The organism is Azospirillum brasilense (assembly GCF_022023855.1).
Classification (GTDB): domain Bacteria; phylum Pseudomonadota; class Alphaproteobacteria; order Azospirillales; family Azospirillaceae; genus Azospirillum; species Azospirillum brasilense_F.
In genome coordinates this window covers 1,573,111-1,629,843 of the sequence record NZ_CP059449.1, presented here as the reverse complement: position 1 = coordinate 1,629,843, position 56,733 = coordinate 1,573,111, and the positions used below count along the sequence as shown (strand labels likewise).

Below are 56,733 nucleotides of genomic sequence, written 5' to 3'. Positions count from 1 at the left end.
GCTTTCCCAAAAAGCACAATAATATTGAATTATATCAATATTTTATGTTGTGTTTTTGAGACTTCGGCTGAGGTGGCACTGTCGAAATCCCCTCTCCCGCCCCGGGAGAGGGGAAATGAGACAACTCACTGCTCAGCGGCGTAGGCGCCGAAGCGGGTGTCTTCCTTCAGGATGTGCTTGCCCAACCAGTCGGCACAGAATTCGAACACCTCGTTGCCGGTGATGGTGTCGCGCTGGGCGTGGAAGCGTTCGCGGTAGGATTCGACGTTGCGCGTCAGGGTGTCGTGCAGAGCCTTGTGTGCGGCGAAGGTCGGGTAATTGGCCTGGGCCATGTGCGCTTCTTCGCGCGCGAAATGATCCTTGGTGTAGTGGATCAGTTCGTCCAGGATCGCTTCGACGACATCAGGAGAGTCGCGGTTTTCGCACGCACCCAGCTTGTTGACGATGTCCACGAGAACACGATGATCCTCATCGAGTTCTTCGATGCCGACGCTCATCCAGCGCGACCATTGAATGGAGTCCATAGCGATCCCCCGTCTCATTTTTCTTATGGTGCTTCTCCCCTTTATGGAACCGGCGGCGAGGGGCGTCAACGCGGCACTCAGCCGCGCCGCGCCTCCCCTTCCGCCCCCCAGGCCAGCCGGCGATCAGCCGGCGATCAGCTCGGCCCACTCCTGCTCGCTGAGGATGATCACGCCCAGGTCGCGCGCCTTGGCGGCCTTGCTGCCCGCGTCCGCCCCGCAGATGACGTAATCGGTCTTGGCCGAGACCGAGCCGGCGACCTTGGCCCCCAGCGACTCCGCGCGGGTCTTCGCCTCGGTGCGGGTCATCGTCTCCAGCGTGCCGGTGAACACCACCGTCTTGCCGGCGACGGGGGAGCCGCTGGCCGCCTTCGGGCGTTCGGCGTCGGCCACCCGCACGCCCGCGGCGCGCAGGTCGTCGATGATGGCGCGGTTGCGCTCCTCCTGGAAGAAGCCGGCCAGTTCCTCCGCAGCGACCTCGCCCACGTCGGGGATGGCAACCAGTTCGCCCCAGCCGGGGCCGGGCTGCGCGCCGACGGCGGCGAGCATTGCCGCCTTCCAGTCCGCCAGTGCGCCGTAGCGCTCGGCCAGCGCCTGGGCGGCGCGGCTGTCCACCTTCTTGATGCCGAGCAGCTTGATGACGCTGTCCAGCCGCAACGCCTCCTGGCCGGCGTAGAAGTCCAGCTTCGGCAAATTTTCCGGGTCGGCGAACCAGGCGAGCAGTGCGTCGGCCTTCACCGGGCCGAGGCCGTTCAAAGCGTGCAGGTCGCGCCACGCCTCCCCCGGCATGTTGGCGACGGCGCGCTCCATCCCCTCTAGCCAGCCGTCGATAGAACCGTACTGGCGGGCCAGCGACTTAGCCGTCACCTCGCCGATGTGGCGGATGCCCAGCGCGAAGATGAAGCGGTGCAGGTCGATGCGCTCGCGCCGCTGGTTGATCGCGGCGAACAGGTTTTCGACCGACTTTTCCTTCCAGCCCGGACGGCCGAGGATGGCGATCTCGCCCGCCTCCACCCGGCGCTCCAGCGTGAAGATGTCCACGGGGGAACGGATCAGCCCGTCCTCCCAGAACTCCTCGATGGTCTTCTCGCCCAGCCCTTCGATGTCGAAGGCGTTGCGCGACACGAAATGGCGCAACCGCTCCTTGGCCTGGGCGGCGCAGATCAGCCCGCCGGTGCAGCGGCGCACCGCCTCGTCCGGCTCGCGCACGGCGAGGCTGCCACAGACCGGGCAATGGTCGGGGAAGACGTAGGGCACGGCGTCCTCGGGGCGCTGCCCCTCCACCACCCCGACGATCTGCGGGATCACGTCGCCGGCCCGCTGGACGGTCACCAGATCGCCGATGCGGACATCCTTGCGGGCGATCTCGTCCTCGTTGTGCAGGGTGGCGCGGCTGACCACCACGCCACCGACGGTGATGTCCTCCAGTTCGGCCACCGGGGTCAGGGCGCCGGTGCGGCCGACCTGGATGGTGATGCCCTTCAGCCGGGTCTGCGCCTGCTCAGCCGGAAATTTGTGGGCGATGGCCCAGCGCGGCGCCCGGCTGACGAAGCCCAGCCGTTGCTGAAGCTCCAGGCTGTTGACCTTGTAGACCACCCCGTCGATGTCGAAGGGCAGCGCCGAGCGCTCCTCGCCGATCTTGCGGTAATGGGTCAGCAGCGCCTCGGCGCCGTCGCACAGGTTGGCCGGGCGGTTCAGCGAGAAGCCCCAGCCGCGCAGCCGCTCGCGGATGCCCCATTGGGTGTCGGCGATCGGCTCCGACAGCTCGCCCAGCGCGTAGCCGAAGAAGCAGAGCGGGCGCGACGCGGTGATTTTCGAATCCTTCTGGCGCAGCGAGCCGGCGGCGGCGTTGCGCGGGTTGGCGAACAGATCCTCCCCCCGCTCCGCGTAGGCGCGGTTCATCGCCAGGAAGTCGTCGCGGTTCATGTAGACCTCGCCGCGCACCTCCAGGACGGCGGGATAGGGCGCCTCCAGCGTCTGCGGAACGTCCTTGATGGTGCGGACGTTGGCGGTCACGTCCTCGCCCTCCGTCCCGTCGCCGCGGGTGGCGGCCAGGACCAGCCGGCCGTTCTCGTAGCGGAGCGAGCAGGACAGCCCGTCGATCTTCGGCTCGGCCACGAACTCCAGCGGGGCGTCGTCGGACAGGCCGAGGAAGCGGCGGACGCGGGCGACGAACTCGTGCGCCTCCTCCGGCTCGAAGGCGTTGCCGAGCGACAGCATGGGCAGCGCGTGCCGCACCTTGCGGAAACCCGCCGCCGGGGTCGCGCCGACGCGCAGAGAGGGCGAATCGGCGCGGCGCAGCTCCGGATAGCGCGCCTCGATCCCGTTGTTGCGGCGGACCAGCGCGTCGTAGGCGGCGTCGGAAATCTCCGGCTTGTCCTGCTGGTGATAGAGCCGGTCGTGGTGGGCGATCTCCTGGGCCAGCGCGGCCAGTTCCGCCTGCGCCTGCTCCACCGTCAGCTCCTCCACGGGGATGCTGCGGAGCGCGGCGGGGGTATCGAACAGGTCGTTCATGGCGGGTCTCTTCGGTGCCTTCTCATGAGGATGACGCTGGAGGACGGCGCTGGATCGGCGGGCGCCGCCGGGGGCGCAGCATAGCGCCGCGGGGGCGTGCCGTGGAGTCCGGCCTTGAGCCGGTCTGGCATTCGGCTCCGTCCGCGCCAACCTTGAAACCGCAGACCTTGAGCAGACCTGGAAAGGTGCGGGGACGCGAGGGTTGCGTGTATGATGAACCGGCGCCCGTGAACGGATGTGCTGCATGAACGAGCCGACCAGCCGTGCGACCGCCGGCAGCCTGACCATCGACGATCGCTTCGTCATCGCCGCGGCGCTTGACCGCATCCTGTACGACGATCCCGACCATTTCGCGACGGAGGACGCACGGCTGCTGCGCCGCATGATCCCGCGCACCCGGTCCCCCTGGCTGCGGCTGGGTTTCCGCGCGGAAAGCCAGGGGCCGTCCATGTCGGGCCGGGCCGCCGGCGTGGGCGACGTGAAGATGGACGGCGACAAGAAGGTGGTCGAGGGTGGCGTGGGCGAGGCTCCGGTCTGGCGCTGCGGCCAGTACAAGATCTCCAACCACGGCGACGACCTGGAGATCTGGCAGGTGATGAGCGACGAGTTCGCCGAGGAGCCGAAGGGCGCCCGCCTGGAGTACGGCGCCACGGGCACGCCGGAACGCCTGACCTTCTTTCAACCCCGCGACCTGGAGTTGCGCATTCCTTTCACCGGCATCGCGATCGGGCTTCGTCTGGGCGGCTGGCAGCCTTGGAAGAGCGCCGCCTGAGACCGGCATAGACCTGCGCCCAGTTGTCGCATACCAGAGTATTAAAACGTTCCGGCAGTGAACCGCCAGACGGTTGGCAAACGTTGCCTCGCGGCATCTTTGCGAAGATTTCCAGAAACTTGATAATCTGCCTTATTTCCTATAACCACGGCAAAAGACGGGCATGGGAACTTATGCGATTCCCCTGGTTTTCTCTTTTTATCTCCGGGAATTCGATTAATTTAATATTTTGCAGAACTGCAATAAAGCATGAAACCAATCGTTAAAATTGTCATGTCCATGATGCCAGCATGGTGATAGCCGAGCGGTGATCAGCCGGGAGGAGCCCCGGTCCAGCCGCAGCTCAACGCTTGCCAACCAAGAACAAAGAGACGAACACCATGGACAGTGGCATTCAAGGCGGCATTCAAGGCGGCGTTCAGGAACGCCTCTCCTTTCTGCGGATTGGCAGTGAGACGGCCCCGCTTCTGAAGGAAGCCTGGAGCATCGCCGAGCCGCATCTGCCCGTCATTCTCAAAGACTTCTACGACCACCTTCTCGCCATTCCCGAACTTCGGAAGATCCTGAACGGGAAATCCGTCGAGCGATTGAAGGACGCCCAGGTCAATCACTGGCGACATCTGTTTTCCGGGAGCTTCGACGACGTCTACCTGACGCGCGTGAAGGCGGTGGGCCAAGCGCATTACCGCATCGGCCTGCACCCGCGCTGGTATTTCGGAGCCTACCGGCTGGTCATGGGACGGCTGGGCAGGCTGATCGGCGAACGGCACCGCCGCGATGCGCCGCGCGCCATGAGGATCATGGAGGCGGTGGAAACCGCGATCTTCCTCGACCTTGACCTGTCCTTCGACGCCTACAGCACCGCCGTGACGACCATGACCAACCGGATGCTGGTCGAACTGGCGGAGAATTTCCGGGACACGGTGCAGGGCGCCATCGATACCGTCGGCCAGTCTGCGGCGGCGGTCAACGCGGCCACCGGCGCGGTGCGCGGCATCGCCCAGGACACCGGCGTGCGTACGGAGCATCTGACCGGCGCGGTTTCCGGCACCGCCAGCAACGCCCGCGCCATCGCCGCCGCCGCCGAGGAACTGACCGCCACCAACCACAGCGTGGTGTCGCGCATGGAGAGCGCCTTCTCCATCGTCAACGAGGCGCAGGCCGCCACACAGCGCTCCACCGAGGCGGTCACCGCGCTGGCCGGGATCGCCGGACAAATCGGCGGGACGCTGAAGCTCATCAACGCCATCGCCAACCAGACCAACCTGCTGGCGCTGAACGCCACCATCGAGGCGGCCCGCGCCGGCGAGGCCGGGCGCGGTTTCTCCGTGGTGGCGGCGGAGGTCAAGGTGCTCGCCAAGCAGACCGCCGGAGCCACGGAGGACATCACCCGCCTGCTTCAGGAGATCGACGGCGCGACGGGCCGGACCCGCGACGAGATCGCCGGAATTGGCTCAGTGGTTGGAGCGTTGCGCGCCCATTCGCAGGACGTGCTGTCCATCATGGGCCAGCAGAACGAGGCGACACGGGAAATCGCCCAGAACATCCACGAGGCCAGCCAGTCCGCCGAACGCATGTCCGACGAGGCCGGGCACCTCGCCGACGGCGCACGGTCGGTCATGGCGTCGGTCGAGGACGCCTTCCACACCACCGTCCGATTGAGCGGGACGGCGGAGGAGCTGCGCGCCGCGCTGGACAAGTTCCTGTCGCACATGATGTCCCTGCGCGTGGCGGCGTGACCGGACGGGGGCGTTCCCACCCCTCGTCCTGATGGCACGGCTCAGGGCGCCGTCGCTCAGGCCACGTCGAACGGGTGCAGCGGGTCGGGGTGATGGTCCGTCAGCGCGGCGTGGGCGTGGACATCCCCCGACAGGCCGAGATCCGCCATGGACAGCGCCGCGTCCGCATGGACAGGCGCCGCGGCCTCCAACCCCTGGGCAACGAGGTGCTGCCACACCGTGTCCTGTCCGTCCGCCGATAGGGCGGAGGCAATGGCGCCACTTCCCGAGGCGGTTCCGGAAGACGGGAACCAGGACTTGTCGGCGTCGACGACCAGCGTGCCATTCCACCACAGGCCAGCCTGCCCCTTGACCACGTCCTTGCCGTCGAGAGCGCCCTTGTCGTAGGTGACGTTCGACGCCGTGGGGGCAACGGCGTGGCCGTTGATGGTGAGTTTGTTGACGAACAGCGAGCGGTCCTGCCCGTTCACCACGGCGTCGTTGTCGTACTGCACCTGGACCTTGTGCGCCTGATCGGCGGTCAGGTTGGTGGCGAAGGTGAAGTCCTTGCCCGCCGTGCCGACCGTGGCGCCGCCGATGGCCTTGCCGTCCACCAGCAGGTTGAAATGGGCGTTCACCCCGCCCGCTTCGGCGCCGGAGGCGTTGACCGTGATGGTCGTGTTGGCGGGCGCCGCCTGGGCCGGGAAGTCCTTGGCCGGGGCATCGACCACCAGCGTGCCGCCCCACCACATGGACGATTGGCCCTTCACCACGTCCTTGCCGTCGAGAGCGCCCTTGTCATAGGTGACGTTGGCGGCGGTCGGGCTGTGGGCGGTGCCGTTGATGGTGACCTTGTTGACGAACAGGTTGCGGTCCTGGCCATTCACGAAGCCGTCGTTGTCGTACTGGACCTGGACCTTATGGGCTTGGTCGGCGGTCAGGTTGGCGGTGAAGCTGTAATCCTTGGCCGCCGAATCCACCGTGGCCTGCCCCACCGTCTTGCCATCCACCAGCAGCTTGAAATGGGCGTTCACCCCGCCGGCCGGCGCGCCGGAGGCGTTGACGGTGATCGTCGTGGCGCTCTGCGCCGTGGAGACCGGGGCGGACTGGGCGATCTTGGCGAGCAGGGCATCGGTGTCCAGCTCGAAATAGCCGGCGGTGCCCATGGCCTTGCCGGTGCTGCGGGCGAGATCGAGGAACTCCCCCTGGGTCAGCCGGGTGCCGGTCTGTTCCACCCACGCCTGCTGCGCCTTCGCCACCGCCGCGGTGACCGCCGGGGCAGCGAAGGAAGAGCCGTTGGCCGTGTAGGTGACGCCCGACAGATTGGTGATGCGCACGTCGGTGCCGTCGGCGCAGACATCGGTCAGCGACGGGCTGCGCTGCGCCCAGGACGGGAAGGCGCCGTCGCCGGTGGAGGCCGAGACGCAGATCTGGTTCACGTCGGCGGAGTAGCTGGAGACGCTCTGCGACACCCCGCCGTCGCCGCTGTTGCCGGCGGCGGCCACGGTCAGCACGCGCTTGGCGGCCAGAGCGGCCAGTTCGTCGGAGATCGAGGTGGTGGCCGCGGTCGTCTGCGCCCCGCCGCCCAGCGACAGGTTCACCGCCGTGATGTTGTAGGCGTCGGCGTTGGCGACGACCCACTGCAGGGCCTTCTCGATGTTGGCCTCGCTGGCGCCGCTGCCGTCGTCGGGCATGACCTTCAGCGCAATGATGCCGACGTCGGGCGCGTTCTCCAGGATCTCCGCGGTGACCAGGGCGCCGTGCGTGTTCGCGTTGGCGACCATGGCGTCGTTGTCATTTCCGTAGAAGTCATGCTGGTAGACCAGCCGGCCCGTGTTCCAGGCGGAGGACAGGCCGCTGTCGATCACGACGACGTTGCCGGCGGAAGCGGAGCTGTTCGACATCTTGCCAACCTTGTTCGTTCTTGGGCGAACGGCGCCCGGTTACCGGACGCGCTAGGCTGGACTATGCGTGTTTTGCTGTGGCCGCCGTATGACCGCTGCGGGCGATTGCTGTGACCTGATACCGCCAAGCCAAAGACTTGGCTTGACGTATTGCGTTCAAACGCCACGCAGGCTTTTCGCGCCAAGCCAAACTTCATCTTGGGCGCGGCGCCCGGTTGGGCGCTCCGGCGAGCGGATGAACAGGGAAAGCCCATTCATCCGCTCGCCGGAATCACGGTAACGGACTACCCCCGTCCGGCGATCAGGCTGTCGGCGGCGGCGCGGGCCTCGGCGGTGACGGTGGCGCCGGACAGCATGCGGGCGATCTCCTCGCGGCGGTCGTCCCCGTCCAGCTCGACCACGCCGGTCGTCACCTGCTCGCCCTTCACCGACTTCTGCACCTTGAGGTGGATGGAGCCGCGGGCGGCGACCTGCGGGCTGTGGGTGACCACGAGCACTTGGAGCCCCTGCCCGAGCGTCTTCAGCCGCTCGCCCACCGCGGCGGCGACGGCGCCGCCGATGCCGGTGTCCACCTCATCGAACACCAGCGTGCCGACGGTCGAGGTCTGCGCCAGAACCACCTTCAGCGCGAGCATGAAGCGCGCCAGCTCACCGCCGGACGCGATCTTGTTCAGCGCGCCGGGGGGCGAGCCGGGGTTGGTGGCGACCTGGAAGGCCACGCGGTCCATGCCCGACGCCGTCCAGTCCGACTCGTCGGCCAGCGGCTCGACCAGCGTGCGAAACTTCGCCTTCTCCAGCTTCAGCGGGGCGAGCTCGGCGGCGACCGCCGTGTCCAGGCGGCCGGCGGCCTGCTGGCGCTCACGGCTCAGCGACTCGGCGGCCTTGCGGTAGGCGTCGCGGGCGACCTCGGCCTCGCGGGCGAGGCGGGCCAGCAGATCGCCCTGATCCTCGATCAGCAGCAGCCGGTCGGCCATGTCCTTGCGCAGGGGGGCCAGAGCATCGACGTCCACCCCGTGCTTGCGGGCGGCGGCGCGCAGGGCGAACAGCCGCTCCTCCAGCTTCTCCAGGGCCTGCGGGTCCATATCCACATCGGAGGACACGGCCTGGAGACCGGCGATGGCCTCACCTGCCTCGGTGGCGGCGCGGTCGAGCGCGGCGATGACCGGGTCGAGCTTGCCGGCGGCCTTGTCGGCGATGCGGCTCAGCGTGCGGATGGCCGAGGACAGGGCACGCTCCACCCCGCGGTCGCCCGACAGCTCCCCATAGGCGGCGTTCAGGGCGTCGACCAGCTTTTCCCGGTGCATCAGCACGGCGCGGGTCTCGGCCAGCTCTTCCTCCTCGCCCGGCTTGGGGGCGAGGGCATCCAGCTCGGCCACGGCGTGGCGGAGATACTCCTCCTCCGAGCGGGCGCGGGCGATCTCGGCGGCGGCGTTGGCGCGCGCGTCTTCGACCTGCCTCCACGCCCGGTGCGCGGCGGCGACCTGGGCAGCCTGGCCGGACAGCCCGGCGTAGGCGTCCAGCACGCCGCGGTGGGTCTGCGGATTCAGGAGGCCGTGGGTGTCGAACTGGCCATGGACCTCGACCAGCTCCTCGCCCAGCCGCTTCAACAGGCCGACGCCGACCGCCTGGTCGTTGACCCAGGCGCGGCTGCGCCCGTCGGCGCTGACGGTGCGGCGGACGACCAACCGCTCCTCGGGGTCGAGCCCCTGCTCCCTGAGGATGGCGAGCGCCGGATGGTCGCCGGACAGATCGAACTCCGCCGTCACCGACGCCTGATCGGCGCCATGGCGGACGAGGCCCGAATCGGCCCGCGCACCGAGCGCCAATCCCAGCGCATCGAGCAGGATCGACTTGCCCGCACCGGTCTCGCCGGTGAGGACGCACAGGCCCTTGCGGAAGCCCAGCCCCAGCCGTTCGATCAGGACGACGTCCCTGATCGTCAGCGACGCCAGCATGGATCGTCCTAGAACAGGGAGCTCCAGGCTCTGCTGATCCAGGACTTCTCGTTTCGCTCCGGACGCACGTTGGCGTCCACCAGCAGTGCGTAGCTGTCCGTGTACCATTCGCTGCCGGGGAAGTTGTGGCCGAGCACGGCGGCGGCGGTCTTCGCCTCGTCCGTGATTCCCAGCGCCAGATAGCACTCCACCAACCGGTGCAGCGCTTCAGGGACGTGGGAGGTGGTCTGGTAGTTTTCAATCACCGTGCGGAACCGGCCGATGGCGGCGGTGTACTGACCCTGCTTCAGATAGAAGCGCCCGACCTCCATCTCCTTGCCGGCGAGATGGTCGTTGGTCAGGTCGATCTTGATCTTGGCGTCGCGGGCGTACTGGCTGTCCGGGAAGCGGCGCACGACCTCCGACAGCGCGTCGAGCGCCAGACGGGTCATCCGCTGGTCGCGGCGGACGTCGGTGATCTGCTCGTAATAGGACAGCGCCCGCATGTAGTAGGCGTAGGAGACGTCGGGGCTGCCCGGATGGAGCTGGATGTAGCGGTCGAGCGCCAGGATCGCGTCGTCGTACTTCAGGTCCTGGTAATGGGCGTAGGCCGCCATGATCTGCGCCTTGCCCGCCCATTCGGAATAGGGGTGCTGGCGCTCCACCTCGTCATAGAGCTTGGCGGCCACCTTGAACCGCTCTTCCCGCATGGCGGCGTCGGCCTCTTGGTAGATCTGCTCGGCCGGACGCTCGACATACTGGTCCTCGGGTTTGGTCGAGGAGCAGGCGGTCAGGGCGGAAGCCAGGAGGAGGGCCGCAAGCGGCAGACGGGAAAAACGGCAGGGCATGGTCGTCGCGATGCTTTCGAAGTTGGCCCTATATAGCACGCCGGGGCGCGGGGGCGGCAAGCCGCTTCGGCGAACAAATTTCGAACCTCGCCGTCACGGTGCGACCCGGCGCTCGGCGCGGAGGGCCGGAATGGGACGCCGGTCGGCCGAACTGATCAGCCGAACAGGGCGTCGATGTCGGCCTGGCTGATGTTGCCCATCTCCTGATGGTCGGCCGGGCCGTGCAGCTCCAGCGTCTCGTCCATCTTGGTGACGGTGGGCGGCAACGGCATCGCCTCGAACTCGCGCTTGTTCCAGTGGCTCATCATCGCGTCGACGCGCTCTTCGATGAAGGACAGGGCGCGGACGACCTTGGTGATGCGCTGGCCGGTCAGGTCCTGGAAGTTGCAGGCCTCGTAGATGCGGACGATCACGTCGTTCATGTCGTTGACGCGGTCGGCGTGGTAGCCCTCCGGCAGCGACGACTTCAGCTCGTGAACGACCTCCTCCAGCTCCTCGGCGCAGGCCATGATGGTGTTGGTCGCGGCCTCCGTCGCCGAGACGACGGCGTTCAGTTCCTGCGACGCCTGCACGAACTTGTCGTCGCCGGCCAGCGGGTGGCGGATCGCCGCCATCTCCACCTTGGTGGCCTTGATCCGGCCCGAGATGTCGGCGATCTCGACCTGGATCTGGTCGATCTGCTGGGCGTCCATGGTCAGGAAGCGGTCGAGCTTCGCGCCGAGATCGCTGATGGCGCGGATGACGTCGCTGTTGTCAACGGCGACCGGGCCGGACGGCAGCGACGCCAGCGCCGGCGCCAGGGCGGAGGCGTCATCCACCACCGCCTGATAGGGATTGCCGGTCCGACGGGCCTTCTGAAGCTCCGCCATGAAGGGTTTTGAGAGATTCCTCATGCGGGCTGCGCCTCTTTCCGAGTGGACGTCCGGGGCATCCGCGCACGCCGGCCCGTCTGGTCAGGACTGCCCGCCAAGGCCGGCATCGGCCCGGCGGGCGACGATCGTCATAACAAACTTCATGTCCCAATGCGCCCGCCGATTGGAGCGGCGGCAACTCTTCACAAATCCGACGCCGAACCGTCTTGTTGACCGTGAGGTCAGCCGAACAGGGCGTCGATGGCCGCCTGATCCAGCGGTGCCGGAGGCTCGTCCGCCGCGGGCGACGGGGCGGCCGCCGGCTTGGCAACCGGCTTGGGTGCCGCCGGTTTCGGGGCGGGCTTGGCCGCCGAGGCGGGCTTCGGCACCGGCTTCTTGGCGGCGGGGGCCGGCGGAGCCGGGGCCGGAGCGGGAACCGGACTGTCGAACAGGCTGTCGATGTCCGCCTGGCTGGCCTTCGCCGGAGCGGCCGACGCGGGGGCCGGGCTGTCGAACAGGCTGTCGATGTCGGCCTGACTCGCCTTGGCTCCAGTCTGGGCCGCGGCCGTCGGAGCGGGGGCCGGAGGCGGAGGGGGCGGCGTTTCGGGAGCCGGCGGCGGAGGCGGTGCCGCCATCGCCGGACTGTCGAACATGCTGTCCACGTCGGCTTGGCTGACGCCGAGGCCGTCGAGCTGGGGACCGTTCAGCAGATGGGAGTCCGGCCGGGTGTCCGTGTTCTCCTGCGCGATCTGGAGGCCGGCGAGCTTCTCGACGCCCCAGATGTTGATCATCGCGTTGACCCGCTGCTCGATGTAGCGGAGCGCGTTGACCACCTTGCTGGTGCGCTGGCCGGTCAGGTCCTGGAACGAGCAGGCGGTGAAGATGTTCGTCACCTCCCCCTCGATCTCGGAGCACAGGCCGGGGTCGGCGCCATCCGCCTTCAGCTTGCCCGACAGATCCATCAGCCGTTCGGCGGCGTTCAGGATCTCGAAGGACGCGCGTTCGGTCGAGATGACGATGGCGTCCAGTTCGTTGGTGGCCGATGTGATCTTGTCGCCGCCGCCGTCGGGCGGACGCAGGGCTGCGACCTCGCGCCGCGCCTGCTCGATGGAGGCCGCCATCTCCATCAGTTCAAGCCGCAGCACTTCGACGTGCTTGGCCGCTTCCACCACTTCGTTCTGCTGATGCCAGGAGTTGCGGAACTCCAGCAGCATGCTGCGCACCTCCTCCGCCGCGGCCCCATGGGCCCGGCGGTGGAAGCGGCGCAGGAAGGCTCGCCCCTTGGTCGTGCGGGCGATCGCTTCCTCGATCTGGTCGAACTCTTCCTCGGAAAGCTGCGGAAGCTGATCCAACCCAACCACTCCTTACCCGCCGATGACGGCCTGGATCTTCTGCTTCAGGGTATCGGCGTTGAAAGGCTTGACGATGTAGTTGTTCACACCGGCCTGCTTGGCGGCGATCACGTTCTCGGTCTTGCTTTCGGCGGTGACCATGATGAACGGGGTCGAGGCGAGCTTGGCGTCGGCGCGGATCTCCTTGAGGAGCTGCAGGCCGGTCATCGGCTCCATGTTCCAGTCGGAAATGATGAGGCCGAACTTGCTCTCGCGCAGCTTCTGCAGGGCCGAGACGCCGTCGCCGGCCTCGTCGATGTCCGTGTAGCCGATCTGGGTCAGGAGGTTCCGCACGATGCGCCGCATGGTGGCGTAGTCATCGACGACAAGGATCTTCATCTACGCGTCTCCGCATTCTTCCGTTGCTAGGCCCCGGCCCGGCGTTCAGCCCGCCCGGCGCGGCATGGCGTGCGCCGAGGTCGGGCTGGTCCGACTGTGATGCCTTAAGTCTGCCGAAAAGTCATCCCTCACGGCCACACTGACGTACGCCCGTAAATATCGGGTTACCAAGACTGCCGAATTTGCGCCTCGCCCCGATGCGATGAGGCATCGCTCCAAGGCACGGACACGCGTCCGGCGGCGGTCCGATCAGACATACCCCTGCGCCGGGTGGGGACCTTGCCAGATTTCACAGGCGAACGCACGGGCTGATTCTCGCTCCACACACCCCTCCGCCAGCAATGGTCCACCCCGGGCCATTCCCCTCAAACGATGATCGGAGAGGTCGCCTGCCTCAACCAATGAGACACTTCCACATCTCCCTCACCCGCGAGCCGCGGCTCCAGCGCCTCGCGCACCTGTGTGTGGTAGGCGTTCAGCCAACCGATCTCTGCCTGGGTCAGCAGCGCCGGCTCGACCAGATTGCGGTCGATGGGGGCCAGGGTCAGCACCTCGAACCCCAGCATGGGCCGCTCCGCCATGGGCAGGTCGAGCGGCTGGACGACGATCAGGTTCTCGATGCGGATGCCGTAGGCGCCGGTCTTGTAGTAGCCGGGCTCGTTGGACAGGATCATGCCGGGCTGCAGCGCCACGCTGTTGGGCACCTTGGAGATCCGCTGCGGCCCCTCATGCACCGAGAGGTAGCTGCCCACCCCGTGGCCGGTGCCGTGGTCGTAGTCCAGCCCCAGCGACCACAGCGGCAGGCGGGCAAGCGTGTCGAGCTGCGACCCGGTGGTGCCGCGCGGGAATCGCGCCGTGCTGACGGCGATGTGCCCCTTGAGGACCAGCGTGAAACGCTCCCGCATCTCCGGGGTCGGCGCGCCGATGGCGATGGTGCGCGTCACGTCGGTGGTGCCGTCCTGATACTGGGCGCCGCTGTCCAGCAGGAACAGGCTGCCCGGCTCGAGCCGGCGGTCGGTCGCCACCGACACCCGATAATGGACGATGGCGCCGTTCGGCCCCGCCCCGGAGATCGTGTCGAAGCTGAGGCCGCGGAAGCGGTCGTTGGCGCGGCGGAAGGCCAGCAGCCGCTCCGCCGCCGCGATCTCCGTCACGGTGCCCGACGGCGCCTCCTGCGACAGCCAGTGCAGGAAGCGGACGAGCGCCGCGCCGTCGCGGATGTGGGCGGCGCGGGTGCCGGCCAGCTCCGCCTCGTTCTTGCAGGCCTTGGGCAGGGCGCAGGGATCGGGGTCGCGCTCCAGCTTGGCGCCGGCCATGTGCAGCCGGTCGAAGATCCAGGCCGAGGTGCTGGCCGGGTCGGCCATCACCTTGCGCCCCTCGCGCCCCAGCCCGTCGAGCGTGGCGCCCAACTCGTCCGGGGCGCGCACGGCGACCTGGTTGCCGAGATGGAACTCCACACCCGGCGCCAGCTTGCGGCGGTCGATGAACAGGTCCACCTGCGCGTCGTCCTTCAGGATCGCGAAGGACAACGGCAGCGGCGTGCAGGGCACGTCCGCTCCGCGCAGGTTGAGCAACCAAGCGATGGAGTCGGGCTGGGTCAGCACCACGGCGCCGATTCCGTTGCGCGTAAGGTCACCGGCAATGCGGGTACGCTTGTCGGCGGCGCTCTCCCCGGCGAAGACAAGGTCCTGGGCGACCACCGCGGCCAGCGGGGGCGGCGGCTGGTCCGTCCACACGCGGTCCACCGGGTTGTCCGGGCAGGGTACCAGCGACAGGCCGATGCGCTCCAACTGCTGGCGGGTGCGCTCCACCCAGCCGGCGGTGTGCAGCCACGGGTCGTAGCCGAGCCGTCCCCCGCGCGGCAGCGCCTCTCCCGCCCATTCGGTCAGCGGATCGTCGACCAGATGCCGGTATTCGTAGAGTTCGCCCGACACCTCCGTCTGGACCTGGAGGGTGTAGCGCCCGTCCACGAAGATGGCGGCGCGCTGCCGTCCCACGACGGCGTGGCCGGCCGATCCGGTGAAGCCGGTCAGCCAGGCAAGGCGCTGGGCGCGCGGCGGCACATACTCACCCTGATGCTCGTCGCCGCGCGGCACGATGAAACCGTCGAGGTCAGCGCGCGCCAGGACGCCGCGCAGGGCGGCGATGCGGGCGGCGTAATCCGGCACCGCAGCGGGACGGCTATCGGCGATTTCGGCCTTCAGGGCGCGGAGCTGCCCGGCGAGATCCTCTGGGAGCCGCACCCCGACCAGAACCATCCAGCCGTCGGGGTCCTCCCCCTCCGGCGCGGCGAGCACCCCGGCGACGAGGCTGCGGATGTCCGCGGGGGTTTGGGGCAGGCCCGCTTGGGCCAGAAGCTGCGCCAGGGTTTCGTCGCCGCGGTAAGCGCTGGACACGGGGGCTGATCCTCATCCGGTGAAGCCGTCCGCGACAGGCTAGGCAGGGACGCCCCACCGCGCAAGCGCGGGAAAGGGCATAGCCGCGCGATGGCCCCGGCGGGACGCCTTACAGCCCCGAATCGTCGGGCAGGCCCAGCCGCTCCAGGACGCGCTTGCGGGCGAGGCCGCGGTCGACGTCGGGAACGTGCAGCAGGCCGCCGATGCGGCGCAGCAGGTTGGCTTCGAGGTCGTTCAGCTCGCCGTCGGCGTAGGCGACCTCCCACAGCATCTCGATGATCCACAACCGCTTGTCCGGCGGGCAATGGTCGTTGATCACCGTGACGTAGCGGTAGTAGGGCGAGGCACCCTCCGTGTCGAAGACGGCGGCGGACAGCAGGTCCTGCGCCTCCTCCTCGCTCAGGTGGAAGTGGCGGCGGGTGACGTCGAGGATGCGCTCGCGCTCCGCCTGGGAAATGGTGTTGTCGGTGCGTGCGGCCTCGACCAGAAGGGCGGCGGCGGCGGCCTCCAGCCTGTGGCGGTCGTCGCCGGGGTCGTTCTCCTGGAACAGCGTCCTGATCCGGTTCAGCATCGGTCCTCCGCGGGTCGTCCATACATCCGGAAGACATTGGCGACGGGAGGACCGAAATCCAGGGGCTTCAGCCCTTTACGGCCTTCCGCTTCGGGCGCTTCACCACAAGGGTGGTCCATTCGCCGACCGGGATGCGCGCGACCAGATGCAGGCCCTGCGTGCGGTGCGCCTGGATGACGTGGCGCTCCTGCCGGTTCAGCAGGCCGGCCAGAACGGCGACGCCGCCGCGCTGCAGGTGGCGCTTCAGTTTCGGCGCCATGCGGGCCAGCGGGCGGGCCAGGATGTTGGCGGTGATCAGGCGGTAGGGCTTGTGCTTGCCCACGATGGCGGTGTGGTAGCCGTCGCCGCCCTGCGAGCGGATGCGGGCCTTCACCCCGTTGAGCGCGGCATTGACGCGGGTGACGCGCACCGCCTCCGGGTCGATGTCCACGGCAGTGACCGGCACCCGCCAGCGCTTGGTCACCGCCAGCGCCAGGATGCCCGAGCCGCAGCCCATGTCGAGCGCCCCGCCCCGTCCGACACGCGGCAGGCTCATCCGGCGGGCCAGCCGGTCCAGCGCCATCAGACAGCCTTTGGTGGACCCATGCTCGCCCGTGCCGAAGGCGGTGGCGGCGTCGACCAGCAGCGGGATGCTGCCCGCCGGGACGATGCCCTCATGGTGGGAGCCGTGGACGAAGAAGCGCCCGGCCTGGATCGGCGGGAAGCCCTGGTAGCTGTGCGACACCCAGTCGATGAGAGGCAGTTCCTCGACAATCAGCTTGGGTTCGGGGATGCCCATGGCCTCGGCCAGCACGGCGACGCGGGCGTTCAGCCGCGGCTCGTCCGGCTGCCCGTAGACCGTCGCCTCGACCAGCCAGTCGCCGTGCTCCTCCAGCTCGAAGGTGGACACCGCGTCGGCATGATCGCCAATCGCCTCGGCGAACGCGGGGGCGTGGGCTTCGGGAATGACGAGCGCGATGCGCCAGAGCTTGGAGGAGGACATGGGGAAGGTCGCCGATGATGGGGTGGTCATTGTCTGGTGGGAGACTTAACCACAGAGACGCGGAGACACAAAGATTTCCTGCGGCCGGACGCACGGCTCCATCGCCGCACAGGGTTGCCGCAGCCGGGAACGGGTCGGCCGGGCTGGATCGACCGCCGCGTGCGGCGTTTTGGCCGACGCAAGCTCGGCACAGGCTTTCCGCCGCTTTTCTTACCACTTTTGAGCGGGCACACTGCACCTGGGGATAAGCGGACCGAGGGTTGCGCAAGAGCTACACGGGGGAGACGGGCTTGATGCAGCGCGTTTGCAAGGCGGCCAGGGCATGGATGGCGGCGCTGGTGGCGGTTTCGGGAGCGGCGACGGTGTCGGGCTGCGCGCTTGATCCGGTCGGGCTGGCGGTCGGGGCGGCAAGCTCGGTGTCCGGATCGGAGGCGTCGATGACGGCCGATGTCGCGTCCGCCTATCGGGGCACGGACTGCCCAACGCTGGAGGCGCTGCTGAAAGCCTACAACGACCCGTTGCCCACTCTGAGCGGCAGCGAACGCCAAGCGCAGATGATCCATATCACCGCGGTGCGACAGCTCATGGCGGAGCAGCGCTGCCCGGCGGCGGGCAGCGCTGCGGCGGCGGGTGCGGGCTCCGCTTCGGCGCCAACCGGCACCGCCGGACCCGGCACGGCCGGTCCCGCCGCGGCACCGGCGGCGGCGCGCGAACCGCAGGGGGCGATGGGTGCGGCCGTGAGCCCGTTGACCGCCCAGCTGGCGCAGACGGTGGGGCTGGAGGTGCCGCGCGGCCTGCTGGTGACGGCGCTGATGCCGGGCAAAGCGGCCGAACTGTCGGGCATCCGCGGGGGTGACGTGATCCTGGAGGTGCGCGGCGTTGCGGTGGACGATGCGGTGCAGATGCGCCGCGTGCTGGGCGCGGTGCCCAGCGGGCAGAGCGTGCTGGTGAAGCTGTGGCGCGCCCGCGAGTTGCGCGAGTTGATCGTCGGCCCCATCACCAGCACCACCCCGGCGCTGCCGCCGGGCGCGGCGTACGCCGATGCGCCGGTCCTGCCCGCGGCGCCGGTGCGGGAGCGCTTCTGCGTGGCCCAGGCGATCGGTTCGGGCCTGTTCGCGAGCGGGCTGCACTCGCCGCTGTTCACGGTGCGCAACGACGGCAGCGAGGCGGAAAGCGCCAAGCTGGCGACAGCCTTTTTGGAGGCGGCGCGGAAGGCTCAACCCGGATACTGGCTGGCGCCGCACCCGCGGCCGACCTGCACCCGGGACTCCAAGGTCTGCACATCGGCCAGCGCCGACTCCGACGTGCTGATGATTCTGTGCGAGACGGACCGCGAGACGGGTGCGGAGATCTACGAATCGCTGCGGCGGGACAAGCCGCTGACGGAACTGCCTTGGTCGCCGTCGGCGCCGTGAAGCGATGCCCGCTCCGATCCGGCCCTGCCGACACCCTGCTCACCGTCCCGACAGCCGGTCCGCGATGTCGTGCATCCCCTGCTCGCGCAGGATCGCCTGACGGTGGCGGATCAGGCGGCGGGCCAGCGCCTTCTCCACCTCGGCGCCGCCAAGCAGGCGCCCCTGCGGATCGCGCAGATGGGTGGCGAGGTGGTCGGCCAGCAGCGCCTCCTTCTTCGGGTCGCGGCGGTCGAGCGGCTGGGTGCCGTTCAGCGATTGCTGGATGCGCTCCAGCAGAACGGCGCGGCAGCACGGCGCACGCCCCTGGACGATCAGCGCGCCGATGTGAGCCAGCAGGGGGCTCACCGGCTCGCTCTTCGGCTGCGGGTCGCGGCCCAGGATCAGGTCGGCCAGAGCGCACAGCCCCAGAGCGAGGTTCGGCTGCGCGCCGAGAAGCTCCTTCACCAGTTCGGCGGAGCCCAGCGCATCGGCCATCACCCCGTCGAGCACAGCGAGGTGCCGCGGCTCCACGTCCGGCCCGATCAGGTCGAGCAGCATCTCCAGCTTGCCGGCCAGCGAATTGCGGTCGGCCAGATGGAGGGTGAGCTGGCTGAGGAAGGCGAAGTCGTGCCCCTCCTCTCCCACCGCGGCGGCAAGGACCCGGCTGGACCGGGACAGGTCGGCGGGATCGAAGGCCGGCAGGGCCTTGCGCTCGGCCTGGAAGTCGCGGGCGCGCGCCATCACGACGTCAGCGAAGGCCCGCAACTCGCGCGCCCGCGCCGGAACCGCGACGCCATGCCGGTCCGCGTGGTGGCGGGCCACCGCCTGGAGCGCCGCGCCCAGCAGAAGGCCCTGCTCGTCGAGCTTGCGCAGGTAGGTCCAGGAATGGAGGAGCTCGGTCGGGGTGATGCGGAACTTGTCGAGGAAGGGGCGCAGCAGCCGGCCGGTGACCACCCGCGACTCGAACCTGTAGAGATCGCCGGGGGCCGTGCAGAAGGGCGCGCCCTCCGCCGTGCCGCCCAGCGCCATGGGCTTGTCCTTCACCACCGGAACGGCCTTCTGGAAGATCACCGTCTCCAGCGACAGCCCGGCCAGCGAGCGGAACTTGATGGCCTTGACCTCCTCAACCCCGCTGACCGCCAGCCAACTGCGGGCGGAGGCCAAGGCCCGGCGCTCGTCGTCGTAGGTCCCCTCGATGGTCCAGCGCCCCTCGCGGCGGATCTGGACCTCGAACGCGGTGCTGCTCTTGCCGAACACTGGGCGGGTTCCGTGGCTGTGGGCGCGCTGTCTGGACCCCACCAGTAGCCGAACGCCGCCGCCGAACCTGTGACGACCGTCACCGCGAGGGGCCGCTGCGGCAATCGGTCACCCTGCCTTGGCCATCCCGCCTGGGTCAGCCCGCCTTCTCCGCTGGCACCACGAAGCTGTCCATCACCTTCTTGCTGCCGGCCTGATCGAAGTCGATCTCCAGCTTGTCCTGGTCGACCGCCGTGACGGTGCCGTAGCCGAATTTCTGGTGGAACACCCGCGCCCCCTTCGGGAAGGGCGCGTTCGGACGGGCGCGCGGGGCGACCTGATAGGAACCGCTGTCCAGCGTGATGGTCCGCGGCGACGGGGGCTGCTGCCGGCCTGCCGCCTGCTGGCCGGCGCGGAAGGCGGCGTAGCTCGACGAGTCGCGAAAGCTCCCTCCACCACCGAAGCCGCCGCCGAAGCCGTTGCCGGCGTTGCCGCCGGGGTAGAGGCCGCTCGCCGCCTCCGCCTCGACGTCGCCGCCGGGGATCTCCTCGACGAAGCGGGAGGGGATGGCGCTGACCCAGTTGCCGTAGAGCCGTCGGTTGGCGGCGTGGCTGATGTAGGCCCGCTTGCGCGCCCGGGTCAGCCCGACATAAGCGAGGCGGCGCTCCTCCTCCAGCCCGGCGATGCCGGTCTCGTCCAGCGCACGCTGGTTGGGAAACACGCCCTCCTCCCAGCCGGGCAGGAAGACCATGTCGAACTCCAGCCCCTTGGCGCCGTGCAGGGTCATCACCGTGACCTGATCGACGCCGGCGGCCTCGGCGTTCTCCATGACCAGGGCGACATGCTCCAGGAAGCCCGACAGGTTCTCGAACTCCGCCATGGCGGTGATGAGTTCCTTCAGGTTCTCCAGCCGGCCCGGCGCCTCGGGCGTCTTGTCCTCCTGCCACATGCGGGTGTAGCCGGACTCGTCCAGCACCATGCGCGCCAGTTCGGTGTGCGGCATGGTCGCCGACAGGGTGCGCCAGCGGAAGAAGTCCTGAAGCAGGTTGCGCATCACGCCACGCACCTTGGGCTTCAGCTCGTCCGTCTCGGTCAGCGCCCAACCCGCCTCGGTCAGCGGCATCCCGCGCGAACGCGCCGCCTGATAGAGGCATTGCAGGGCCGCCGGGCCGACGCCGCGCTTGGGCACGTTGACGATGCGCTCGAAGGCGAGATCGTCGTCAGGGGAGTTGACGACGCGCAGATAGGCCATCGCGTCGCGGATCTCCTGCCGCTCGTAGAAGCGCGGGCCGCCGATCACCCGGTAGGGCAGGCCCAGCGTGATGAAGCGTTCTTCGAACTCGCGGGTCTGGAAGCCGGCGCGGACCAGCACGGCGATCTGGGCGAGCGAGACGCCCTGGCGCTGCAGCGCCTCGATCTCGTCGCCGACCCAGCGGGCCTCCTCCTCGCCGTCCCAGACGCCGCGCACGCGCACCGGCTCGCCACCGTCGGCCTGGGTCCACAGCGTCTTGCCGAGCCGCCCCTTGTTGTTGGCGATCAGGCCGGAGGCCGCGGACAGAATGTGCCCGGTGGAGCGGTAGTTCTGCTCCAGCTTGACCACCGTGGCGCCGGGGAAGTCGGCCTCGAAGCGCAGGATGTTGCCGATCTCGGCGCCGCGCCAGGCATAGATCGACTGGTCCTCGTCGCCGACGCAGCAGATGTTCTTGTGGGCCTGCGAAAGGATGCGCAGCCACAGATACTGGGCGACGTTGGTGTCCTGATACTCGTCGACCAGGATGTACTTGAACTTGCGGTGGTATTCCGCCAGCACGTCCGGGTGCTTCTGGAACAGCGTGATGTTGTGCAGCAGGAGGTCGCCGAAGTCGCAGGCGTTCAGCGTGCGCAGCCGCTCCTGGTACGCGCGGTAGAGCGCCACCACGCGCCCGCCGGCCACGTCGCCGCCATCGCCCTCGTTCAGCCGGTCCGGGGTCAGGCCGCGGTCCTTCCAGCGCTCGATCACGCCCAGCACCTGCCGCGCCGGCCACTTCTTGGAATCGACGTTCGCCGCCTCCAGAAGCTGCTTGATCAGGCGGATCTGGTCGTCGGTGTCGAGGATGGTGAAGTTGGACTTCAGCCCCACCAGCTCGGCGTGGCGGCGCAGGATGCGCGCGGCCAGCGCATGGAAGGTGCCCAGCCACCAGCCCTCCGGCTCGATCCCCACCAGATGGGCGACGCGCTCCCGCATTTCGCGGGCGGCCTTGTTGGTGAAGGTCACCGCCAGGATCTGGAAGGCGGCGGCGCGGCGCGTCATCAGCAAATGGGCCAGCCGGGTGGTCAGAACGCGCGTCTTGCCCGTGCCGGCGCCGGCCAGCACCAGAACCGGGCCGTCCATGGCCTCGACCGCCTCGCGCTGCACGGGATTCAGCCCGTCCAGATAGGCGAAACGCTGCGCCGGCGCGGGGGCCGGGGCGCCCGCTTGGCTGAGGGGATCATGGCCCAGCGGATCGTCGTAGGCGTAGGGATCGGACATGCGGCACCGGAGTTCCTGGGTGGGCTCTCCCGCGGTCGGGAGACGCCCTTCATCGAATGAGGACACCGTATATAGCACGCCCCCCGGCGCATCGAACCCCTTCCCTTGACGGAACGGCCGGGACGCTCCGCCAATGGGCATGGAACTAGGCCCATGGGCCAGGATGAACTCTGCCCGCACTATGTCCGACACCATAGCGCTTGTCTTATCACAATCGCTCGAAGTCACATCGACCATAGGATCCCAAGAATCATCCACAGTCACAGACAAATCACAGGCTGAACCGAATTCAGGACCGATTGATTATTCCAGGTGAGACATTCGTGAACGGTTCGTTGGACGGTTTGTCTTATTTCGGCTTAGGGCATATGCCCATTGCGAGACATAATTTTTCCTTTGGGGAAATTTTCTGTTCCGCAAATCCGGGGTAAGGTCCAATCAGATCGTGGCACCCCGGAACCAAACGGACAGCCGCGGAGAGCGGCCCTCCCCCCGGACCGGATGTCCACGGAGGCGCCAGACGAACGACCAAATTGAAACAAACAGAGGGCGGGTAGGAACAATGGACCCCGTGAACGTTTTCCTGATCGACGCGAACAAGCTCTTCCGCGAAGGCATGAAGCGTCTGTTCGAGAACACGCCCTTCAAGGTGATGGGCGAGGCCGGCACCCTGCGCGAGGGCGTCCCCGCGGTCGAGGCCGCGGGCACCCAGCCCGACTTGGTCCTCATCGACCTCGTCAACGGCGGCGAGGATGAGGCCGACCAGCTCCGCGCCCTGCGCGACGGCCACCCCGGCATCCGTGTCGTCATCCTGACCACCGACCTGTGCACACGCCGCCTGTCCGGCGCGCTCGGCGCCGGCGCCCACGGCTACCTGATGAAGGACATCGCCTGCGAAGCGCTGATGCAGTCGCTGAAGCTGGTGATGATGGGCGAGAAGGTGTTCCCGACCCATCTGGCCGAGCTGCTGATCAACGGCCGCAGCGAAGAGCTGGCGACCGAGGTCCCGGCCCGCCGCAAGGGCCTGTCCCAGCGCGAGATCCAGATCCTGCGCTGCCTGCTGAACGGCAACTCCAACAAGATGATCGCCAACCACCTCCACATCACGGAGGCCACGGTGAAGGTCCATCTGAAGAGCCTGCTGCGCAAGATCAACGCCTCCAACCGCACCCAGGCGGCGATCTGGGCGCTGAACAACGGCATCGGCGACCAGCCGGCGGAAGCCGCCGGGGTCAGCGCCAACGTGGTCTGATCCATCGTCTTGCGGTTCTGCCTTCCCGGCATCCACAGCGCCGGCCGCGCCATCCCGCGGCCGGCGCTGTCGCATCCGGAGCACCCGCTTTGGGTGCGACGACACGCCATAAGTGGTGCGCCATAGGACCAAAGGCCCTCTTCCGCCTCGAAATGATGATGGCTATTTCGGCAATACGCTCCGAATTTGTTTGGATCGCAGCCCCGACACGATGAGCATCATGGAATACAGCGCGGAAAAGCCGACCCTGAACGTTCTGCTTGCCGACGATCACCTGCTGTTCCGGGACGGGCTGCGGCGTCTGCTCGCCCAGTCGGACGACAGCATGGTGTTTCACGAGGCCGGGACGTTCGACGACGTCCGCCGCCTGTGCGACGGCGCCATCGCCTTCGACCTGATCCTCCTGGATCTCGGCATGCCGGGGTGGAACGGCTTCTCGCTGCTCGGCGAGATCCACCAGCGGCTTCCCAAGGCGCTTCTGGTCGTGGTGTCGGGGTCGGAGAAGCGGTCGGACCTGCTGGCCGCGCTGGAAAACGGCGCCGCCGGCTTCATCCCGAAGTCGAGCAGCGCGAAGGTGATGATGGGTGCCCTGCAGCTGGTGCTGGCCGGCGGCGTCTATCTGCCGGAACAGGCGATCCGCGGCGACCGGATGGCCGACAGCGCGCCGCACGCCGGCAACGGTGCGGGGGACGCCGGTCCGCTGGGCTCCCTGGCCGACGGGGCGGGCGACCAGCTGACCCCGCGCCAGCGCGACGTGCTGAACCGCCTGCGCGACGGCAAGTCCAACAAGCAGATCGCGCACGAGCTGGGCCTGACCGAAGGCACGGTGAAGGTGCATGTGACGGCGATCCTGCGCCAGCTCGGCGTGCGCAATCGGACCCAGGCGGCGATCACCGCGAACGGTCTCTGACCGGACGCCCTTTTCCGTGCCTGCTCCGCTCAGGCCCCTCCCCGCTCCACCGAAGCGACCAGCGCGGCCAGAGCGCCGCGGATGGGTGCTTCGTGCTTGGCGGGCAGAACCTGCTGACCGGGAACGGTCACCACCGTCAGGTTGCGGCAACCGGTCAAGCGCTGCTCCAGAAAGGACGCGCCCGCAAAGCCGTCCGGCACGTCCTTCCCCTGCACCAATGTGACCGGCACACGGACCGCGTCGAGCGCGGGCGCCATGGCCTGAAGCTCCGCCGCGCTGTCGCGGACGACCGGTGGCAGGATGCGGGCGGCGATGCGGCGGAACACGCCCGGCCGGGCCGTCTCCTCGGTCATCGGGTCGATCAGCAGAAGGCCGCCGATCAGTTCCGGAAATTCCAGCACGGCCCGCAGCGCCACCGGCACGCCGTTGCCGCAACCGATCAGCAGCGGCTTGCGCGAACGGCGGAGCGTCAGCAGCGGGCGCAGCGCCGCCGCCGGCACGCCGGGGTCGCCGCCGCGCAGGCGGGAGGCGCCGCTGATTGGCGCCGGATCGGGACGCGGCACGGCCACCCACTCCTGCCCGGCCGGGACGGCGCGCAGCAGGCGGGTCCAGGCCCGGGATTCGCTCGACGCCGCATGGACCAGGATGATGCGCCGTCCGGCGGAATCGCCGGCGACGACGCAGCCCGGCGCCACCTCCCGCGATGCGCCGCAGCGTGACGTCGGCGCCTCACCGGGCGACGACGGCACGATGCCGAACGCGGCCCCCGCGGGCCGCCCGGCGCTGCTGTGTATGGTCAAGGCTCCGCTCCCCGATTCCCGAACACGTCGCGGAGATCGTCTCCGCCGATTGACAGGGAGCCTAATGGAGGGTCTGCAGCCTTGTCCCGTACCATAAAAAGGCCCGAAATGGCGCGAACGGTGGCCGCAAGTCCCGAAAATCGCAGGTTTTTACCCCAATTGTTGTGCAGTCCCGCCGTCATTGGCGAAATCCGCACAAGAATTGGGACTATCAAGGACCGGAAACGTCAGTCAGCCGGCACCATCAATGAATGGTGTTGCCGTCGGGAAGCGCCTCGACCGGACGGTCGTCGCGCGGCTCGGACGGGCGGTGCAGCTCGCGCATCAGATCCCGCCAGTCCGGCGACCCGCCGAGCTGCTGGATCAACTGCGTGGAGAAGGCGAAGACGGCCATCTCCAGCGGCCCGTTGTCCTCGGCGTGGGCGTTGACGGTCAGGCATGATTCCGCGGCGCTGACGAAGATGGCCGACGCGATGGCCACCCCAGGTCCCGGCTCGGGCAACGGCACCGGGACCGGGGCGGACCCGGTGGTGCGCAGGGCCGACAGGTTCTCCACCAGCAGGCGGGTGCGGATGGCGGTGTCGATCGCCGCCCCCATGGTGTAGCCGGCCTCCGACTCCGCGGCGGAGCGCAGCAGACGCAACCCCGCGATCACCCCGTGGGCGACGTCGGCGGTGCCGGCGCGCTTGGCCGCCGCCGCGATGGCGGTGCCAAGGATGGCGGTGACCACCGGTGCCATGCTTTCGGCGTCGTCGCCCATGACGGCGGCGTCGGTGGACTCTTCGTGGTTCTGGACCTCGTTCATGCGGCCTCCGATCCGGTGATACCCTGGATGGCGTGCGGCGCGGACCCCGGTTCCCTGCGGAACCGCTTTTTGCTCAAAGGTCCCTCTTTCGATCTGTGGCCTTTCCGGAGGGCATTCAAGCCGCCGGAAGCCGGGAGGGGATGAATCTTTCGATGCGCCACTTTCGCCGATCCCTCCTCTGGGCGAAGCCGCCCGCCATCCCCACATGTGCGGGCAAAAGGAGAAACACCCGATGCCCTTCCTCAGCCTTCTTCTCAACATCCTGTGGGTGGTGACCGGCGGCATCTGGATGGCCGCGGGATGGCTCTTCGCGGCCATTCTGATGGTCCTCACCATCGTCGGCATCCCGTGGGCGCGATCGGCCTTCACGATCGCCTGGTACACCCTGTTGCCCTTTGGACAAACCGCCGTCCGCCGGGATGAGTTCCGTGGCCGCGAGGACATCGGCACCGGCCTGCTCGGCACGCTGGGCAACATCCTGTGGTTCGTGCTGGCCGGCTGGTGGCTGGCGCTCGGCCACTTGGTGGCCGCGGTCGGCCTCGCCATCACCATCATCGGCCTGCCCTTCGCCTGGGCGCACCTGAAACTCGCCCTGCTGGCCCTGTGGCCGGTCGGCACCGAGATCGTGACGGTGGACGAGGCGGAATCCCGCCGCCGCCTGCTCGGCCGCGGGGCCTACTGAGCGGACGGCTCCCGCTCCGCCATGCCCTTCAGCATCACCGAGGCGCGCCAGAAGCCGAGGTCCGCCCCATCCACGAAATGGACGTGCCGGTCGGCGGCGAGGTCGCCAACCAGGCAGGTCACCGTGGAGGCCATCGCCCGCGCCGTGCCGTAGCGGATGCGTCCGGCCGCCGCGTGGCCGGCCAGCATGGCCTCGATGGCGCTGGCCTCCGCCTCCGTCACGTCCAGGACGAGGCGCGGCCCGCCCGCCGACTTGCGGAAGTCCGACCGTTCGGCCATGCCTCGGCGGTAGCGGTCCGGATCGAAGCCGGCCAGCCGCCAGCCGCCCCCCAGCATCGCGGCGAGCAGGGCGGATTTCCCGAGAAGGGACAGGACACAGGCCAGCCGCCGCCCGCGCGGGCGCGTCCGCGCCTCCAGCCACAGCGACCGCCAGGAGGGCGGCCAGCGCACCGCCAGCCGTTCCCCCATGCCGAGCGGCGCCGCCGTGGCGGTCGGCACGATCCGCTCGATGTCGGCCTGGACCCGGGCCAGAATCGACAGCCCCGGACCGCCACCGGGCAACGGATCGACGATCACGCACAGGATCACCCCGCGTCCGCTGTCCACCGGGTTCCAGCGGCAGGACACACCCTCCAGCCCGGTCAGCGGGCCGGGCCGCGGCTCCAGCCGCCAGCGCGGATCGGCCTTCACCCAGGCGTCCGCCGCCGTGACCCCGCGCCCGAGGAACAGGCCGAAGGCGTCACCATTGCCGAAATCCTGCAGGGCGACCAAGACCTCCAGCCCCTCGTCGAGAAGCGCCTGCACCGGCACGAGGCCGACGCGCAGAGGCACGTCCATCTCCGTCGCCGCCCAATGGGCGAGCGCCGCCAGCGCCTGCTCCGCCGCCGCGCGGCGGCCCGGCGGAACCGCGGCGATGGCGCCATCCCCACCGAACTGGCAGGCGGGGGCCTGTTCCGGCTCCCGCACCGCCTCCGACAGGACGGCGACCACCGCGGCGGCCACGAAATTCACATCGCGGTGCCGCCCCTCCGCGGCCAGACGGGTGCTCGCCACCACGTCGGCGACGGCCAGCGACCAGTCGCCGTCCAACGCCGCGTAATGGGCGGGATCGGCGGCTTCGGCGGTGAAATCGTGGATGGACGGCAGAAACATCGCCTTCCTCGCGCCAGGAGGTTCCGGGGATGGGCCGCTGCAGTCTACGCCCCGGCCCGCGCCCTGTGAATCACCCCCGTGAACCGTTCCCCGAACCCATCCGCAATGGACCCATCCCGGATTGTCGCTCCAAGCCGTCCGTTCCATCGTGCCGCCGTCCAATCCGGGGAGGAACGCCATGGGATTCGCGAACGACTGGAAATCCGCCAAGACGGCTTTTGAAACCGCCACCGGCAAGAAGAAGCCGAGCGCCAAGTTCATGGGCGTCTTCCACAAGTCCGGGCTGGAGGACGTGACCAAGGCGCTCGACAGCGCGCTTGGCAAGAGTGACGCCAAGGCGCTGGAGAAGGCGCTGCTCGACTATGTGAAGAGCGCCACCGCCTATCAGACGACGCTGGAGAAGTCGGCCAAGGCCGAAGGCGTCGCGACCATCGCCGCAGAGCTGAAGAAGCTCGGGCAGTCGCTGGACGACATCGGGCGCCGCGCCGGCGTGGCCGTCAACGAGCGTATCGCCGAGATGCGCGAGGACGCCGAAGCGGAAAAGGCCAAGGAGGCCGAGGAGCAGGGCAAGGCTGCCCGCGCCATCGCCGACAAGGTCGCGGTGCAGATCGACGGGCTGCTGAAGACCGCCAACGCCGACGTCAAGCTGCTCGATCAGGCCGCCGCCAACGCCGACCTCGCGCTGCGCAACGTGCTGGAGGCGCAGGGGGCGGGCAACGCCAAGGAGGCGAAGGCCCAGGCCGCCGCGGTCCAGACCGCTGCCAAGGCGGTGGACGCCCAGGCGAAGAAGATCGCCGCGACCGCCGTCCAGGCTGCCAAGCTGTTCTCCCAGGGCAAGGCCGCCGTCGCCAAGATGAAGCTCGACCCCAAGCAGTATGGCGGGCGCGACCCGGCCCAGGGGGCCTTCGACCGGGCGGACGGAATCGTCATGAAGCTCGACCAGATGAAGGATGACGCCGCCCAGGCCGCCAGCGAGGCCGCCGGCATCGTCAAGGAGGCCGCACAGGCGCTGAAGGGCGCCCTGGACCTGCGCGCCACCTACCTGTCGAGCTGCCGCAAGCTGGCCAAGCGGGCGCAGGACGCCGACGCCTTCTACGACACCGTCGCCCGCGACGTCGGCGGGCAGGCCGACCGCGCGCAGCAGGAGCAGATGGTCGCCGACGAGGCGGAGGACGACAAGCGGGCGGCCTCGATCAAGACGGCGACCTTCTACATCACCCAGGTGCGCCAGCAGGCCGCCCAGGCGAAGAAGGAGATCCTCGCCGCCGCCAACGAGATCACCGGCACCCGCAAGTCCTTCCCGGCCATGGTTTCCGACAAGGACCCCGACTTCGGCCCGCTGCTCGCCGAGGCGAAGGTGTCCCTGGACGGGCTGAAGGAATCGCACGCCGCCCTGACCAAGGCCGAGACCAAGATCGACAAGGTCGAGACCGCTCTCAAGAAGCTGGGGTAAGAAGCGCGACCGCCGAAGCCTCCCGCGCTGCCCGGAGTGGGTGGGAGGCTTCGGGCGCGGTCACATCATGACTTCGGTCAGGCTGTCCATCATCTCCCGCTCATGCTCGATCAGCATCAGCTCCTCGCCCATGAAGTCGCGCATGGACACGACGCCGACGACACGGCCGTCGCGGACGACGGGCAGATGCCGCAGGCCATGGTCGGCCATCCGGCGCAACGCCTCGCCCACCGTGATGTCGTGGGCCGCGGTGACCGGGCACGGGGTCATCACCTCCGACAGCCGGGTCTGATCCGGATCCAGCCCGTCGGCTACCACGCGGTCGGTCAGGTCACGCTCGGTGAAGATGCCTTCGATCTGTTCGTCGATGGAGGCGGTGACCACGACGGACGCCACATGGGCGGCCTTCATCTGCCGCGCGGCATCCCGCACCGACGCCCCCGCCGGAAGGCTGATCACGCGGCGGCGGTTCAAAAGATCTCCGATGTTGCGATGCATCATGGCTTTCCTCCTCCAAGTGCGGATGTTTTGGAAGACCACGGCGGCTGTTTTGATTGGTCTGACCGCCGCGCCCGCGCCTCGTCGTCGGCGCGCGCCTCCTTTTGTTGTTCATTTGCGAACGCGAAAAGAATACCGCATCTGCGAAATGCCGAAACGAGCGGAATCTGTCCACAGACCTATTTATCAAGTGTTGAAAAGGTAATCACTTTCTCATCACTTAACGAGCAAAGCCACCGCAAAACAACGTCATGGTTGCCATGTCGGCGCAACATGCGACAAAACCACTCACCATTGCCTGACGGTGGTGGTTCTGGCACGGAAAATCAGACCATTTTCGCTGGCGGATCAAGCTTAACCATTATTAAAGGAAATAGGTCCGAAACTCCGGACAATTGCAGTTCTGTCACGATGTCCTCTGGAAAGGGCCTGGGCCGCCATGTCGTGGTTGTCGAAATTGAGCGGACGAGGCAAATCCACCGCGGCTTCCGCGTCCAACGCCAAGGAACGCCCCACCGATCCCCCGACCATCCGGATCGACAGCCACGAATATGTGCCGGAGGAATTCGTCCTCGGGTCTTTCCGCATCCGCCCCTATGACGGGGACTTGATCGCCAAGCAGCAGTTCGACTTCCGCATCCTCTTCCGGCTCGGCGAGGAACATTCGGATTTCGCCTGCCGGGGCGTCGTCGTGAAGATGGACGAGCAGGCCGGTCTGGTTGCCCGCTTCCACCAGCCGCCGCCGCTCCACACGCGCAAGTTGATCGAGTATCTGAAGCTCTGGAAAGGTCTGTAAACGCCGACCGCTCTCCCCCGCAAAAGGAAGGCCCGCCGTCTCGCGACGGCGGGCCTTCTTCATTCAGCCTTCATGCGGCGGCACCGAACGGACCGCCGGTCAGACGGATTCCAGCGCCTTGCGGCTGTGCAGGGCGATCATCTGCTCCTCGTCGGTCGGGATGACGTAGACGGGGATGCGACTGTTCGGGGCGGAGATCAGCGGGCCGTTGGCCTCGTTCGCCGCCGGGTCGAGGACCGCGCCGAGCCAGGCCAGCTTGTCGCCCACCCGCGCCCGCACCGGGGCCGAGCGCTCGCCGATGCCGGCGGTGAAGACCAGCGCATCGATGCCGCCCATCGACGCGGCGAGCGCGCCCGTCTCCTTGGCGATGCGGAAGCAGAACAGCTCCACCGCCTCCTCGGCTTGCGGGTCCGCGCTGTCCAGCAGGGCACGCATGTCGTTGGACAGGCCCGACACGCCGAGCAGGCCCGACTTGTTGTAGAGCAGCTTCTCGATGGCGTCGGCGCCCATGCCCTTCTGGCGCATCAGGTAGATCAGCACGCCGGGATCGATGTTGCCGCAGCGGGTGCCCATGGGCAGCCCGTCCAGCGCCGTGAAGCCCATGGTGCTGTCCACGCTGCGCCCGGCGTGGATGGCGCACATGCTGGCGCCGCTGCCCAGATGGGCGACAACCACGCGACCGTCCGCCAGTTCGGGCGCCAGCTCCGGCAGGCGGCGGGCGATGTACTCGTAGGACAGGCCGTGGAAGCCGTAACGGCGCACGCCCTCGTCGGTCAGCTCCCGCGGGATGGCGAACATCTGCGACTGCCAGGGCTGGCCGCGGTGGAAGGCGGTGTCGAAACAGGCGACCTGCGGCAGTTCCGGATGGGCCTCGGCCAGCGCGCGGATGGCGGCGAGGTTGTGCGGCTGGTGCAGCGGCGCCAGCGGGATGAAGCTTTCCAGCTCCTCCATCACCGCCGGGGTCAGCAGCACCGGGGCGGCGTGGCGGGTGCCGCCATGCACGACGCGGTGGCCGGCGGCCAGCAGCTTCGCCCCGTCCAGCCGCCCTTCGATCCATTCCAGCAGGAAGGCCAGCAGGGCGGTGCGGTCGGACGGCTCGCCTGCCGCCCAGACCCGCTCGGCCAGCGGATTCTTGGCGGCGTCCTTGGCCTCGAACTTCGGCTCGGTGCCGATGCCGGAGATCTGGCCGTTGATCGTCACCCGCAGCCCCCCCGCCCCGCTTTCCCGGAAGACCGAGAATTTCAGGCTGGAGGAGCCGGCGTTGATGACCAGGATGGCGTTGCCGCCCCCCGCGTTCTGGCTGGTCATGACGGTTCCCCCTCTCACTCGGCCGCGGCGGCGGCGCCACGACGCCGGGCGGCGGCGGCCAGGACGGCCACGGCGCAGGACGCCAGACGGGTGCGCACGTTGTCGGCGCGGCTGGTCAGGATGATCGGCACGCGAGCGCCGAGCACGATGCCGGCGGCGTCGGAGTTGGCCAGGAACGAGAGCTGCTTGGCCAGCATGTTGCCGGCCTCAAGGTCCGGAACGAGCAGGATATCGGCCTGACCGGCGACCTCGGACACGATGCCCTTGGTGCGGGCGGCCTCCAGGCTGATGGCGTTGTCGAAGGCCAGCGGCCCGTCGAGGATGCCGCCCTTGATCTGGCCGCGGTCGGCCATCTTACACAGCGCCGCCGCCTCCAGCGTCGAGGCGATCTTCGGGTTCACCGTCTCGACCGCCGACAGGATGGCGACGCGCGGCGTCTCGACGCCCAGCACCTTGGCGAGGTCGATGGCGTTCTGGACGATGTCGACCTTGTCTTCCAGCGTCGGGTAGATGTTGATCGCCGCGTCGGTGATCAGCAGCGTGCGCGGGTAGGTCGGCACGTTCATCACGAAGACGTGGCTGAGCCGCCGGCCGGTGCGCAGGCCGGTCTCCTTGCGGACGACCTCGGCCATCAGCTCGTCGGTGTGCAGGCTGCCCTTCATCACCGCCTCGCACTCGCCGGAGCGGGCCAGCCGGACGCCGGTCTCGGCCGACGCGTGGGAATGCGCCACGTCCACGATGCGGTAGCGGCTGATGTCCAGCCCGTGGGCCTCGGCGACCGACTTGATCTTGGAGGCCGGGCCGATCAGCACCGGGTCGATCAGGTTGGCCTCGGCGGCCTCGACCGCGCCCTTCAGCGAGCTTTCGTCGCAGGGATGGACGACGGCGGTCGGCACCGGGGGCAGCGTCTCCGTCTTGCCCAGCAGCTCGTCATGGCCGTCGTGCCGGATGACCTGGACCTGCGGCAGCTCGTGCGCGGCGCGGCGGACCTTGCGGGTCGGCGCGATCACCTCGGCGAGGCCGGAAACGACCTCCTTGCCGTCCTGGTTGCGGGCCACGCAATCGAAGACGACGATGTTCTTCTCGGCGTGCTTCTCCTTGGCGGTGACCGTCACGGTGATGACGTCGCCCAGGCCGACCGGACGCTTGAAGCGCAGGTCCTGACCCATGTAGATCGTCCCCGGACCCGGCAGCAGCGTGCCCAGAACGGCGGAGATCAGCGAGCCCGACCACATGCCGTGGCCGATCACCTTGTGGAACTGGCTGTCCGCCGCATACTCCTCGTCGAGGTGTGCGGGGTTGATGTCGCCGGACACCGTGGCGAACAGCTCGATGTCGGACATGGTCAGACGCCGCGACAGGCTCGCCTGCTGGCCGATCTGGATTTCCTCGAAGGTGACGTTCTCGATCATGGCGGATGAGCCGTTCTTGCCGAAGTCGGGGGTGGCGGGCGCGGTAACACGGTCCATTGGAGAAGCTCCTCAATCGGATAGCGGCTCGGAATCGCGTGATCCCCGGGCCGAATCCTCCCGGCCTGCGGATCGCCCTGTCGTCCGCGGCCTTTTTGTTGGACCCCAGGAACGGCCGGCCCGGGAAGGGCCGCCCGCCAGGGGCCGGTTCGGGGTGCCCTGAATAACGCGGCACCGTGAAAGAGATGTGACAGGGTGGCGCATTTCGCGGCTCCGTTGCGGTGCAACAATGTCGCACCCCTCTGTCACCAACCATCTCGCCGCCTTGCCGCACCCCACGCCGCCCGTCTTTGCCGACCGGCGGAAATGTCGTTCCGTCACGGTCTTACGACGGCCCAAGGTCTCGCCCCATGACCTATGTCAAGCGGTTGGAAGACGGAATCCGTTTACTTTCCGGTAACACAATCCACTCGCGCAGCATTGTATCACTGAGCAGGCGCAGCATGGCAAGACCTTGCGCATTGGGGCGCAGGATTGGTGGAACGTTGAGCCTTCCGTGAAAAAGTTGACGATGGGACCCACCCACCCCTGCCGATTCCGCGGCGCACACACACGCCGTGCGCATGCCAGAAGGCTCAGGCACTCGCCACCGACGTGGTGGGTTCTTCGGGCAATGGGTTGTGACGGTCGCCGACCATCACCACGGAAATGGAAAAGACCGTGCCCCTGCCCACGCGCGACCGCACGTCGACCTGATGGCCCAGGATCTGCGCGGTGCGCCGGACGATCGAGAGTCCCAGTCCCAACCCGCGCCCGCTGTCCCGCTGGTCGGTGCCGCAGCGGTAGAAATCGTCGAAGATCAGCTTGAGCTGGTCGGCGGGAATGCCCGGCCCGGTGTCCCACACCTCGACCAGCGCGTGCCCGTCGCGGCGCCGGCAGCCCAGCAGGATCGTTCCGGTCTCGGCGTAGCGCAGCGCGTTGACCAGCAGGTTGCGCACCATGCGCTCCAGCAGCACGGGATCGCTGAGCACATAGGCCGAGGTCGGCACCATCCGCAGGTCCATGCCCTTGCTGGCTGCCTGCTCCGCGAACTCGCGGTTCAGCCGATCGGCGATGTCCTGGAACGGGAAGACCGTGGGGCGCGGCTTGACGTTGCCGGCCTCCAGCGCCGAGGTGTCGAGCAGCGTGTTCAGCAGCGTGTTGCCTGAGGCGATCGCCTCCCCCAGCTTGTCGGCCACCTCCATCTGCTTGGCGTCGGACAGGCGGGCGGACAGGATGTGGTGGAACAGGCTCATCGCCTGGAAAGGCTGGCGCAGGTCGTGGCTGGCCGCGGCGAGGAAGCGCGACTTGGCCCGGTTGGCCCGCTCCGCCTCGGCATGGGCCTCGGCCAGCGCCTCGCGGATGCGCACCCCGTCGGAGATGTCGATGGCGGCGCAGATCACGCCCGACACCGCCCCGACCTCGTCCCGCAGCGGTTCGACGATCAGGTCGAACACCTGCTCCGCGCCGGGCGCCGCGCCGACGCGGACCTCCTGCCGGGCCCCGGTGCCGGAGTCCAGAACGGCCCTCTTCACCGCGTCCAGCCGCGCCGCGTCGTCCGGCGCGTGGATGTCGGCGTTGGTCCGCCCGATGAAGGTCTCCGCCGCCCGCCCGGTCTGCGGGTTGTACATCCACATGTAGCGCAGGTTGCGGTCCAGGCTGAACACGGCGACTCGCGAATGGCGCAGCGCCATGCGGAACCGTTCCTCGCTTTCGCGCAGCGCGCGGGCCATGGCGGCGCGGGCGCGGGCCTCGGTCACCAGAAGGCGCTTGGCCTGCGCCTCGCGCCGGGTGTAGCCGGCCAGCGCGCCGGTCAGCAGAAGCCCCATCACCAGGACGATCCAGGCCGGATAATCCACCGACGCCAGCCCCGGCTCGGACGAAATCGCCAGCGCCAGGGTCCAGCGCCGGCCACCGATCACCAGATCGCGCTCGAGCACCGCGTCCCCGTCCTTGCGGAGCTCGCCGAAGGGAACGCCTTCCCGGTTCTCGGACGCGCCGGTGAGGTCGCGGGACGCCAGGACGCGCCCGCCGCCGCCCGCCGGCCCGTCGAGCAGATGCACGGCCCCATGCAGGCCGTCCACACGGTTGCCCGCCTCCTCCAGGAGGCGGGTGATGCCGAAGACCGAGGAGACGTAGCCGGCGACCTCCGCGCAGCGGTCGGCCCCGTCCATCTCATCCACAGGGTAGCGGTAGACGGGAAGATACAAACCGATGCCGCGCCCGGCCTCTCCCCGCGGACGCGGCGGCAGGGCCTCCGTCGCCGTCAGGTCGCCCGACGCGCAGGCCCGCGCCAGCACCTCCGCCCGGTTGGGCAGGGAGAGGATGTTGATCCCCTGCCCAAAGGCCCCCCCGCGCTCCGGCTCCACCAGCGTGTTGACGAAGAGATCCCCTTGGGCAGCCGCCGGGACCAGGCCGGGACCCTCATCTCCCGTCTCGCCCGCATTCCGAACGGTGAAGTCCCGGCGGCCGGCGGCCCGCATCGCCGCCTCCAGCGCGGGCACCTCCGTCGAGGACACCCGGTTTACCCAGGCGACCGACCACAAGCCGGGATAGAGCGGCATGATCGGCCGGACCGCCGCCGCGAAGCCGTCGCGGTCGGCCGGGCGGGGGTCGGAAAAGGCCGAGCGCAGAGTCCGCAGCAGCAACGTGTGACTGCCGATCCGCTCCGTCAGGGCGTCATGGAACTGGGCGAACTGCCGCTCGTGCTGCGCGCGCTCCGCCTCGCGGTTGGCGGCGCGCATCTGGAAGAAAGCGCCAAAGGTCAGCGTCAGGCCGGCGGCGACCAGCACCGGGACCGCAAACGAGACCCTTCTCCTTCTGTCCAGCAGCGCCATCCCACCCGTTCCCAATGGCGTTTTCACCGAAATCGTCGGATCGTTCGACTATAGCAAGCGGTCCTGCGCCTCGATAATGGAAAAGCCCTTATCCTCCCAAATGGATAGTCGGTTCCAGCGAAAACACCGGGCGCGCCGACTATTGATTGTCGTTTGCATGGGCATTGAGCCCTCACTTTGATGTCAATTCTGCAATACAAGGCGAAGCGCCCCGCCCAAGCATTGGCAGCGACCCGAAACGTTTTCACGACTTCAGGCGTTCGCGGCCGAGAAGCCGCGCCACGGCACCCCGCAGGGCCATTGGCGCCACCGGCTTGTGAAGCAGCGGATAGCCGGACAGCCGCGCCTCGCGCAGGCGCATCGGGTCGGTGTCACCGGTCAGGATCAGGCCGGGCAGCGTGGCGTCGAGCGCCTTGCCGATCTGGCGGATGGCGACGATCCCGTTCATCGCCCCTTTCAGACGCAGGTCGGAGATGACGAGGTCGGGCGGCTGCGGGCCGGGGCCCAGCCGCTCCAGCGCGGCGTCCACCGAGTCCGCGGCGACCACCGCGCAGCCCCATTGGCCGAGCAGCGCGCCAAGCGCATCCAACACCATCGGGTCGTCCTCGATGACCAGCACGCGGGCGCGGCTGACGTCCTCGCCGGGCGCCGTGGCGTTGAGTGCGGCGGGCTCCGCGAGCGCCGGCGGCTCCTCGGCGCCGTCCGCGGCCCGCGGCACCAGAACCGCCAGCATCGTGCCGCGGCCGGGCGCCGAGTCCACCTCCAACCGGTGCCCCAGCCGCCGCGCCAGCCCGCAGGCCAGCCGCAGCCCGAGGTCGATCACCGACGGATCGCCCGCCCCGTCCGGGCACCGCAACTCCTCCCGCAGGATGCGCAGCTGTTCGGGCAACAGACCGCGCCCGGTGGACCACAGTTCGACCCGCAGGTCCGGCCCCTGGCGACGGCAGCCGAGCACGACCCGGCCCCGCTCGGTGTGGCGCAGGGTGTTGGCGATGAACCCCTGGAGAATGCGCTCCAGAAGCGAGGCGTCGGTGGCGATCCGCACCGAGCAGGGCAGCACCGAGAAGCGCAGCCCCCGCCCGTCGAAGCGCGGGGCCGCGTCCAGCGCCACCCGCGTCAGGATGCCGTTGACCACGGGGGCGCCGATGTCCGGCTGCACCAGACCGGCCTCCAGCCGCACGAGGTCGAAATGCCCGTCCACCATGCCGCGCAGCGACTGCACCGCGTTGCCCATGGCGCTCAGCAGGTCGCGCGCCGCCGGGTCGGCCGGGGCGTTTCCCCGCCCGGAAACGCTCTTCCCACCACCACCCGCGGCCCCGTCGAGGCGCCCTTCCAGCGCCCCAAGCAGCAGCGACAGGGCGGCCAGCGGCTGGCGCAGGTCGTGGCTGGCCGCGGCGAACAGGCGGCCCGACAGGTCGGCACCCGCCGCGGGTCCATTCCCGGCGGCCGCTTCGCCGGCAGCGCCCTCGCCAGCGGTGCGGCGGACGAACCCGCCGCCGCTGAGCGGCCAGTCGGTGACGGTGTGGCCGGCTGGCAGGCCGCGGAAAAGAGGGGCCAGCGTTTCCGGCAGGGCGCCCTGGACCAGAAGGCGCGCGGCGCTGGGCAGAGCCTCCGCCTCATCGTTCCAGGCGGACAGCCGGTCGTTGGTGTCGAAGACCAGGACCGCGCCATGCCGCCCCGCGCCTTGCCGATAAGCTCCCTCGCTCGTCACGGGCGGCGCCCCCCTGCCTGCACGCGGTTTCCTGATGACCGGAAGCGGTCCCGAGCAATCCAGGCTACGGAAGCGGCGCCAAGGATCAAGCCCGCCGTTCGTCCGATCCCCTGCAGGATAATCGGGCTGCAGGATGACCCGGCCGCGCAGCGTTCCGGCACGGCGCCCAAAGCCGCTGGCCTTCAGAACATTTGCGTGCATTTTTATATAAAAGTCAAGAAAAGGCACTGAATTGGCGGCATAACCACACAATAACACGATGGATTGTCGCAATTTGTCGGTTGCATGTTTCTCGAATCTTTTCGACTATGCGATCAATGGATGCCGTGACCGAAACCCCTTTCCGCGACCGACAACCGGAGGCGGCAACGCCGGCTGGCGCGGGGCATTCTGCGCTGTCGGACCGGGGTGAGCCGGAGGCAGGTGGATCGACCGGCGACGCGTTGGTGGGTGCGGCGATGGCGGCCCTCGCCGACGGTGTCGGCGTGCTGGCCGCGGTGCGGGATGCCAAGGGTGCTGTCGGCGATTTCGAATGGCTGACGGCCAACCGCGCGGCGGAGCGGCTGTTCGGGCACCCCCTCGCCGGGCGCCGGCTGCGCGCGGACGATCTCCAGGATGGCGAGGACGCCGGTCTGTTCGCCTGCTTGGCCGATTGCGTGGCGGAGAAGCAGACGGTGCGCCGCCTGGTGATGGCGCCCGGAGGCGCGCGCTGGCGGATCGCCGCGACCCCGTTCGACGCCGGCATCGCGTCACCCTCCGTCTGCGTAACCCTCGTGGAACTCGGCCCCGAGGTTCCCGCCGTTCCGGAATCGGACCGCGCGCACCGGGCCAAGGCGGAATTCCTGGCGCACATGAGCCACGAGCTGCGCACCCCGCTGAACGCGGTGCTGGGCTTTTCCGAAGTGCTGCTGGCCGAGACCTTCGGCCCGCTCGGCTCTCCCCGCTACCACAGCTACGCCGCGGACATCCACGCCAGCGGCACGCATCTTCTCTCGCTGATCGACGGCATTCTCGACCTGTCGCAGAGCGAGGCCCCGCGGACGGAAATGCAGGAGGAGGCCATCAACGTGGCCGACGCCGCCCGTCAGGCGCTGGCCCAGGTCGGCGACAAGGCCGCGGCCCGCGGCGTCGACATCGGGGAGGATCTGTCCGGCGACCTGCCCCTGCTCTACGGCGACGCCCGGGCGCTACAGCGGATGCTGACCAACCTGCTGTCGAACGCGGTGAAGTTCACCCCGTCGGGCGGGCAGGTGATGCTGTCGGCCAGCCCCATGCCGGACGGCGGGATCGGGCTGATGGTGGCCGACACCGGCGCCGGCATCGCCGAGGACGAGATGGCCCGCGTTCTGGAACCCTTCGGCAGCGCCGACATGACCGTTCCCCGCGGCACCACCGGGACCGGCATCGGCCTGCCCGTGGTCAAGCGGCTGATGGAGATGCACGGCGGACGCCTGGACCTGTACAGCGAGCCCGGCGCCGGCACGACCGCCATCCTGATGTTCCCGCCGCGGCGCAGCCTGCCCCACGCCGCCTCTCATGGCGCTCCCCTCGGCATGGCTTGAGCCGGCATCCGCGCCTGCCCCTTTCGCGCGGCCCGGAATCGGCAGAAGTCCCTTGGCAAAGCCGCGAAGCCGGGTCATGGTGCCTTGTCGTTCCCGAACTGTTCCGTTTCAAATGGCTGATATCCTCTTGCAGGGCGACGAGCCGCCGCTCCCGGCGGGCGGCGCCGTCCCGATCTTCCGTGGGGTGCGCCGGGCGCTGGCCGCGCGCGGCTTCGTCAGCATGGCGGAGTTCCGGTTGGCCAGCGGGCGCCGCGCCGATGTCCTGGCGATGGACGGCGCCGGCACCGTCGTCATCGTCGAGGTGAAAAGCTGCGTGGCCGACTTCCGCTCCGACCAGAAATGGCCGGAGTACCGGGATTGGTGCGACGCCTTCTACTTCGCCGTGGATGACGCCTTTCCGCCGGAGCTGATTCCCGACGACTGCGGCCTGATGGTGGCCGACGCCTACGGCGCCGAAATCCTGCGCCAGGCGCCGGAACACCGGCTGGCTCCGGCGCGGCGCAAGGCGCTGACCCTGCGCGCCGCGCTGACCGGGGCCGGGCGCCTGCACCGGATCGAGGACCCGTCCTGGACCCAGGCCACCTCGCCGGTGTGATCGCCCCCCTTGACTCTCCAACGCGTGATTGTCGGGCATGACCGAAGTCCCATGGCAAACCCTTGCCAAGCCGGTGTAAGCTCCGCCAGGAACGGGAACCGTCGGGCGGACATGCACGCACAGGATGCCAGCCCATCCACCACGGCGGAGACGCGCCGTGAGCGCCGGACTCCGCGGCTGAGCGCTCCCAGGGCTGGAGCTCCACGGCTCCGCGCACCCTGGGTCGGTGCACCCTGGGTCGGTGCGCTGGCCCTGGCCGCGCTGCTGACCGGTGCCGGCGCCGGCGGCTCCACATGGCTCGCCTTGGCCGAGACGGACGCCCGTGCCCGCGGCCAAGCCGCCCGGAGCCTGGATGAGGCGCTCGACCTCATGCGCATCGCTGAGTTGGCCACCGGGCTGTCCGCCGACGCGGCCGAGCTGGAAGCGGCGGGCACCGCCCAGCGCCGGCTGACCGCTCACAACGCGTTGCGCCAGAAGACGCACCGGCTCGCCGCCACACTGGAGAGCCTGCCGCGGGATTGGGGCGCGGACCTGCGCTTCGCCGCTTTGGCCATCCGCGCGGAAGCGGACGAGCTGAACGCCACGGTGGAGCGCCGTCTGGCCGCTCAGCGCAGCCTTCAGGACCTCACCGAACAGGTGGCGGACCGCAGCGAGTCGCTGGCGGAGGCGCTCGCCACCCTGCGCACGCCGTCACCGGGCGACGAAACCATGCGCCGGATCGAGGGCTCACGGCAGGCGGTGGCTCTCCGGCTGCTCGCCGCCGGGACGGCGCCGGCCTCGGCCACCTCGGCGCGGGCCGAATTCCGCAAGGCCACGGCGGCGCTGTTCGACGCCCTGAACGATCTGCCGATCGACGCCGCCAGCCCCCGCCGCGCCGACGCCGCGCGCCAGCTCGTCGCGCTGGGAATGGACGAGCAGAACGTCTTCGATCTGCGGCAGGAGCAGGAGGGGCTGACCGCCAAGGCGGCGGGGATCGCCACGCTGCTGCGCGGCACCGCCAGCGACCTCGCCCACCGGGCCGGCCGCGGTGCGCAGGCCCTGCGGGATGGGCTGGCCGCACCGAACACCCCGCGGTCAGGGGCCGAATTGTCCGCCGCCGCCCCCGCCGGGGTCGGGCTGCTCACAGGGTTGGCGGTCTTCGCGGTCGGCCTGGGCATCGCGCAGAGCCGCGCCCAGCGCACCGCGCCGCCCGATCCGGACAGGACGGAGCGGACCGGCGCGACGAACGAAGGGCCTTCGCTGCGCGTCCTGCTGGCGGAGGACGAGCCGGTCAGCCAGCAGGCCGCGGCCGCGCTGCTCCGCCGCGCCGGTCACGAGGTGACGGTGGTGGGCGACGGCCGGGCCGCCCTGGCGGCGGTGGAGCGGGATCGCTACGACCTCGTCCTGATGGACGTGCAGATGCCGGACATGGACGGGATCGAGGCGACCCGCCGCATCCGTGCCCTGCCCCATGGCGCCGGAAGCGCGGCGGCGGGGCTGCGCATCGTGGCACTGACCGCCTCCGCCGAGCCCGGCGCGGCGGAGCGTTGCCGAGTGGCGGGGGCCGACGCCGTTCTGGAAAAGCCGCTGCGCCTGTCCGCGCTGGACGCCATCCTGGACCACCGGTCCTCCGGCGCCGGCGTCGCATCCGCGCTGGCGGGCATGCTCCCTCCGCCGGGCGGCGAACCCGGCCTTCCCGTGTTCGATGAGGACGCCATCCGCCAGATGCGCGAGCATCTGCCGGCGGAGCGGGTCGCCACCCTGGTGACTAACACCCTCGTCACGCTGCGCGGCTATCACGCCGCCCTGGAGCAGGCCTGGAACGCCGGGGACCGGGCGACCGTCGGGGCCATGGCCCACAAGATCGCAGGGGTGGCCGGCATTTACGGCTGCATGGCGCTGCGCAGCGCGGCACGGTCGCTCGAAGTCGCGCTGGAAACCGGCGAGGGCGATCCCGACGCCCTGTGCCGTGCGTTGGACGCCGCGGTTCCTCCGGCGCTCGCCGCGCTGGACCGGTGGAGCGGCGGCTAACGCACCGCCACCGGCTGGCTCGGCCCCGCGCCTTGCGGAATGTCCGACCGCCCCGCCCCCAGGTCCTTCTGCATCATGACCACGTCCAGCCAGCGACCGAACTTCAGCCCCACGGACTCGACCACACCGCAGGTGCGGAAGCCCAGCGCAGCGTGCAGCCCGACGGACCCGGCGTTCTCCGACCCGCCGACCAGTGCCACCATCTGGCGGTAGCCCTGCTCCACGCAACGGTCGATCAGCGCCTGGAGCAGCAGGCGCCCGAGGCCCTGGCCGCGCGCCTCCTCGGCGATGTAGACGGAGTCCTGGATGGTGAAGCGGTAGGCGGAGCGGACGTGGTAGGCACTGCCATAGGCGTACCCCAGGACCACGCCGTCGCGCTCGGCGACCAGCCAGGGCAGGCCGGCGCCGGTGATGGCGCGGAAGCGCCCTTCCAGCTCCGCCACGTCGGGTGGCTCCTCCTCGAAGGTGCCGACGCCATGAAGGACATGGTGCTCATAGATCCGCTGGAACGCGGGGAGGTCCTCGATGCGGGCGTCGCGGACGGTGGGGATGCTGGTCATGGCGGGACGAGTCCGACGGGTGAAGGGGGGACGTCCATCCTGCCGCACGCATTTTGCTGTCGCAACCGTGCCACCCAGCCGATATGTACAGAACTGGAACGCGCGGTGCGCAACAGGGCTTTAGGGCAGGTCTTTTCAGGGCAAGGGGTTGGAAGCGATGAAGATCAACGGCCGGACGGTGCTCGTCTGCGATTGCGCCCACAGCATGGCGCTCGACGGCAAGGCGTTGGCCAGGGCCTGCGGGGCCGCGGCGGGGGCAGAGGGCGATTTGTCCGTCGCCACACAGCTCTGCCGCACCCAGCTCGACCGGTTCGAGGCGCGCGTGGCGGAGGGCGCTCCGCTGCTCGTCGCCTGCACCCAGGAGGCCCCGCTGTTCGCGGAGATCGCGGCCCAGGACAATCCTGACGCCTCCTTGGCCTTCACCAACATCCGTGAGCGCGCCGGCTGGTCGGACGAGGGCGCTCTGGCCGGGCCGAAGATCGCCGCGCTGCTGGCCGAGGCGGCCATGGACATCCCGCCGACCGGCACGATCACCCTGGCCTCGGAAGGCACCGCGCTGGTCTACGGCATCGACGAGCGCGCCATCGAAGTGGCCCGTCAGCTGTCCGGCAGCCTGGACGTCACCGTTCTGCTGAAGGCCCCGAAGGACGTCGCCCCGCCGCGCGTCATGGACGTGCCGGTCTTCAAGGGCACCATCCGCGCCGTCAAGGGCTGGCTCGGCAACTTCGAGATCGTGGTCGACGACTACGCCCCGGCCATCCCGGCCTCGCGCGCCGTCCTCGGCTTCGAGACGCCGCGGCACGGCGCCGCCTCGCGCTGCGACGTCATCGTGGACCTGACCGGCGGCGCGCCGCTGTTCCCGGCGCACGGCAAGCGCGACGGCTATCTGCGCCCCGACCCGGACAGCCCCGCCGCCGTCGCCAAGGCGGTGTTCGAGGCCGCCGATCTGGTCGGCGAGTTCGAGAAGCCGCGCTACATCGACTTCAAGGCCGACCTCTGCGCCCACTCGCGCAGCCGCAAGACCGGCTGCACCCGCTGCCTGGAGGTCTGCCCGACCGGCGCCATCACGCCGAACGGCGACCATGTGGCGATCGACCCGCACATCTGCGCCGGCTGCGGCTCCTGCGCCTCGGTCTGCCCGACGGGGGCCAGCACCTACGCCCTGCCGCCGCTCCAGACGGTCTACGAGCGGCTGCGCACGCTGCTCTCCTCCTACGCCAAGGCCGGCGGGACGGAGCCGTTGCTGCTCGTCCACGACCCGCGGCACGGCGACGAGATGATCTCGCTGATCGCGCGCTACGGGCGCGGCCTGCCGGCCCGCGTGCTGCCCTTCGCGGTGAACGAGGTGACGCAGCTCGGCTTCGACGTGTTCGCGGCGGCGCTGGCCTATGGTGCCGCGCGTGTGCGCGTTCTGGTCGGGCCGGGCAACGCCGGCGAGACGGCGGGGCTGGCCAGCCAGATCGGTCTGGCCGAGACGGCGATGGCCGGGCTCGGCTACGGCTCGGGCCGGGTGTCGATCATCGACGCGCAGGACCCCGACGCGGTGGCCGCGGAGCTGTGGAGCCTGCCGCGCGAGGGCGCTCCCGCCCCCGGCACCTTCCTGCCGATGGGCGGCAAGCGCACCGTCACCATGCTGGCGCTGCGCCACCTGCACAAGGTCGCTCCGGAACCGATCGAGGTCCTGCCGCTGCCGCCGGGCGCCCCCTTCGGGCGGGTGCAGGTGATGACGGAGGGCTGCACGCTCTGCCTGTCCTGCGTCGGCGCCTGCCCGACCGGGGCGCTGCTCGACAACGCCGACAAGCCGATGCTGTCCTTCTCGCAGGACGCCTGCGTGCAGTGCGGCCTGTGCAAGACCACCTGTCCGGAGAAGGTCATCGCACTGGTTCCGGAGATCGATTTCCGCGACAGCGCCCGCGGCGCCAAGGTGCTGAAGGAGGAGGAGCCCTTCTGCTGCGTCAAGTGCGGCAAGCCCTTCGCCACCAAGTCCTCGATCGACAAGATCGTCGCGGTGCTGGCCGGACGGCACGCCATGTTCGCCACGCCGGAGGCCGCCGACCGCATGCGCATGTGCGGCGACTGTCGCGTCGTGGACCAGTTCGAGCGGGGCGACTCGCCCTTCGCGCTGGGCGCCCCGCGCGCGCCGCGCACGACCGAGGACTATCTGCGCGAGCGGGAGCTGGCCCAAAACGGCAAGGACGGCGGTCCGGACGGCGGCAGCGTCCACTGAGCGCGGTCGCTGGATGACGGGGATCACGCGCGCGGCGCCGGGATTTGATCCCCGTCAAGTCCTGGCTCCGCGCTTCGTGGTCTGCTGCGCCTGAAATTCCAGGTGGCGAAAAATCCGCAACTCGGACCTATATATCAGGATCGGGTTCGGGGTCATAATCGCCGCCCGGACTGCATGACACGCACCCCCTTGGGGAGAAGCCTGACGATGACGACCGTTCCGCCGACCGCCGCCGCCCCGCTCGTCGATCCTTTCGGGCGGACCGTCAGCTATCTGCGCGTGTCCGTCACCGACCGTTGCGACCTCCGCTGCGTCTACTGCATGGCGGAGGACATGAGCTTCCTGCCCAAGGCGGAGGTGCTGACGCTGGAGGAGATCGACCGCGTCTGCTCCGCCTTCGTCAAGCTGGGCACCCGCAAGCTGCGCCTGACCGGCGGCGAGCCACTGGTCCGCAAGGGCATCCATGAGCTGATCCACAGCCTGGGCCGCCATGTGAAGGCCGGCGACCTGGACGAGCTGACGCTGACCACCAACGGCACCATGCTGTTCAAGTATGCCGGCGATCTGGTGGAGGCCGGGGTGCGCCGGATCAACGTGTCGCTGGACACGCTCGACCCCCATAAGTTCCAGGCGATCACCCGCTGGGGCCGGCTGGACAAGGTGCTCGGCGGGCTCCAGGCCGCCAAGGAGGCGGGGCTCCAGGTCAAGATCAACACGGTCGCGCTGAAGGGCGTGAACGACGACGAGTTCCACCGGCTGGTCGGCTGGTGCGGCGAGCAGGGCTTCGACCTGACCTTCATCGAGGTCATGCCGATGGGCGAGATCGGCGACGAGGCGCGGCTTGACCAGTATCTGCCGCTCAGCCTCGTGCGGGCGGAGTTGGCCAAGCGCTGGACGCTGGACGAGATCGACTACCGCACCGGCGGCCCGGCCCGCTATGTGCGGGTGGCCGAGACCGGCGGGCGCATCGGCTTCATCACGCCGCTGACCCACAATTTCTGCGAAAGCTGCAACCGCGTGCGGCTGACCTGCACCGGCACCCTCTACATGTGCCTGGGCCAAGAGGACGCCGCCGACCTGCGCACCCCGCTGCGCCTCAGCGACGACGACGGGCTGCTGGTCCAGGCGGTGCGCGACGCCATCGCCCGCAAGCCCAAGGGCCACGACTTCATCATCGACCGCCGCCACCAAGGCCCGGCGGTGCCCCGCCACATGAGTGTGACCGGCGGATGATGGGCCACTCCGGCGCTGCCTCCAATCCCTCTCCCGCCCCGGGAGAGGGTGCCCGCGAAGCGGGCGGGTGAGGGTCGTGCGAGAAACAGGGCTTTCTTCCTGGCGGTACCCGCACCCTTCCCGTGCTTCGCACGGGTCCCCTCCCTCTCCCGGGGCGGGAGAGGGATATGAAGTGCAACCGCGCCACCCTTCGACCGAAGCGGCCTTCTGCAACCGGGCACTCTGCGCTATGGTCCTCTGGACATGACCGAAACCGCCGCAAAGCTGCCCGCCGATCCGACCCTGGACCCGCTGGCGCCCGATTCCTCGGCCCGCAAGCCCGCCGATCTCCGCATCGCCTTCTGCGCGGCGAACACGGAAGAGGCGATGCGGGCGCGCACCCGGCTGGTCCACCGCTACGGCAACGCGCCGCTGGAGGACGCCGACGTCATCGTGGCGCTGGGCGGCGACGGTTTCCTGCTGGAGACGCTGCACCGCGCGCTGAAGCGCGACGGGCAGAACCCGCCGCCGGTCTACGGCATGAACCGGGGATCGGTCGGCTTCCTGCTGAACGTCTTCCGCGAGGACGAGTTGGCCGAGCGGCTGGCCAGCGCCCAGAGCGTCACGCTGCACCCCCTGCGCATGAAGGCCACCCGCTGCAACGGCGAGCAGATCGAAGCGCTGGGCATCAACGAGGTCTCGATGCTGCGCGAGACGCGGCAGGCCTCGAAGCTGCGCATCACCGTGGACGGCGTCGTCCGCCTGCCGGAGCTGATCTGCGACGGCGTGCTGGTCGCCACCCCCGCCGGCAGCACCGCCTACAACCTGTCGGCCCACGGCCCGATCATCCCGCTGGGCGCCGGGGTGCTGGCGCTGACTCCCATCAGCTCTTTCCGGCCGCGGCGCTGGCGCGGCGCGCTGCTGCCGCACAGCTCCAAGATCACCGTGGACATCCTGGAAGAGGTCAAGCGCCCGGTCAGCGCTGTGGCCGATTCGACCGAGGTACGCGAGGTCATCCGCGTCGATGTGGAAGAAGCGCGCGACGTCGCGCTGACCCTGCTGTTCGACCCGGAGCTGAATTTCGAGGAGCGGATTCTGAAGGAGCAGTTTTCGCCGTAACGCCCCGGCGCCGCTTCCTTGCCCGGCCGTTACTCGGCGGCGCGGCGCGCGGTGCTGGCCTGCGCATGGGCGCAGATGCGGCGGGTCAAGGTGGTCAGGTCGGCCTGGAGCCGGGCGAAGCCCTCGTTCCGCTCCAGCGTTTCCTCGTTCATGTAGAGCCGGCGGTTGATTTCGAGCTGAAGGGAATGGCGGCCCCGCGCCGGGTTGGAATGGCGGGACACCAGCTCGACCCCCTTGAAGGGATGGTTCCGCGTGACCTTGTAGCCGAGCCCGCTCAGAACCTGCTCGACTAGGGCGGTGAAGCCCGGCTCGCAGCTGGTGCCGTCGCGGTCGCCCAGCACGAAATCCATGCCAAGCTTGTGCGCCGCCCCCGGCCCGACCGCGGAGGGCATGGAATGGCAGTCGACATGCCAGACGGCGCCGAACCGGTCGGCCAGATCGTCCATCACGCCGGCGACCTGGAAATGATAGGGCCGGTAGTAGCGGTCGATGCGCTCCGCCACCTCGGCCACCGACAGCCGCCCGTCGTAGAGCGGCATCCCCGGACGGCACAGCGTGCGGATCAGCCCCATGCCGGCGGCGCTCTTCTCCGTCGGGCGCAGCGGTTCCGGCCAGCGCCCGTCGAGAAGCGCCGGGTCGATGTCGTCGATGGCCCGGTTCGCGTCGATGTAGGTGCGCGGGAACAGGGCGCAGAGCAGCGTCGCGCCATGCTCCGGTGCGTGGGCGAACAGCTCGTCCACATGGGTGTCCTCGGCCTGCCGCAAGGTCGACAGCGGGCAGACGAAGGCGAAGTCGCGCGGGTAGACGGTGCCGCTGTGCGGTGAATCGAAGAACACCGGCAGGCGCGGGACGATCGGATCGTTGCGGACGAGCACGTCCTCGATCACGAAACTCATGGCTGACCCCGGTGTACCAACGGCTCCAACGCGCCAGGGTGCCTGCCCGGATGGCATAGCAGGGCGCTGCGGCGGATGGATTCGGGTATAGACGATGGCCGGGTGCCCGTCGACCAAAAACCGTCATACATCGGTAAGGCGCCGGTAAGGCAAAGGACATGATGGACGCGTGGACATGGCGGGACTGGCGCACCGCCGGACTCTCCGTCATACTGACCGTTCAGCGAAAGCGCCCGGCACCGGCCAGACCCGCAAAGGCGAGATCCGCTTGACCGAATCCCTGCCACCAATCGAATTGACGCCGCCTGACATCGGCCCTTACCGTCGTGGAAACACCGGCATCGACCATGTCACGACGCTGGAGTCCGGACGCCCCGGCCAACATGCCGTCATTGTCTCGCTGATTCACGGCAACGAGATCAGCGGCGCGGTGGCGATGGACCGGCTGTTCCGGATGGGCTTGCGGCCCACCCGCGGGCGGCTGACTCTGGTCTTCGCCAACACCGCCGCCTATCAGAGCTTCGATGCCGAGCGCCCCTACGCCTCCCGCTTCGTGGACGAGGACATGAACCGCGTTTGGTCGCTGGAGGTTCTGGACGGACCGCGCGACAGCACGGAACTGCGCCGCGCCCGGCAACTCCGCCCGGTGTTCGACGCCGCGGACGTCATCCTCGATCTGCATTCCATGACGGCGGACACCCCGCCCCTGACGCTGTGCGGACGGACGGACCGCGCCCGCGCGTTGGCCCGTCGGCTCGGCCACCCGGCCTGGATCGTCGCGGACGAGGGGCACGCGGCGGGGCGGCGCGTGATCGACTACGCGGATTTCGCCGAAGCGGACGGGCGGCGCACCGCCATCCTAGTCGAATGCGGCCAGCACTGGCGGAATGAGACGGCGCTGGTCGCCCTGGAAAGCGCCATGCGCTTCCTGCTCGCCCAGGAGATGATCGACCCGTCTCTGGCCGACCGCCACATCCGCCGCCACCCCGATCCGCAACGCACCGTCGAGGTGACCGAGGCGGTGACCGCGGAAACCGACGAATTCTTCTTCGACCAGCCCTATGTGGGGATGGAAATCGTTCCCCGCGCCGGAACGGTCCTGGGCCATGACGGCAACCGCCCGATCGTGACGCCTTACGACGACTGCGTGCTGATCATGCCGGCGCGGCGACCCAAATCCGGACAGACCGCCGTCCGGCTGGGACGGATCGTTCCTTGAACCGGACACAACGAGCGGCATGACCATCGGACCGGGACTCCGGCCCTTCGCGCTCGCCCTCGCGCTGGGGACGGCGGGAGGCGCGCTGTTCAGCTATTTCCACTTGCCGCTGGCCTGGATGATCGGCGCCATGACCGCCACCACGGTCGCCGCCATGGCCGGTGTCGCGCTGCATGTGCCGAAGCCGCTGCGCAACGCCATGATCATGATCCTCGGCGTGATGCTGGGCAGCGGATTCACCCCGGACATCCTGGGACGGCTCGGCGAATGGAGCCTGTCGCTGAGCGCGCTGGCCGTCTACCTCGTGCTGGCAACCACGCTGGGCGTGCAGTACCTGCGCCGCGCGGCCCGGCTGGACCCGCCCACCTCCTTCTTCACCGCCACCCCCGGCGGGCTGAACGAGATGGTGATGGTCGGCACCCAGATGGGCGGCGACAGCCGGACCATGGCGCTGTCCCACGCGCTGCGGGTGATGCTGGTGGTGCTGGTCATCCCCTTCGCCTTCCAGGCGCTGGGGCTGTACGACCCGGCGCAGCGCGGCGCGCTCGGCCCGCCCCTGCTGTCGCTCGCCCCGCTGGACGTGGCGCTGCTGTCCGCCTGCGCGCTGGGCTACCCCCTGGCGAAGCTGCTGCGCATCCCCGCCGCCCAGATCGTCGGGCCGATGCTGCTGTCCGCCGCGATCCACCTCGCCGGGCTGACCGAGGGCAAGCCGCCGGGCGTGCTGGTCGCCGCCGCCCAGGTGGTGATCGGAGCGTCGCTGGGCTGCCGCTTCACCGGGCTGAACATCCGCCGCATCGGGCGCGACGGGATGACCGCGCTGGGGCTCACCGGGCTGATGCTGCTGGTCACCATGGCGGCGGCCTGGATGGTGGACGAGGCGACGGGGCTGGGGCTGGCCGCGCTGATCCTTGCCTTCGCGCCGGGCGGGCTGGCGGAGATGACGCTGGTCGCGCTGGCGCTGAACATCGACGTGGCGCTGGTCGCCATCCACCACATGGTGCGAATCATCCTGATCGTGACGCTGGCGCCCGGTGTCTACCTGCTGTGGCGCAAGTGGCGGTCCCGCCGCGGCAAGATCTGACGAATTGCCCCGGGCCAGCCGGCCAATCCGCCGCACACGCATGTGTGGAGTTTCCATTGCGCCAATCCCGCACCCCGTGCGAGGTGGAGGCGCGGACGGGTGATGGGTGGCCATCACCCCGCCGCTCAACAAGGAGGCTCGGAGGATGAAGGAAATCCTCGGTCTCCTGATCCTGCTGCTTCAGATCGTCAAGGCAATCCTTGATCTTCTGAACCGGCAGTGATCGGGCCGGGAGGCGGGGGATTAGGGCCCCTGCCTCCCAAGCCTGATGATGGCGCCGCGCCCGCCCGATTGCAAGCCATCCGATCATTTCACGGCAGGTTTACCCTTTTCCCACTGGGGGTTCGTATCGATCAGCGGCACGCTGGAGATGGACATCTTCGCCGAGGCATCCTTCACCTGCCGGCTGTAGACGACGTAGATCAGCGTGTCGTTCACCCGGTCGTAGATGCGGCGGATGGCGATGGACTTGAAGATCAGGCTCTTTCGCTCGGAGAAGACCTCCTCGCCCTTCTGCGACAGTTCGATGTCGCCGATCACCAGCGGCCCGGTGCGCCGACAGGCGATGGAGGCGTTGGACGGGTCCTCGAACCAGTTCCCCTTGGTCAGCCGGTCGAGCACGCTGCGGTCGAAATCCACCAGATGGCAGGTGATGCCCTTCACCTTCGGGTCCTCGACCGCCTGCACCTGAAGCCCGTTGCCGGTCCAGTCGTTGGAGAAGCGCCCGACGACGAGGTCCTCGGCCAAAGCAGCGGTGGAGGCGGCCATCGGTGGCAGCACGGATAGCGCCAGAACCATCAGGCCGCGGCGGATGTTTATCGAAAGGAACGGGCTGCGCATCTCGTGGAACTCCGGTCATCGCGAAGCGGGGCCGCGTGGGCGCGGTCCTGGAATACCCCTAAATCGGGCGGGGGTCCGGCGCCGTCAAGCGCCCCCCGGCCCGCTACTCCCGGAGTGCCTGCCCCCGATGAGTGACCGCACGATCGATCCGCCCCTGACCCCGCCGCCGGAGCCGGTGACCGAGCCCCTGCCGCCGGCCCGGAATCCCCGCGACCCCGCGCGGGTGGCGGTGGTGGGGCTGTTCGTCATCGCGCTGCTGTTCACGCTGTATTTCGGGCGCGACGTGCTGCTGCCGATCATGCTGGCGCTGATTCTCAGCCTTCTGCTGCGGCCATGCGTGCGCGGCCTCTACCGGCTCGGCCTGCCGGAGGCGCTGGGCGCGGCGGTGGTGGTGATCACGGTGTTCGGCGCCGGGCTGGGGGCCATCTTCACGCTGGCGACCCCGGCCACCGAATGGGTCAACCGCATGCCCCGCGTGGTCCACGAGCTGGAGTTCAAGCTGGGCGACATCCGCGAGGGGATCGATCGCGCCCGGGAGGCCTCCCGCCAGATCGAGCAGATGGCCTCCGACCGCAACGGTGCGGCACGGGAGGTGGTGGTGCGCGGCCCGTCGCTGGCCGAGCAGGTGCTGCATCAGGCGGAGGCGGTGATCGCCAACGTGGTGATCCTCCAGGTGCTGCTCTATTTCTTCCTGGCCCGCGGCCGGCAGAGCCTGGAGGCGCTGATCGGCACGATGCGCGACGTGGACGACCGCGTGCATTACGCCATGGTCGCCGCCACGGTGCAGCAGAACATTGCCGCCTATCTGGCGACCATCACGGTCATCAACATCGGGCTCGGACTCGCGACGACGCTGGCGATGTGGCTGTGGGGGGTGCCCAACGCGGCGCTGTGGGGAACGCTCGCCGGACTCATCAACTACGTCCCCTTCATCGGGCCGGCGGTGATGACGGCGGTTCTATTCCTGGTGTCGGCGCTCAGCTTCGACGGGAGCCTGAACATCTTCGGGCCGCCGCTGACCTTCGTGGCGCTGACCATGATGGAGGGCAACTTCCTGACCCCGATGATCGTCGGTCGGCGGCTGGCGCTCAATCCCATCGCGGTGTTCGTGTCCATCCTGTTCTGGGGCTGGATGTGGGGCATTCCCGGCGCGCTGCTGGCGGTGCCGATCCTGGCGATCCTGAAGATCCTGTTCGACGCGCACGAGCCGCTGAAGCCGATCGGCGCCCTGCTGGGCTGACGCTCCGGCCGCCGTAGCTCTGGCCGGGGCGGCCCCGCCGTGGCATGGTCCGAGGGAGGAAACGACCGGATGGGAGGTGGGGTGATGGTGCTCAGTGGCCTGACGCTCTTCGTCATCGCGCTCCTGATCTTCGCGCTGGCGCTGGTTCTGCTGGGGGTGCGAACCGTGGCGCAGGGTCAGGAATGGACGGTGGAGCGGTTCGGCCGCTATACCCGCACGCTCCAGCCCGGCCTGCATCTGATTCTACCGCTGATCGACCGCATCGGGCGCAAGCAGAGCATGATGGAGACGGTGCTCGACGTGCCCTCGCAGGAGGTCATCACCCGCGACAACGCCATGGTCACGGCGGACGGCGTGGTCTTCTTCCAGGTGATCGACGCCGCCAAGGCTTCCTACGAAGTCAACAACCTGGAGCTGGCGATCCTGAACCTGACCATGACCAACACCCGTACGGTCATGGGCTCGATGGACCTCGACGAACTGCTGTCCCAGCGCGACCAGATCAACGCCCGCCTGCTCGGCGTGGTGGACGAGGCGACCAGCCCCTGGGGCGTCAAGGTGACGCGCATCGAGATTCGCGACATCCAGCCGCCGCGCGACCTCGTGGACAGCATGGCCCGCCAGATGAAGGCGGAGCGCGACCGCCGCGCCTCCATCCTGGAAGCGGAAGGCCAGCGCCAGGCAGCCATCCTGCGGGCGGAGGGCGCCAAGCAGGCCGCCATCCTCCAGGCCGAGGGCCGGCGCGAGGCCGCCTTCCGCGACGCCGAGGCGCGCGAGCGTTCCGCCCAGGCGGAGGCCGAGGCCACTCGGCTGGTCTCCGACGCCATCGCCGGGGGCAGCGCCCAGGCCATCAACTATTTCGTCGCCCAGCGCTATGTCGATGCTCTGACGGCGGTGGCCGCCGCCCCCAACCAGAAGGTGCTGTTCATGCCGCTGGAGGCCGCCAACGTGATCGGCGCCATCGGCGGCATCGCGGAGATCGCCCGCGAAGCCTTCCCGAACCGCCCGCCGAACCAACCTGCGCCCTCCGGAACGGCCGCCGCCCCGCCGCCGGCACCGCGCAGCCCCTGGAATCGCGATGAACGGAATCGCGACGACCGGAATCGCGACGACCGGAATCAGGACGAGCCGAACAGGCGCGATGCGCCGATGCCGCCGGAGTCGTAAGATTGGGCGAAACCCCGAAGGCGGACCCGCGATGATCGAATTCTGGCACTGGTGGGTTCTGGCCGTGCTGCTGGGGGCACTGGAAACGGTGGCGCCGGGGGCGGCGTTCCTGTGGTTGGGCGGGGCCGCCGCGCTGGTCGGCTTCGTGCTTCTGGTCTGGCCGTCGCTGCCGTGGGAGCATCAGGGGCTGCTGTTCGCCCTGCTCGCCATCGCCGCGCTGGTAGGAACCCGCTTCCTGTCCCGCGGGTCAGCGCATACGACGCACACGCCGCATCTGAACCGCCGGACGGCGCAATACATCGGGACGCTGCACACGCTGGACGGACCCATCGTCAACGGGCGGGGCCGGGCGCAGATCGGCGACGGGCTCTGGACCGTCGAGGGACCCGACCTCCCCGCCGGAACCCGCGTCCGCATCGTCGGTGCCGAGGGCACTCTGCTGAAGGTGGAGAAGGCCTAGGCGCCAGCCGAAACGGCGCGTCGGGGCTTCGGCCAGATCGTGCCGGATCTGTTCGGCGTGGCGTTCCAGCCTTTGTGCCAGGGCGTCCATGCTGCCGTCGCCGGTGGCCGCCGCGCGCTCCGCCGCCTGACGGCTGAACGCTTCCAGCTCCCGCGCCATGGCGCGGTAATCGGGAACGTCGCCTCTCGATTCGGAAGTCCCGTCCATGGCCTCGCCATGCTGCATTGCCACAAATTACGAGGGTATGCTGGCACAGCGTGGAAGCGTCTGGAATCGGGCTTACGGCGGGTCTGACTTCTCTTTCGGCACAGCGGCCAGGGACGCCCGGCCCTTCAGCCTATACCGTTCCGGAGAGTGGATGTGTCAGTCGATCAGTTCGTCCAGGGTCGCGCGGACGACCTGCACGATCTCGCCGCCGAAGTGGCCCACGCCGAGGTCGCGGGCGCCGACGATGATGGACAGTTCGCGCTCCGTCGTAGGGGCAAAACGGGCGATTTCCGGCACCAGCTCGTCCGACAGCACGGCGTCGCGCGACAGCCCTTCACGGGCCGCCGCGCGATCCCGCCAACCGTTGAGGGCGGCGTTGATCGCGGCTTCGATCTGGAGGGATTCCTCCTTGCGCTTCAGATCCTTGTAAAGGACGAGAACACGCCAGCCGCCGTCGGCGTAGGCCGTGTCGATGCGCTGCACCTCGACCGTGCGCAGGAAGGAGGAGAGTTGCCCCTGGGCCTCGTCCGCGCTCGCGTCGGGGATCGTGAAGGTGCGGATTTCGGTGCTCATCCTGTGCCTCGATGCGTGCCTCGTCTTTCGCGCAAGACTACACGAAAGCGCCCGTATCCGGCTACTCCGGCACGGTCCGGACGGATGCCCCCTTCGTCATAGGAAAACATGGCGGCACACGGGACCCTGCTCCCTCCCGGAGTGTTTGAGTCATAGGACACCGCGCATCGCTTGGGCGCATCGCTTGGGCGCATCGCCGGGCGCATCGCCGGGCGCACCGCTGGGAGGAGCAGAGGGACCATGACCGGGCCTGTTGAACCGCAAAAGCACCGGAAGGAAAGGAGCGGGCCGCAAGCGAAGCCGCGGCGGTTGTGGATCACCCTTCTGGCGGTGATCCCCGCCCTGTTCGCGGCCGGGACGGCGGGGGCCTTCTGGACCGGTTACAGCCTCCATGACCGGCCCTTCGCTTGGTACAACAGCAACCGCATCGCCGCGACGGCGGAGCGGGCGGCGCGGGACCTGTCCCCCGTCGTGGTGGTGGCGCTGGGTGATTCGGCGCTGCGCCACGCCACCCTGGATGAACCCGGCATGGCCGCGCTGGCGGCGAAGCACGGGGTGGAAAGCCTGCATTTCCTGCGCATCGTCCATGACCACGCCCGGATCGAGGACTTCGAACCGCTGCTGGGCGACGTGCTGAAACTGAAGCCGGCGCTGGTCCTGCTGGACGTGGACCTGCTGTTCGCCGAGCGCAGCGACTTTGCCGGTATGCGCCGCTACGGCTCCCACCTGACCGAGGTGGCGATGCTCGGCCGCTCCTACCTGCCCGACCAGAGCACCCTGCAATACGCCAAGCCGTGCCACGCCGTCGGCCCGCAGGGCTGGACCGCCGCCGCCGCCGACCGTTGGATCGAGACCCGCGACGACGCTGTCCGCATGAACGACGACTCGCCCGCCTTCGAGCGGGTGCGTCGTTTCGCCGATCAGGCGCGCGCCGCCGGCGTCGGGATCGCCCTGCTGCTTCCGCCCCGCCCGGCGGCGTTGGAGGAAAAGCTGTACGGCGCGGGCAACGGCTACCGCCCGGCGGCGCTCGCCCGGCTGAGCGGGCAGGCCGACCTGCCGCTCTGGCGTTTCCCCGACTCGGCGCTTCCCAGGCCGGCCAAGGCGTCGGCCTTCTGCCGCAACGGCATGCTCGGGCCGGAGGGCCGCGATGCCTATTCGGCATGGCTAGCCGGCGGGATCGCCGAACGCCTGTCGCATCCAAGGGTGGAAGAGGCCGCGCTGCAGTAAAAGTTGGCCCATCCCCGCCTGATGACCCGGTGCCGACACGGCAGCGTCATCAAAGTGCAATTCCCGGCGACCTAGAATGCGCCCGCATCCCCGCCGGACCCAGACCCACTGGCCCGACCGGCGGGGGATTGCGCCTCTCTTCGGCCACGGGTGAACCACAGATGAGCGCCGCCATGGATTTCTCCGTCCGCGAGGCCCCGGCCAGCACCGAGATCGTGCTGAGCGGGCGCATGACCTTTGCCGACCACGACACCTTCCGCGACGTGATCGCCACCTTCGAGCGCCCGGCGGGGCACCGGGTGGTCTTCGACCTGTCGCGGCTCGACTTCGTCGATTCCTCCGGCCTCGGCATGTTCATCATCGCCCGCGACACCGCGCAGCGGCGCAACCTGGACTTCGCGATCCGCGGCGCCCGCGACGAGGTGCGGCGCCTGATCACGATCGCCAAGTTCCACACCATGTTCAACATCGCCGACTGACGCGGCGGGAACGGACGCGATGGGGCACGCCCGCGCCATGACGGTGCCGCCCGGCACGGATGCCGCCGCTCCGCCGCGCCCCGCCCGCCCCGGCGCCGGTGCGTCGGTCTACGGGATGGAACTGGGCATCCCGCTCGGCGGCTGCCGGGTACTGATCGCCGACGACAGCGCCTTCAACCGCCGGACGTTGTCCCGCTTCCTGCAATGGGCCGGCATCACCCAGGTCGCCTTCGCCTCCTCCGCGGAGGAGGTGATGGAGCGGTTGGAGAGCTTCGCCCCCGACCTGCTGCTGCTCGACGCGGCCATGCTGCGGATGGACGGCATCGGCGTCTGCCGCAGCCTGCGCGGCGACCCGCGCTGGCGCGACCTGCCGATCCTCATGCAGAGCGCGCTGCACTCCGACCAGATGAGGACGGTCTGCTTCAGCGCCGGGGCGACCGACCTGATCGCCAAGCCGATCAACCCCGGCGAATGCATCGCCCGCGTGCGCTATCACCTGGAGCGCCGGTCGATGGTGCAGGAGCTGCG

The 56,733-nt window shown here is 69.2% G+C and carries 47 protein-coding genes (1 of these 47 only partly in view); 22 read left to right on the top strand and 25 right to left on the bottom strand.

Annotation, left to right across the window (positions count from 1 at the left end; translation table 11 throughout):
- Positions 1 to 125: 125 nt before the first annotated feature.
- Together H1Q64_RS07715 and ligA are read right to left on the bottom strand one after the other, a co-directional pair.
- Positions 126 to 524, bottom strand: coding sequence for a bacteriohemerythrin (locus tag H1Q64_RS07715; protein ID WP_237903053.1), 399 nt, complete (start codon positions 522 to 524; stop codon positions 126 to 128).
- A gap of 123 nt (positions 525 to 647) precedes the next feature.
- A complete protein-coding gene (ligA, locus tag H1Q64_RS07710) occupies positions 648 to 3,035 on the bottom strand; it encodes an NAD-dependent DNA ligase LigA (protein WP_237903052.1) in 2,388 nt (795 codons plus the stop codon).
- 244 nt (positions 3,036 to 3,279) lie between these two features.
- Between ligA and H1Q64_RS07705 the strand changes: the two genes are divergently transcribed.
- Both H1Q64_RS07705 and H1Q64_RS07700 read left to right on the top strand, forming a co-directional pair.
- On the top strand, positions 3,280 to 3,807 hold the full coding sequence (locus tag H1Q64_RS07705; protein WP_237903051.1) for a hypothetical protein: 528 nt from the start codon (positions 3,280 to 3,282) through the stop codon (positions 3,805 to 3,807).
- A gap of 380 nt (positions 3,808 to 4,187) precedes the next feature.
- Complete coding sequence (locus tag H1Q64_RS07700; RefSeq protein ID WP_237903050.1) at positions 4,188 to 5,546, top strand: globin-coupled sensor protein; 1,359 nt, start codon at positions 4,188 to 4,190, stop codon at positions 5,544 to 5,546.
- 56 nt (positions 5,547 to 5,602) lie between these two features.
- Here H1Q64_RS07700 and H1Q64_RS07695 read toward each other — a convergent pair whose 3' ends face one another.
- The 9 genes from H1Q64_RS07695 to H1Q64_RS07655 form a co-directional block, all read right to left on the bottom strand.
- On the bottom strand, positions 5,603 to 7,429 hold the full coding sequence (locus H1Q64_RS07695) for a carbohydrate-binding domain-containing protein (protein ID WP_237903049.1): 1,827 nt from the start codon (positions 7,427 to 7,429) through the stop codon (positions 5,603 to 5,605).
- Between the two features lie 284 nt (positions 7,430 to 7,713).
- Positions 7,714 to 9,384, bottom strand: a complete 1,671-nt coding sequence (recN, locus tag H1Q64_RS07690) for a DNA repair protein RecN (protein ID WP_237903048.1) — start codon at positions 9,382 to 9,384, stop codon at positions 7,714 to 7,716.
- A gap of 8 nt (positions 9,385 to 9,392) precedes the next feature.
- Positions 9,393 to 10,211, bottom strand: a complete 819-nt coding sequence (locus H1Q64_RS07685; RefSeq protein ID WP_014241237.1) for an outer membrane protein assembly factor BamD — start codon at positions 10,209 to 10,211, stop codon at positions 9,393 to 9,395.
- A gap of 155 nt (positions 10,212 to 10,366) precedes the next feature.
- Positions 10,367 to 11,104, bottom strand: a complete 738-nt coding sequence (locus H1Q64_RS07680) for a protein phosphatase CheZ (protein WP_035675428.1) — start codon at positions 11,102 to 11,104, stop codon at positions 10,367 to 10,369.
- 200 nt (positions 11,105 to 11,304) lie between these two features.
- Positions 11,305 to 12,423: a protein phosphatase CheZ gene (locus tag H1Q64_RS07675; RefSeq protein WP_237903047.1), complete on the bottom strand. Its 1,119-nt coding sequence runs from the start codon at positions 12,421 to 12,423 to the stop codon at positions 11,305 to 11,307.
- A gap of 3 nt (positions 12,424 to 12,426) precedes the next feature.
- The gene (locus tag H1Q64_RS07670; protein WP_014241240.1) at positions 12,427 to 12,792 is read right to left on the bottom strand and encodes a chemotaxis response regulator CheY; all 366 of its coding nucleotides are present in this window, start codon (positions 12,790 to 12,792) and stop codon (positions 12,427 to 12,429) included.
- A 365-nt stretch (positions 12,793 to 13,157) separates the two neighbouring features.
- On the bottom strand, positions 13,158 to 15,188 hold the full coding sequence (locus H1Q64_RS07665) for an aminopeptidase P family protein (protein WP_237903046.1): 2,031 nt from the start codon (positions 15,186 to 15,188) through the stop codon (positions 13,158 to 13,160).
- A gap of 109 nt (positions 15,189 to 15,297) precedes the next feature.
- Complete coding sequence (locus tag H1Q64_RS07660) at positions 15,298 to 15,759, bottom strand: TerB family tellurite resistance protein (RefSeq protein ID WP_237903045.1); 462 nt, start codon at positions 15,757 to 15,759, stop codon at positions 15,298 to 15,300.
- A 67-nt stretch (positions 15,760 to 15,826) separates the two neighbouring features.
- Positions 15,827 to 16,741, bottom strand: coding sequence for a 50S ribosomal protein L11 methyltransferase (locus H1Q64_RS07655; protein ID WP_237903044.1), 915 nt, complete (start codon positions 16,739 to 16,741; stop codon positions 15,827 to 15,829).
- Positions 16,742 to 17,034: 293 nt separating this feature from the next.
- Between H1Q64_RS07655 and H1Q64_RS07650 the strand changes: the two genes are divergently transcribed.
- Positions 17,035 to 18,156: a PDZ domain-containing protein gene (locus H1Q64_RS07650; protein WP_237903043.1), complete on the top strand. Its 1,122-nt coding sequence runs from the start codon at positions 17,035 to 17,037 to the stop codon at positions 18,154 to 18,156.
- Positions 18,157 to 18,195: 39 nt separating this feature from the next.
- On the opposite strand, the gene H1Q64_RS07645 is transcribed toward H1Q64_RS07650, so the two are convergent.
- Entirely contained in the window at positions 18,196 to 19,392 is a 1,197-nt protein-coding gene (locus tag H1Q64_RS07645) for a hypothetical protein (protein WP_237903042.1), read from the bottom strand.
- 136 nt (positions 19,393 to 19,528) lie between these two features.
- Positions 19,529 to 21,880 carry an ATP-dependent helicase gene (locus tag H1Q64_RS07640; protein WP_237903041.1) on the bottom strand — a complete coding sequence of 784 codons (2,352 nt, stop codon included), beginning with the start codon at positions 21,878 to 21,880 and terminating at the stop codon, positions 19,529 to 19,531.
- 562 nt (positions 21,881 to 22,442) lie between these two features.
- Between H1Q64_RS07640 and H1Q64_RS07635 the strand changes: the two genes are divergently transcribed.
- Positions 22,443 to 23,132 carry a LuxR C-terminal-related transcriptional regulator gene (locus H1Q64_RS07635; RefSeq protein ID WP_237903040.1) on the top strand — a complete coding sequence of 230 codons (690 nt, stop codon included), beginning with the start codon at positions 22,443 to 22,445 and terminating at the stop codon, positions 23,130 to 23,132.
- Positions 23,133 to 23,379: 247 nt separating this feature from the next.
- Positions 23,380 to 24,042, top strand: a complete 663-nt coding sequence (locus H1Q64_RS07630; protein WP_419468831.1) for a LuxR C-terminal-related transcriptional regulator — start codon at positions 23,380 to 23,382, stop codon at positions 24,040 to 24,042.
- A 29-nt stretch (positions 24,043 to 24,071) separates the two neighbouring features.
- Here the strand turns inward: H1Q64_RS07630 and H1Q64_RS07625 are convergent, their stop codons facing one another.
- A complete protein-coding gene (locus H1Q64_RS07625; RefSeq protein WP_237903038.1) occupies positions 24,072 to 24,842 on the bottom strand; it encodes an alpha/beta fold hydrolase in 771 nt (256 codons plus the stop codon).
- A gap of 244 nt (positions 24,843 to 25,086) precedes the next feature.
- Positions 25,087 to 25,647, bottom strand: a complete 561-nt coding sequence (locus H1Q64_RS07620) for a hypothetical protein (RefSeq protein ID WP_237903037.1) — start codon at positions 25,645 to 25,647, stop codon at positions 25,087 to 25,089.
- Positions 25,648 to 25,879: 232 nt separating this feature from the next.
- Here H1Q64_RS07620 and H1Q64_RS07615 point away from each other — a divergent pair, with 232 nt between their 5' ends.
- Positions 25,880 to 26,329, top strand: coding sequence for a YccF domain-containing protein (locus H1Q64_RS07615; protein ID WP_237903036.1), 450 nt, complete (start codon positions 25,880 to 25,882; stop codon positions 26,327 to 26,329).
- On the opposite strand, the gene H1Q64_RS07610 is transcribed toward H1Q64_RS07615, so the two are convergent.
- Positions 26,323 to 27,480 (bottom strand): DUF3095 family protein, encoded by a 1,158-nt coding sequence (locus tag H1Q64_RS07610; RefSeq protein WP_237903035.1) that lies wholly within the window; start codon positions 27,478 to 27,480, stop codon positions 26,323 to 26,325. The genes H1Q64_RS07615 and H1Q64_RS07610 overlap by 7 nt on opposite strands.
- A gap of 178 nt (positions 27,481 to 27,658) precedes the next feature.
- On the opposite strand from H1Q64_RS07610, the gene H1Q64_RS07605 reads away from it, so the two are divergent.
- The gene (locus H1Q64_RS07605; protein WP_237903034.1) at positions 27,659 to 28,933 is read left to right on the top strand and encodes a hypothetical protein; all 1,275 of its coding nucleotides are present in this window, start codon (positions 27,659 to 27,661) and stop codon (positions 28,931 to 28,933) included.
- Positions 28,934 to 28,993: 60 nt separating this feature from the next.
- On the opposite strand, the gene H1Q64_RS07600 is transcribed toward H1Q64_RS07605, so the two are convergent.
- On the bottom strand, positions 28,994 to 29,434 hold the full coding sequence (locus tag H1Q64_RS07600; protein WP_237903033.1) for a CBS domain-containing protein: 441 nt from the start codon (positions 29,432 to 29,434) through the stop codon (positions 28,994 to 28,996).
- 436 nt (positions 29,435 to 29,870) lie between these two features.
- Here H1Q64_RS07600 and H1Q64_RS07595 point away from each other — a divergent pair, with 436 nt between their 5' ends.
- Positions 29,871 to 30,227 carry a hypothetical protein gene (locus H1Q64_RS07595; protein WP_237903032.1) on the top strand — a complete coding sequence of 119 codons (357 nt, stop codon included), beginning with the start codon at positions 29,871 to 29,873 and terminating at the stop codon, positions 30,225 to 30,227.
- Between the two features lie 99 nt (positions 30,228 to 30,326).
- Here H1Q64_RS07595 and H1Q64_RS07590 read toward each other — a convergent pair whose 3' ends face one another.
- The 4 genes from H1Q64_RS07590 to H1Q64_RS07575 all read right to left on the bottom strand — a co-directional run bounded on the left by H1Q64_RS07590 (position 30,327) and on the right by H1Q64_RS07575 (position 37,531).
- A complete protein-coding gene (locus tag H1Q64_RS07590) occupies positions 30,327 to 31,535 on the bottom strand; it encodes an acetate/propionate family kinase (protein WP_237903031.1) in 1,209 nt (402 codons plus the stop codon).
- A 14-nt stretch (positions 31,536 to 31,549) separates the two neighbouring features.
- Positions 31,550 to 33,004, bottom strand: a complete 1,455-nt coding sequence (locus H1Q64_RS07585) for a bifunctional enoyl-CoA hydratase/phosphate acetyltransferase (protein WP_419468802.1) — start codon at positions 33,002 to 33,004, stop codon at positions 31,550 to 31,552.
- A 575-nt stretch (positions 33,005 to 33,579) separates the two neighbouring features.
- Positions 33,580 to 35,820 carry an ATP-binding protein gene (locus H1Q64_RS07580; RefSeq protein ID WP_237903030.1) on the bottom strand — a complete coding sequence of 747 codons (2,241 nt, stop codon included), beginning with the start codon at positions 35,818 to 35,820 and terminating at the stop codon, positions 33,580 to 33,582.
- Positions 35,821 to 36,064: 244 nt separating this feature from the next.
- On the bottom strand, positions 36,065 to 37,531 hold the full coding sequence (locus H1Q64_RS07575) for a hybrid sensor histidine kinase/response regulator (RefSeq protein ID WP_237903029.1): 1,467 nt from the start codon (positions 37,529 to 37,531) through the stop codon (positions 36,065 to 36,067).
- A 326-nt stretch (positions 37,532 to 37,857) separates the two neighbouring features.
- Here H1Q64_RS07575 and H1Q64_RS07570 point away from each other — a divergent pair, with 326 nt between their 5' ends.
- From H1Q64_RS07570 to H1Q64_RS07560, 3 genes are all read left to right on the top strand, one after another.
- Positions 37,858 to 39,093, top strand: coding sequence for a sensor histidine kinase (locus tag H1Q64_RS07570; protein WP_237903028.1), 1,236 nt, complete (start codon positions 37,858 to 37,860; stop codon positions 39,091 to 39,093).
- A 112-nt stretch (positions 39,094 to 39,205) separates the two neighbouring features.
- Positions 39,206 to 39,688 carry an MmcB family DNA repair protein gene (locus tag H1Q64_RS07565; protein ID WP_237903027.1) on the top strand — a complete coding sequence of 161 codons (483 nt, stop codon included), beginning with the start codon at positions 39,206 to 39,208 and terminating at the stop codon, positions 39,686 to 39,688.
- 111 nt (positions 39,689 to 39,799) lie between these two features.
- Positions 39,800 to 41,698, top strand: a complete 1,899-nt coding sequence (locus H1Q64_RS07560) for a response regulator (protein ID WP_237903026.1) — start codon at positions 39,800 to 39,802, stop codon at positions 41,696 to 41,698.
- Here H1Q64_RS07560 and H1Q64_RS07555 read toward each other — a convergent pair.
- Positions 41,695 to 42,258, bottom strand: a complete 564-nt coding sequence (locus tag H1Q64_RS07555) for a GNAT family N-acetyltransferase (protein ID WP_237903025.1) — start codon at positions 42,256 to 42,258, stop codon at positions 41,695 to 41,697. The two genes, H1Q64_RS07560 and H1Q64_RS07555, sit on opposite strands and share 4 nt — an antisense overlap.
- Positions 42,259 to 42,415: 157 nt before the next feature.
- Here H1Q64_RS07555 and H1Q64_RS07550 point away from each other — a divergent pair, with 157 nt between their 5' ends.
- The 3 genes from H1Q64_RS07550 to H1Q64_RS07540 all read left to right on the top strand — a co-directional run bounded on the left by H1Q64_RS07550 (position 42,416) and on the right by H1Q64_RS07540 (position 46,816).
- A complete protein-coding gene (locus tag H1Q64_RS07550; RefSeq protein WP_237903024.1) occupies positions 42,416 to 44,485 on the top strand; it encodes a 4Fe-4S binding protein in 2,070 nt (689 codons plus the stop codon).
- Positions 44,486 to 44,692: 207 nt separating this feature from the next.
- Positions 44,693 to 45,718, top strand: a complete 1,026-nt coding sequence (moaA, locus tag H1Q64_RS07545; RefSeq protein ID WP_014241273.1) for a GTP 3',8-cyclase MoaA — start codon at positions 44,693 to 44,695, stop codon at positions 45,716 to 45,718.
- 243 nt (positions 45,719 to 45,961) lie between these two features.
- Positions 45,962 to 46,816 carry an NAD kinase gene (locus tag H1Q64_RS07540; protein WP_237903023.1) on the top strand — a complete coding sequence of 285 codons (855 nt, stop codon included), beginning with the start codon at positions 45,962 to 45,964 and terminating at the stop codon, positions 46,814 to 46,816.
- A 29-nt stretch (positions 46,817 to 46,845) separates the two neighbouring features.
- Here the strand turns inward: H1Q64_RS07540 and H1Q64_RS07535 are convergent, their stop codons facing one another.
- Positions 46,846 to 47,712, bottom strand: coding sequence for an N-formylglutamate amidohydrolase (locus tag H1Q64_RS07535; RefSeq protein WP_237903022.1), 867 nt, complete (start codon positions 47,710 to 47,712; stop codon positions 46,846 to 46,848).
- Between the two features lie 268 nt (positions 47,713 to 47,980).
- Between H1Q64_RS07535 and H1Q64_RS07530 the strand changes: the two genes are divergently transcribed.
- Complete coding sequence (locus H1Q64_RS07530) at positions 47,981 to 48,931, top strand: succinylglutamate desuccinylase/aspartoacylase domain-containing protein (protein ID WP_237903021.1); 951 nt, start codon at positions 47,981 to 47,983, stop codon at positions 48,929 to 48,931.
- A gap of 19 nt (positions 48,932 to 48,950) precedes the next feature.
- Positions 48,951 to 50,012 (top strand): AbrB family transcriptional regulator, encoded by a 1,062-nt coding sequence (locus H1Q64_RS07525; protein WP_237903020.1) that lies wholly within the window; start codon positions 48,951 to 48,953, stop codon positions 50,010 to 50,012.
- 306 nt (positions 50,013 to 50,318) lie between these two features.
- Here H1Q64_RS07525 and H1Q64_RS07520 read toward each other — a convergent pair whose 3' ends face one another.
- The gene (locus H1Q64_RS07520) at positions 50,319 to 50,852 is read right to left on the bottom strand and encodes a CreA family protein (protein WP_237903019.1); all 534 of its coding nucleotides are present in this window, start codon (positions 50,850 to 50,852) and stop codon (positions 50,319 to 50,321) included.
- A 127-nt stretch (positions 50,853 to 50,979) separates the two neighbouring features.
- Between H1Q64_RS07520 and H1Q64_RS07515 the strand changes: the two genes are divergently transcribed.
- From H1Q64_RS07515 to H1Q64_RS07505, 3 genes are all read left to right on the top strand, one after another.
- Positions 50,980 to 52,092, top strand: a complete 1,113-nt coding sequence (locus H1Q64_RS07515; RefSeq protein ID WP_237903018.1) for an AI-2E family transporter — start codon at positions 50,980 to 50,982, stop codon at positions 52,090 to 52,092.
- An 84-nt stretch (positions 52,093 to 52,176) separates the two neighbouring features.
- Positions 52,177 to 53,259: an SPFH domain-containing protein gene (locus H1Q64_RS07510; protein WP_237903017.1), complete on the top strand. Its 1,083-nt coding sequence runs from the start codon at positions 52,177 to 52,179 to the stop codon at positions 53,257 to 53,259.
- 31 nt (positions 53,260 to 53,290) lie between these two features.
- Entirely contained in the window at positions 53,291 to 53,719 is a 429-nt protein-coding gene (locus H1Q64_RS07505; RefSeq protein WP_014241283.1) for an NfeD family protein, read from the top strand.
- A gap of 363 nt (positions 53,720 to 54,082) precedes the next feature.
- Here the strand turns inward: H1Q64_RS07505 and H1Q64_RS07500 are convergent, their stop codons facing one another.
- On the bottom strand, positions 54,083 to 54,499 hold the full coding sequence (locus tag H1Q64_RS07500; protein WP_237903016.1) for an HRDC domain-containing protein: 417 nt from the start codon (positions 54,497 to 54,499) through the stop codon (positions 54,083 to 54,085).
- A gap of 240 nt (positions 54,500 to 54,739) precedes the next feature.
- On the opposite strand from H1Q64_RS07500, the gene H1Q64_RS07495 reads away from it, so the two are divergent.
- The 3 genes from H1Q64_RS07495 to H1Q64_RS07485 all read left to right on the top strand — a co-directional run.
- The gene (locus H1Q64_RS07495) at positions 54,740 to 55,726 is read left to right on the top strand and encodes a hypothetical protein (RefSeq protein ID WP_237903015.1); all 987 of its coding nucleotides are present in this window, start codon (positions 54,740 to 54,742) and stop codon (positions 55,724 to 55,726) included.
- A 161-nt stretch (positions 55,727 to 55,887) separates the two neighbouring features.
- Positions 55,888 to 56,205, top strand: coding sequence for an STAS domain-containing protein (locus tag H1Q64_RS07490; protein ID WP_236778167.1), 318 nt, complete (start codon positions 55,888 to 55,890; stop codon positions 56,203 to 56,205).
- Positions 56,206 to 56,224: 19 nt separating this feature from the next.
- Positions 56,225 to 56,733, top strand: partial view of a PP2C family protein-serine/threonine phosphatase gene (locus tag H1Q64_RS07485; RefSeq protein ID WP_237903014.1) — the beginning only. It continues 751 nt past the right edge of the window; only the first 509 of its 1,260 coding nucleotides appear in the window; its start codon is at positions 56,225 to 56,227; its stop codon lies off the right edge, out of view.

What these genes read in the sequence shown, in the direction of transcription:
- H1Q64_RS07525 (WP_237903020.1), top strand. Translation starts at nt 48,951, where the DNA reads ATGACCATCGGACCGGGACTCCGGCCCTTCGCGCTCGCCCTCGCGCTG.
- H1Q64_RS07540 (WP_237903023.1), top strand. Translation starts at nt 45,962, where the DNA reads ATGACCGAAACCGCCGCAAAGCTGCCCGCCGATCCGACCCTGGACCCG.
- H1Q64_RS07620 (WP_237903037.1), bottom strand. Translation starts at nt 25,647, where the DNA reads ATGAACGAGGTCCAGAACCACGAAGAGTCCACCGACGCCGCCGTCATG.
- H1Q64_RS07695 (WP_237903049.1), bottom strand. Translation starts at nt 7,429, where the DNA reads ATGTCGAACAGCTCCGCTTCCGCCGGCAACGTCGTCGTGATCGACAGC.
- H1Q64_RS07490 (WP_236778167.1), top strand. Translation starts at nt 55,888, where the DNA reads ATGAGCGCCGCCATGGATTTCTCCGTCCGCGAGGCCCCGGCCAGCACC.
- H1Q64_RS07560 (WP_237903026.1), top strand. Translation starts at nt 39,800, where the DNA reads ATGCACGCACAGGATGCCAGCCCATCCACCACGGCGGAGACGCGCCGT.
- H1Q64_RS07670 (WP_014241240.1), bottom strand. Translation starts at nt 12,792, where the DNA reads ATGAAGATCCTTGTCGTCGATGACTACGCCACCATGCGGCGCATCGTG.
- H1Q64_RS07680 (WP_035675428.1), bottom strand. Translation starts at nt 11,104, where the DNA reads ATGAGGAATCTCTCAAAACCCTTCATGGCGGAGCTTCAGAAGGCCCGT.
- moaA (WP_014241273.1), top strand. Translation starts at nt 44,693, where the DNA reads ATGACGACCGTTCCGCCGACCGCCGCCGCCCCGCTCGTCGATCCTTTC.
- H1Q64_RS07640 (WP_237903041.1), bottom strand. Translation starts at nt 21,880, where the DNA reads ATGTCCGATCCCTACGCCTACGACGATCCGCTGGGCCATGATCCCCTC.
- H1Q64_RS07655 (WP_237903044.1), bottom strand. Translation starts at nt 16,741, where the DNA reads ATGTCCTCCTCCAAGCTCTGGCGCATCGCGCTCGTCATTCCCGAAGCC.
- H1Q64_RS07500 (WP_237903016.1), bottom strand. Translation starts at nt 54,499, where the DNA reads ATGAGCACCGAAATCCGCACCTTCACGATCCCCGACGCGAGCGCGGAC.
- H1Q64_RS07635 (WP_237903040.1), top strand. Translation starts at nt 22,443, where the DNA reads ATGGACCCCGTGAACGTTTTCCTGATCGACGCGAACAAGCTCTTCCGC.
- H1Q64_RS07700 (WP_237903050.1), top strand. Translation starts at nt 4,188, where the DNA reads ATGGACAGTGGCATTCAAGGCGGCATTCAAGGCGGCGTTCAGGAACGC.
- H1Q64_RS07505 (WP_014241283.1), top strand. Translation starts at nt 53,291, where the DNA reads ATGATCGAATTCTGGCACTGGTGGGTTCTGGCCGTGCTGCTGGGGGCA.
- H1Q64_RS07535 (WP_237903022.1), bottom strand. Translation starts at nt 47,712, where the DNA reads ATGAGTTTCGTGATCGAGGACGTGCTCGTCCGCAACGATCCGATCGTC.
- H1Q64_RS07715 (WP_237903053.1), bottom strand. Translation starts at nt 524, where the DNA reads ATGGACTCCATTCAATGGTCGCGCTGGATGAGCGTCGGCATCGAAGAA.
- ligA (WP_237903052.1), bottom strand. Translation starts at nt 3,035, where the DNA reads ATGAACGACCTGTTCGATACCCCCGCCGCGCTCCGCAGCATCCCCGTG.
- H1Q64_RS07705 (WP_237903051.1), top strand. Translation starts at nt 3,280, where the DNA reads ATGAACGAGCCGACCAGCCGTGCGACCGCCGGCAGCCTGACCATCGAC.
- H1Q64_RS07520 (WP_237903019.1), bottom strand. Translation starts at nt 50,852, where the DNA reads ATGCGCAGCCCGTTCCTTTCGATAAACATCCGCCGCGGCCTGATGGTT.
- H1Q64_RS07595 (WP_237903032.1), top strand. Translation starts at nt 29,871, where the DNA reads ATGTCGTGGTTGTCGAAATTGAGCGGACGAGGCAAATCCACCGCGGCT.
- H1Q64_RS07515 (WP_237903018.1), top strand. Translation starts at nt 50,980, where the DNA reads ATGAGTGACCGCACGATCGATCCGCCCCTGACCCCGCCGCCGGAGCCG.
- H1Q64_RS07685 (WP_014241237.1), bottom strand. Translation starts at nt 10,211, where the DNA reads ATGCCCTGCCGTTTTTCCCGTCTGCCGCTTGCGGCCCTCCTCCTGGCT.
- H1Q64_RS07590 (WP_237903031.1), bottom strand. Translation starts at nt 31,535, where the DNA reads ATGACCAGCCAGAACGCGGGGGGCGGCAACGCCATCCTGGTCATCAAC.
- H1Q64_RS07650 (WP_237903043.1), top strand. Translation starts at nt 17,035, where the DNA reads ATGCAGCGCGTTTGCAAGGCGGCCAGGGCATGGATGGCGGCGCTGGTG.
- recN (WP_237903048.1), bottom strand. Translation starts at nt 9,384, where the DNA reads ATGCTGGCGTCGCTGACGATCAGGGACGTCGTCCTGATCGAACGGCTG.
- H1Q64_RS07565 (WP_237903027.1), top strand. Translation starts at nt 39,206, where the DNA reads ATGGCTGATATCCTCTTGCAGGGCGACGAGCCGCCGCTCCCGGCGGGC.
- H1Q64_RS07610 (WP_237903035.1), bottom strand. Translation starts at nt 27,480, where the DNA reads ATGTTTCTGCCGTCCATCCACGATTTCACCGCCGAAGCCGCCGATCCC.
- H1Q64_RS07605 (WP_237903034.1), top strand. Translation starts at nt 27,659, where the DNA reads ATGGGATTCGCGAACGACTGGAAATCCGCCAAGACGGCTTTTGAAACC.
- H1Q64_RS07660 (WP_237903045.1), bottom strand. Translation starts at nt 15,759, where the DNA reads ATGCTGAACCGGATCAGGACGCTGTTCCAGGAGAACGACCCCGGCGAC.
- H1Q64_RS07510 (WP_237903017.1), top strand. Translation starts at nt 52,177, where the DNA reads ATGGTGCTCAGTGGCCTGACGCTCTTCGTCATCGCGCTCCTGATCTTC.
- H1Q64_RS07550 (WP_237903024.1), top strand. Translation starts at nt 42,416, where the DNA reads ATGAAGATCAACGGCCGGACGGTGCTCGTCTGCGATTGCGCCCACAGC.
- H1Q64_RS07580 (WP_237903030.1), bottom strand. Translation starts at nt 35,820, where the DNA reads ATGGCGCTGCTGGACAGAAGGAGAAGGGTCTCGTTTGCGGTCCCGGTG.
- H1Q64_RS07600 (WP_237903033.1), bottom strand. Translation starts at nt 29,434, where the DNA reads ATGATGCATCGCAACATCGGAGATCTTTTGAACCGCCGCCGCGTGATC.
- H1Q64_RS07585 (WP_419468802.1), bottom strand. Translation starts at nt 33,004, where the DNA reads ATGGACCGTGTTACCGCGCCCGCCACCCCCGACTTCGGCAAGAACGGC.
- H1Q64_RS07555 (WP_237903025.1), bottom strand. Translation starts at nt 42,258, where the DNA reads ATGACCAGCATCCCCACCGTCCGCGACGCCCGCATCGAGGACCTCCCC.
- H1Q64_RS07495 (WP_237903015.1), top strand. Translation starts at nt 54,740, where the DNA reads ATGACCGGGCCTGTTGAACCGCAAAAGCACCGGAAGGAAAGGAGCGGG.
- H1Q64_RS07615 (WP_237903036.1), top strand. Translation starts at nt 25,880, where the DNA reads ATGCCCTTCCTCAGCCTTCTTCTCAACATCCTGTGGGTGGTGACCGGC.